This is a genomic window from Nostoc sp. 'Peltigera membranacea cyanobiont' 213 (assembly GCF_002245975.1).
GTDB lineage: Bacteria > Cyanobacteriota > Cyanobacteriia > Cyanobacteriales > Nostocaceae > Nostoc.
Genome location: NZ_NOLI01000037.1, coordinates 1 through 55,364, shown reverse-complemented (window position 1 = coordinate 55,364; position 55,364 = coordinate 1). Strand labels below are relative to the sequence as shown.

The window sequence follows — 55,364 nt, the reverse complement described above, 5'->3', positions numbered from 1 at the left end:
ATTTTGCTGAACGAGGGTATCCGCGCTTGGATGGCTCCTCAAGATCAACCCCACGAACAATTTGTATTCCCTGAGGAAGTTCTACCTCGCGGTAACGCTCTCTAATATTAAAAGCTGACCATGACTTGAATCAGGACTGTAGTTGCCAAAACTTGACATCAGCCAGATTAAATAATCTTCTTGGGATAAGTCAATAAAGTGTCAACATTCCCCATTCTCCAGTCATCTCCCGCCTTTTGGTGGGAGATTTTTTTATATATGGTTAATATCTCTAAATTTATATGTTATGTTAGATGAAGGTTATAAACCCAGAGTAAAAACTCTGCCCTTTTGAAACTAAGACCGTTTAGGCAATAAGGAGGTGATGCCCATGATAGAAAGTAGTAAAACCATGGGTCATCAGGTTGCAGTTAGCCGGCTGTGTGCCGGGGCTGTTCTCTAAAAGTTAGCCTTAGTCATCTTTGAGATACTAAGTTAGCTCAAGTAGCTAGGCAAGCTCGGAGTTCCTTCCGGCAGTCTGGTTGCAACCTGAAGACCCGCTAGACCGCTCTGATTTAGATCGTCCGATCTAAATCAGAGCGGATAGTTTTTTAAGGGTGACTTTTGAAAACTTAGATAGCGAAACCTGCGGCGGGTAAAGCCAATGCGTTTAAGTTTTCTTAAAAATAAAAATATCTTGCATCAAACCTTGGAATATGACCAGATGTGAGCTAAAGCATTTATTTACCAAGCCTAATTTAAATATATCCACATATATTAAGCATTAGTTTATCTTCATATATATGGATATATGTGGAGAATTAAATTGGATTTTTTCTATTAAATAAATGCAAAACTGAGTGACCATAACATAGCTTAGGAATTTTTTGACATGGCACAACTACTCACTAAAGCAGAAATCCAAGAACAGGCAAAGGTTCTGTCAGGTTGGACTGTTGAAGACTCCAAGTTGCATATTACCCGCACATTCAAGGATTTTATCCAAGCAATTGAGTTTGTCAATAAACTGGTGGAACCTGCTGAGTCAGCAGGACATCATCCAGATATAGAGATTTCCTACAACAAAGTGAAAATTACACTTACGTCACATGATGCAGGTGGGCTAACGCAGACAGACTTTGATGTAGCGCAGGTGATTTCGCAAATTAAATAAGTAATTTCTTCTCACATCTTGCACCAGGAAACTGGAAGTAACCACGACAAAGACAAAAGCCGCCTATCTTTAACTTATGAAGGAAAAGTAGCCCGTAAATTGATTGAGAGTAATGTTACAGGTTTTTCTTTGGAGTATACGGATTTCAAAAACCTTGATTCCTGATTTTATTTTTATTCCAAGAATACCAGGCGAATAGCCGAGCAGAAAGGCTTTGCTACATTTGTACAGCCAAGCTAGTGTATTTTAACTAGTGTGCAATTCCTGCTTGGCTAAGTGTGAGAAGTGATTTTTGCTCACAAACTACTAAGTATCTAGCGCTTTTAGCAATTTAGCCAAGTGAGGAGCAGATTCCCTAAACCCTACTCCCTGCTTAGAGATTTAGATAACCATGTGTGACAGTTATTAAGCCGATCGCTGCAATCTTGCCATCTAGATCAGATGTTTTATAATGTTATGATATAAAGATATGTTTTTGCATAAGTTAATCACATCAGTTTTTAACCCTAAGTTAATCGTTTATTAGCTTTGCAAAAACTAGAATTGTAGTAATGGCAATTATGCCTCATCCATAGGTTTCAATGAGATGTGGCATTTTCGAGAATTAGGTGGAACGAAACCAATTATCTAAACAAGGTGTGAGGAGTAAAGAAAAGATGTCTAATCTCTTATGGAAATCCTTAGTGGTTAGCCCAGCAGTTTTGGGAGCAACATTGTTAGTTTCGACAACAGCGATTGCGGCTCCAAATACAGCCACTGTAGTATCACCAGCTAAACAACCAACTGTAGCTGAGGTTGCCCAACAGCCAGAAATATTGGCTCAAACAACGATAGATCAAGTTAACCGCTACAGCAACGAAGGCAACCAAAATAACTCTCAGTCTCAAGTAACATCGGTTTCTCAATTTTCCGACGTACAACCCACTGACTGGGCATTCCAAGCATTGCAGTCCTTGGTTGAGCGCTATGGTTGTATTGCAGGTTACCCAAATTCTACTTATCGCGGTAATCGTGCTTTGACCCGTTATGAATTTGCTGCTGGTTTGAATGCTTGTTTGGATCGGGTTAACGAATTGATTGCCACAGCAACAGCTGACTTGGTGACTAAACAAGATTTAGCGACCCTACAACGTTTACAAGAAGAATTTTCCGCAGAATTGGCAACTCTACGCGGTCGCGTAGATTCCCTAGAAGCGCGGACTGCTGAATTGGAAGCGAATCAGTTCTCCACCACCACCAAACTAGTCGGTGAAGCCGTTTTTGGTGTTACTGATGTGTTTGGAGGTAGGAATGGTGACAACAATAATACTGTCTTCCAAGATCGGGTACGTTTAGACTTGCAAACCAGCTTCACGGGTAGAGACGTTTTACACACCCGTCTAGCAGCAGGGAATGCACAACCCTTTGCAATAGATGGTATTAATAGTGGTGCTGAAGGTACACAAACATTCCAAGTTGGTAATACTGGTGGCAATGCTGTCACCATAGACCGCTTGACTTATGAAGTTCCCATAGGCCCAGCCAATGTGTACTTGGCGGCCAGTGGTGGACGACACAGCCATTATGCTGCTGTCAACAACCCTTACTTTTTTGATAACACTGATGGCGGTAACGGTGCTTTATCTACCTTTGCTTCTGAAAGTCCCATCTATCGGATTGGTGGCGGTGCAGGTATAGCGCTCAATCTCCCACTTGGTAAAGGTGGCGGTATCTTAGGAAATAGCTCAATCACTGCGGGTTACTTGGCATCTCAAGCTAATAATCCTGGTCTTAGTCAAGGTCTAACCAATGGTGACTATGCCGCTTTAGGACAGTTGAACTTTAGTGTTGGCGATCGCTTGGCTTTAGCTGCTACCTACGTTCACGGATATAGCGCAAGTGGTGCTTTATTCGACTCTGGTTCACAGGGAACAGTTGGAGCTTTTGATGTAGGTACTGGACAAGCTAACTTTTTAGGTAATGGTACAACAAATACTTTAAGCCCATCTTCAAGTAATTCCTACGGTGTGTCGGCTGCCTTTAGACCGAGCGACAAGCTGTCAATTAGTGGCTTCGTTTCTTATCATGATGTCACAGGTGTTGGTGCAGGTGATGATTATGAAGCTTGGAGCTATGGTCTTGGGGTAGCCTTACCTGATTTCGGTAAAAAGGGTAACGTTTTAGGTGTTTTTGCTGGTGCAGAACCCTATTCCTTTAACCGACCAGGTTTTGTTGGTAATAATGTACCATATCACTTTGAAGGTTTCTACAAGTATCGTGTGTCTGATAACATCTCAGTTACCCCTGGTGTAATTTGGTTGACCTCTCCTGGTCAGAGCAGCGCTAACGATGATGCAATTATCGGTACGCTCAGAACAACTTTCACTTTCTAAAGTGTTGACTATCTACTGACAATTTTGAACCTATTCGTCCCCGCCATCAGGCGGGGTTTTTTGTTTTCACTAGCAGCAATAGATAAACTCCAGTAATCAACCGGAGTATACTAGAGAATTAGGAGTTGTCAGTACAGTTAAGATTTTTCAGTTACAGCAATTTTAAATCAAACCCACCACGAAAATAAGTCGGAAAACTAAGCCCCGCATTGGTTTTAGTCTTTTTATCTGTAGCACGTTTGTTGGGAATCTGCTGTAAGAGTTATAAAATATGGCGGGTTTTATATTTAGGAATGGGGGCTGGGGGTTAGGTTTTCAAGATTTTAGTGTTAGCAATAATACGTTTAAAACATCTTATGGGTAATATTCTCATTTATCGCGTCAGTTCACGGTTGTTAGGAAACCCGCCTACCTTGCGGGAAATGCAAAGCCAAACAAAACAGGACTGGACTCATCAATGACAAATGACTCTTGACTAAGTAACTGAGGACTATAATTATGCGAATTGCTTGTAACATTACAGAACTGGTTGGTCGTACACCCTTAGTACAGTTGAACCGCATTCCCCAAACAGAAGGATGTGTTGCGGAAATTGTGGTGAAACTGGAAAGTATGAACCCATCGGCATCGGTCAAAGACCGGATTGGGGTCAGCATGATTAACGCCGCCGAAGAGGAGGGGCTGATTACTCCTGGGAAGACAATATTGGTAGAACCTACTTCTGGAAACACAGGAATTGCTCTAGCAATGGCGGCAGCAGCTAAGGGTTATCGCTTAATTTTGACAATGCCAGAGACAATGAGTGGGGAGCGTCGGGCAATGTTGCGGGCTTATGGAGCAGAACTGGAACTAACGCCAGCTATGGAAGGTATGAGTGGGGCAATTGTACGATCGCAACAAATAGTTAATAGTACGCCAAATACCTATATGTTGCAGCAGTTCCGCAATCCAGCCAATTCAAAAGTGCATCGGGAAACTACAGCCCTAGAAATCTGGGAAGATACTGATGGACAAGTAGATATAATCGTAGCTGGGGTAGGTACTGGTGGTACGATCGCTGGTGTAGCAGAAGTGATTAAAGCACGCAAACCTAGCTCTAAAGCGATCGCTGTTGAACCAGCCAATAGCCCAGTTTTATCTGGAGGACGACCAGGACCACACAAAATTCAAGGAATTGGCGCTGGGTTTATTCCCCAAATACTCAAGCTAAAATTGATAGATGAAGTGATTACCGTCACCGATGAAGAAGCGATCGCCTATAGTCGGCGTTTGGCAAAAGAAGAAGGGCTACTATCTGGTATTTCCAGTGGGGCCGCTTTATATGCAGCAATTCGCGTTGCTCAACGTCAAGAAAACAAAGGGCGTTTAATTGTGATGATTCAGCCCAGCTTTGGTGAGAGGTATTTGAGTACACCGTTGTTCCAAGACCTGGAAACAAGGTTAGCCGCTAGCATCAGCTAACGATACATTGAATTAATGGTCAATTCTAAACAAGTTTCTAACCATTACGAAACTCTCAAAATTAGTCCAAGTGCAAGCCTTGCGGAGATTAAGCAAGCTTATCGCCGCTTGGTTAAGTTATTTCATCCTGACACTAATCAAGAAACAGCCGATCGCGATCAGATTATTCGCATTAATGCAGCTTATGAAGTCTTAGGCGACAATCATAATCGCCGCAATTATGACCAACAACTGCAAAATGATTCTCAAAAATTAAATAGCGATCGCCAACAGCGTACAGCATCAGCCCAAAATCATTACCAGACAAGACGAAAAACTGGACGGGATGTTGACGAGCAAGTTGAAGAATGGCTGCGTCGAGTTTATCAACCAGTCAATCATCTGCTTTCTAGTATTCTCTATTCTCTAGAGGAGCAAATAGAGCAATTAGCTGCCGATCCTTTTGATGATGAATTGTTAGATGAATTTCAGGAATACTTACAAGCCTGTCGAGATGACCTCAAGCAGGCACAAATTATTTTTCGATCTCTGCCGAATCCCTCTAATTTAGCAGGGACTGCGGCTAACCTCTATTACAGCCTTAATCAAGTATCAGATGGACTTGATGAGTTTGCTTATTTTCCTTTGAGCTACGATGAGCGTTATTTACACACAGGTCAAGAATTATTCCGCATAGCTACAAGATTACAATGTGAAGCGCAAGCGTCTGTTATGTAGTTATTGGGCATTGGGCATTGGGCATGGACAAATAACTAATGACTACTGACAAAGAAATTAGTTTATGCTGGAAACAGAAAAAGATTAAGAAATTTTAAATTCTGCTCATAGTGTACTCATGCAATGTATTGTTAATCGCCGCGCCCAGTTTTCGGCAAGTCATCGCTATTGGTTGCCAGAACTGAGTGAAGCCGAGAATATTGAAAAATTTGGTGCTGGTTCTAGATTTCCTGGACACGGACATAACTATGTCTTATTTATCTCCCTTGCCGGGGAATTGGATGAATATGGTATGGTACTGAACTTGTCTGATGTGAAACACGTAATCAAACGGGAAGTTACCAATCAATTGGATTTCTCTTATATCAACGATGTCTGGGCAGAATTTCAGGAAACTTTACCCACCACTGAGAATATTGCACGGATTATTTGGCAACGACTAGCACCGCACTTGCCTTTAGTCCGCGTGCAGTTATTTGAACATCCTGAACTTTGGGCAGATTATATGGGAAACGCAATGGAAGCATACCTCACTATCAGTACTCACTTTAGCGCCGCCCATCGGCTAGCTCATCCTAATCTCAGTAACGAAGAAAATACTGAGATTTATGGTAAATGCGCCCGTCCCCACGGTCACGGACACAACTATCATCTAGAAGTCACCGTCAAAGGTGAAATTGACCCACGCACCGGCATGATTGTCGATTTAGGGGGTTTGAATCAAGTGGTAGAAGATTATGTAGTCGAACCATTCGATCACACCTTTTTAAATAAGGACATTCCTTATTTTGCCGAAATTGTACCTACTGCTGAGAATATCGCACTTTACATTACTAATTTACTGCGATCGCCAATTCTTGAATTGGGAGCTAAACTTTACAAAGTGAAACTGATTGAAAGTCCTAATAATTCTTGCGAAATCTACTGCACAGAGTCTGAATCAGATTCAGTCAGTGCATCCCTGAATCAGCCCGTGTTAGCACGGGTTTAGCTGTATGGGCTGGGGAAATGAGGGAAATGAGGGAGATGAGGGAGATGAGGGAGGAAATAACCAATTCCCAATTCCCAATTCCCAATTCCCAATGCCCAATTCCCAGTTAGAAAAGTTTACTCACTAAGCAGGTGAAACCTGGTAGTAAAGGACTTGTCAATTCATCTTGACTAAATAAAGTAACTGCTAACTTTAATGCAGCTTGCTCACGACGATAAACTTCAACTTTCTTTTGTATAGAATCGCAAATCCAATATTCCTGAACCCCTTGTACCGAGTACAGCTTTAGCTTTGTTTCTCTGTCGCGTTTTTCGTTTTTTTCGCCGGGTGAGAGAACTTCTACTACTAACTCTGGTGCGCCTGTGAGGTGTCCAGCTTCATTTAGTAAGTGTTTTAAACGTTCATGACTTGCCCATACCACATCAGGGATCACATTGTCAGAATCTGAGAAAATAATTCCAGGTGCGATCGCAGCTTTACCTAAACCAGTTTCATCTGACCAAATCTTAAGAACTGTACCAATATTGACACAACTTGATTGATGATCCCAGTGAGGTGCTTTAGTCACAAATAGTTCTCCATCAATAATCTCATAGCGATTTCTGCGATCGCTAGCGAAGAACTCTAGATCGGCAGTCGTCCAACGCACTGGAGTTGTTTGCATAGAAACCCCCTAGCATTTTCTTAAATCATATTTTAAAAATACCGACGGCGGGCGGAATGTCGCAAATAGCGATAAATGCCCCAAGCTAAAACTCCAAAAAAGAGATTTAGCAAAAAGCGACTAAATATAAACCACAAAATATCACTGTCAAAAAGCTTTGACGGACTCAAAGGACTAATTTTATTGGCTAAGAGAAACAGCCCAAAAATAGCATTTCCACCCAGCACGAGGGCAAAAAGCGCTAAACTTCTTTGCCAGTAACGGCGCTGGGGCGATCGTTCTGAAATCAGGGTAATTAATGGTTTACCTTGCACTTTTCGCAGCAATTGTTCTAGTCGCCAAAACATCCATAATAGAAACGGAAATAAACCATAAGGAAGGAAACATAGCGCTAGTGAGTAACCGCAAGCAATAGATAGAATATTAACTAGGGCATGACAGATTACAGAATTCAGCCAAGCCGTAAAAATTAACTTCCTGTCTTGATTTAACCGATTTTTAGACGAAATATACATTGCCAAGGCATATCCCCAAGGTGCAGAGAACATGGCATGGACTGGCGTGCTGATAGTACGGCCAGGAATTGATGCTGTATCGTTAAAAAGGTAAATCCAGTTCTCTTCGGCAGTGAATCCAAGGGCAACGGCTATAGTGAAGAGGAAAACAGTTGAGGGAAGTAATCGATACGTCCGTTGAAGATAGTAGGTTGGCACAACAACCCCTGCTAACTTGCAACCTTCTTCAATTAAACCTACTTCCACAAGCTGCCGCAAAACTGCACCAGGAAGCGATCGCTCGATCCGTTCCCAGTCTACAACCCAATTGGCTACAGTTTCAAAATTCGATTCGAGTCTAAGGGCTAAAAGACCAGATATTGCCCCGATGCTAAAGAACATCAGTAACTTTAACAGAGGTGGGGCAAATGGGACTCGATAGTAGTAGTAGCCTAGCAGCAGCAAAGGTGGTATTACTGCCCACAGCAGTAAAGAAAAATCAACCACTCACCTGAGCAATTACTGTGCGGTGACGGTGGGTATTGTTAGCGAACGTGGGAGTTTGGAAACCTGCCTCAACAATAGCTTGCTCAATGTCCAAAGCAAAATATTCATCTAAATACGGCTCAGTACTTTTGAGCAACGTCAAAATGTAGGCTGGCATTTTCTGGTAAACTTCGGACTTAGGATTCATGTCCATGATTGCCAAGTAGCCACCTGGACGCAGCACGCGCCGCATTTCAGCAAAAATCTGTCGGGTTGCTGACTGGGGTAACTCGTGACACATCAGGAAAATTGAGACTAAATCAAATGAAGCATCTGGTAGCCCAGTAGATTCAGCTTGGGCATGAAGCCAATTAATTTTAGCTTGACGTTGTTGGGCGCGGTAATTGGCAACAGCTAAGAAGTAGGGAGATAAGTCCAAGCCTGTGATTTGGGAATGGGGATAAATTTCCTGCAGGGAAAAGGTACTCAAACCTACAGCACACGCCAAGTCTAAAATGTCTTGGGGTTGATTGGGGATTTGGCTTTTTAGGATATCGTGGTAACTTTGGCGCAGTTTAGCATCTCCTTCCGCTCCAGCATCCTGCCAAATTCCAGCATGGACGGTACGAGCAGCAACTTCTAGCTCCCAAGCAGCTTTCCAACTGAGGTCTCCGTCTTCGTAGGCATGGAATGGCCGCAAATAGTATTCTGGGTAGGAAAGCTCAGGATTTTGTACCTGAGCTAGATCGGCCTTCCAATCACGCGCCTGTAGTGTCTCGACTTCTTGCGTCCAAGGTACGCCAATTTTCTCAGCACGTTTAATCATCATTTGACGGGCTTGATGTTTGGCTAGGTTGGCTAAAGGCTTGATTGCCAGTACGCCATTTACCAAGCGGGAAGCGAAGCCAGGAGTATTTTTTACAGCAGCAGTCATAAATCAGTTTGCATTTAACAGCCTTTTCTACTTATGACATACTTGCTGGACGGCAGTCTAGAAATGAATTGAATTTTATAACGGCAGTTTGCCTCCTGTCGCTTGCTCTAAGCAACAAAAAATATTATAGAAGGTGGACATTTGGAGAGCAGCAAAGTTCTGAGAAGATGTGAATTATGCTAGTTTGCATTTTATATTTATCAGAGAATTTTATTCAAGACTGGTAAAATTTTGATACCGAGCAACATTTTTCTCAAGAGGGATAGTACAAAGCTAAGTGCCATTTATAAGGAAAATTACAGTAAGTTAAGCTTATTGGAGTCAAATATGGCGAGATCAAGAAGAAGAGCAAGTGGCTTTTTAAAAGATTTTCAAGAATTTGCCCTTAAAGGCAATATAGTTGACTTGGCGATCGCCGTCATCATTGGTGGTGCTTTTGGTAAGATTGTCACTTCCTTTGTTGAAGATGTAATCATGCCATTGATTAATCCCTTGGTTAGTTTTGCTGGCAAAGACTGGAGAACAATCGCCATTGGGCCGGGAATCAAGATTGGTCACTTTCTTGGCGCAATAGTTGACTTTGTAATCGTTGCCTTAGTTTTATTTGTAGCAATTCGAGCCTTACAAAAATTCAAGAGACAAGAAGAAGTCGCCGATGAACCCCTAGCAGACGCTAACCTTGTAGCTCAGGAAAGATTGACTGGAGCTTTAGATCGGCTGAACCAAACCTTGGAATCTCGCAATAATTAAGTTTTGTGAGTAGAGGTGAGAGTGGGAGGATGAGAGAGCAGAAAAACAGGGGACTAAGAATTTTAGATTTTGGATTTTTGATTGAAATTTAATCCAAAAGACGCTCTCTAAGAGATGCTGGACGTACCTTGCTTTTCTGTGAGATGTACGCAGAGTTGCTCTAAGCCAGGCTATGCCGTTGGCAAAGCCTCTCATAGAGAAGGCTTTAGGCTACGCTATCGTCTCGTCAATCCAAAATCTAAAATTGAATTGTCCCATACTCAATCCCCTATTTTGCAGTTTTAGGCTTGAGAGCTAACAACATCTCTAATTCACTAGTGGATTTATCGGGGCTATTAGCGGTAAAACCAAGACCACGAATGGAGTTGAGGATGGTAACGGTATTGGGATCGGATGAAACTAAACTATTGATCGAGGGCACAGTTTTAGTTTTATCCATATCCAGATAGAAATAGCCGCCGTTGGGTTTGTGCAAAGAACCAGTAACGGCTTTGAAAGCGTCGCTATTATCGAGAGATGAATTTTTGCGATCGCTAATCGCATCTGCAACTGGGCCACCAAGAGCCACAAATACAGTGTCTCCATCCAGCCAACCATGCGCCAATAAAGTTCCCTGTTTGGGGATTTGCCATTCAGTTACGTCTTTACCACCGACATTTCTATTGGCGATGTTGATTTGTTGAGTTTTGGCGAGAGTATCCAATTTTGTCAAGGTGGCTTCGGCCGTTTTGCGATCGCTAGTGTCAAATACTAAAGCACCTCCAAAACCAACACTGGCTAATACTCCTTGATTCGATGGAACCGCACCAAAGGCAAATTCCCCATTCATCCAGCCAAAAATATCCTTATCCAGGTCAATATTGACAAATTTCAGTTGTCCGCGTGCTTGTTCCAAGGCTTGCTTCATTTCTGGATAATCTTTTGACTGTTCTACTAAGGTTTCCCAGCCACGACTGATGCCATTTCCGCTAATTAGAGCAAAGGTATCAACAGGAAATTGCCCGACTATATTTCCCGGACTTGATTGATACTGAAATTTATTGAGTTGCGGATCTAAATTAGCGATCGCTTTTACCCGCACTCCCGCATCATCAACACCAACACCCGCCACCACAGATTTTATCAGTTTCAGTTGCGCCAGGGCTTGTGGAGGTAACTGCTTTGCCTGCGGACTTCCGGCAGCTAATTGCTGTACCATACCTGCATAGTCTGGTACATAAATTTGAGCAAGGCTGTTTTTAACATCCACTCCTTTACTGAGAATGCTGCTTGCACCTTCTTTACTCGCAAAAGAAGACTGTCCCTTAAAAGTGTCAATTGCTTTTTCTACAGCTTGCTTTTCGGGGGCTAATACCAAGTAACTATTATTTAAAACTACGCTATATGTCGGCTTACCCTTTTCTGTAGTTTCGATAATTTTTTGACCTTGATAGTCAGATTCCTGGAATTTCCCACCTTTTTGTGACTTCAATTTGTTAGCAAAATTCAAAGCACTGAGTTTATCCTTGATTCCCACCACTATCAGGATATTTGATTCCTGCTGTAAATTTGTTGGTACATTCGGTGTCCCAGAAGGCACTTTGAACTGTGCCGGTTTCACAGAATTTGGTGGGAGTACAGCAATCATCACACCACCAACCCAAGGCTTTATGTCTTTTTCATAAGAAACGTTCCCGTCACTGAACATTTGCTTATTGAAATCTTCTAGACCTTTTGCAACTAACTTTTGTGCTTCTGGAGTGCCAAACTGCTGTAACTTTGCCCAAGCTTGAGGATCGGTAGTAATATAAGTTGCCATCAATGCTGTTGAAGGTACTAATTTCGCACTACCGAGAGCATCTGAGCTACCTCCTGATGGGCCTTTAAAATACATGTAAGCCGCTATACTTCCTACTACAACTACAGCAGCACCAATAGCAGGAATGAAAAACTTTGATTTACTTTCGGGCATTTTGTTATCCTCTTTTGCTCAGATTGTCACCGAGATTTATACAAGTGTCATTGTAGAGTTTTCGGATTTATTAATAATTTCCGCTCATCGATCGGTATTTACTGATAAAATTAGTAGTCCTATAAGCTAAAAATCTAAAATAATTACCCTAAAAAAGACTTCAAGGGGATGAAGAGCGAATCCGCAAATGATATGCTGTTCGTTTAAAAGAAAATAGCCTACTTAACAGCAACAAGCTATCCTAAGTTATAAGAATAATTAGGAGTATTTGTACTTAATATGAATCTACCGAGGTGCAAGAGACACTTGACTCGATAACAAAAAAGTGCAAAACATCAGGAAAAGTAAATGCGGGAGGGATATGGAAAAAAGTCCCAGGATCGGCTGCCGATCTTCGGGAATTTGGGTGAGATTAATTTCAATCCCCCAATCCCCAAGGGGAATCTTAACCCCCATACAGCCCTATTGGTTTGGGAAATCCAGACACCGCTATTTTGCTTAATTAAATCTAGCCAAGCCAGACTTTTCAGGATTACAAGGTCAGTAAGGATCAATGTCGAAGTCTTATTTTGATACAGATAATAACGGACACAAACCTTTTGAGTTACCGGGAGCAAGACCACACTACAACCCCGATCGCCCCGGACAAGTGGAGCATATTTTTCTCGATCTCAGCTTGGATATCCCCAAGCAAAGCTATCAGGGCAGTTGTAGCATTCGCCTCTTGCCAATCCGTAATGGCATTGATCGTTTGACTTTGGATGCTGTCAACCTGAATATCGAGTCTGTGCAGGTGGACGATGTGCCACAAACTTTTGACTACGACGGCGAACAGCTTTTTATCCAACTTGCTGAGGCGACTCAGATTGGTAAACGCTTACTGATTGCGATCGCCTACTCGGTGACAAAACCGCAACGGGGTATTTATTTTATCCAACCAGACAAGCACTATCCAAACAAGCCCACTCAAGTTTGGACTCAGGGAGAAGACGAAGACTCTCGCTTTTGGTTCCCCTGCTTTGACTATCCAGGACAATTGTCTACTTCCGAAATTCGCGTTCGTGTTCCCAACCCTCTCGTGGCGATTTCTAACGGCGAACTGATTGACACAACAGAAGATGGTGATTACAAAATCTACCATTGGTCACAGCAACAAGTTCATCCTACCTACTTGATGACTTTGGCGGTCGGTGACTTTGCCGAAATTCGGGATGAGTGGATGGGTAAACCAGTCACCTACTATGTAGAAAAGGGACGGGAGGAAGATGCTAAACGCAGCATGGGCAAAACTCCCCGGATGATCGAATTTTTGAGCCAAAAGTATGGTTATCCATATCCTTTCCCGAAATATGCCCAAGTTTGTGTTGATGACTTCATCTTTGGCGGGATGGAAAATACCTCCACAACCTTATTAACAGATAGATGTTTGCTGGATGAACGCGCCGCTTTAGATAACCGCAACACCGAAAGTTTAGTTGTCCACGAACTCGCGCACCAGTGGTTTGGCGATCTGGTGGTGATTAAGCATTGGTCTCATGCTTGGATTAAGGAAGGAATGGCTTCCTATTCTGAGGTGATGTGGACAGAACAGGAATATAGTCTAGAAGAAGCAGCTTACTATCGTTTATTAGAGGCTCGTCGTTACATTAATGAAGATAGTAGCCGCTATCGTCGCCCGATGGTAACGCATGTTTACCGCGAAGCTATTGAACTTTACGATCGCCACATCTACGAAAAAGGGTCTTGTGTGTATCACATGATTCGATCCCAATTGGGAGATGAATTATTTTGGCAGGCTATTCAAACATTTGTCCAAGATAATGCCCACAAAACTGTAGAAACAATAGATTTACTCAGGGCCATTGAAAAAGCTACCGGACATAATCTTTTGTTCCTTTTTGACCAATATGTTTATCGTGGTGGTCATCCCGATTTTAAGGTAGCTTACTCTTGGGATGGGGATGCTAATTTGGCAAAAATTACAGTCACTCAAACCCAAGCTGCTGAAGGTAAAAATGGTAGTAAGGATTTGTTTGATTTAAAAATACCTGTTGGTTTTGGCTATAGCCAACAAGAAGCCACTAACTCGCAACTCAAAATTTTTGTAGTGCGGGTAAATGAACGAGAACAAAGCTTCTATTTTCCCTTAGAAAATAAGCCCCAATTTATCAGCTTTGATGTTGAGAATAATTACCTGAAAACTGTAGCTTTAGAGTATCCTATCGCAGAGTTAAAAGCACAGCTAGAATCTGACCCCAACCCGATTTCGCGCATCTATGCAGCAGAAGCTTTGGCGAAAAAAGGCGGGTTAGAAGCGACAAAAGCACTATCTGCGGCGCTCAAAAATGACCCATTGTGGGGTGTGCGGGTGGAAGTAGCGAAGCAATTAGCCAAAATTAATTTAGACCAAGCTTTTGATGGCTTGATTCTGGGATTAAAAGATAAAAATGCTTACGTGCGACGATCTGTAGTGGAAGCACTTGCTCAAATCAAAACTACTGAAAGCTATAAAGTTGTGAAAGGGTTGTTACAAAAGGGCGATCCTAGCTACTACGTAGAAGCAACAGCCTCTCGTGTGATTGGCGCGATCGCCTCTGCAAACTTGGAAGAAAAACCCAAGGAAGACAAGGTATTAAAGCAACTCAAAGGCATTTTAGAAGAAAAGGCGGGTTGGAATGAAGTAGTGCGGAGTGGTGCGATCGCTGGTTTAGCTGAATTCAAAACCTCGGAAGCAGCTTTAAATCTACTAATCGAATACACCAAAATCGGCGTACCACAACCTCTACGTTTAGCCACAATTCGCGCTTTAGGAAAGATTTCTGTCGGTCAAAGTCCGGTTAATTTGGAACGGATTTTAGAAAAATTAGCAGAACTTGCCAAAGAAACCTTCTTTTTAACGCAAGTGGCGGTAGCCGCAGCTTTAGGACAAATGGAAACACCCAAAGCTGTGGGGATTTTGCGATCGCTAGCTGAACAAACAGCCGATGGGCGTGTCCGTCGCTCTGCTGAAGAAGAAATTTCCAAGGTGCAACAGAACATCGGTTCAGAAAAAACCCTGCGTCAATTGCGTGAAGATTTCGACCAACTCAAGCAACAAAATCAGGAATTGAGAAGCCGTTTAGAAAACTTGGAGGCCAAATCTAAATAGCACAACGCGATCGTTAAAAGTTGGTAAGGGACTTCCAAAAAATAAAATATACAGTAGGGTGTGTTAGGCGAAAGCCGTAACGCACCGAGATATCTGGCGGTGCGTTACGCTGTCGCTAACGCACCCTACAAAATTGGATATTTTTTTAATTGGAAGTCCCTAATTGGTAATTGTGGTAAAACCACTACCAATTGCCGAAATTGTACTTAACACTGTAATTTTTATTATTATTTTTCTTAAAATCGCGACTTCGTGCTATTATGTGCTATTAAATTCCACTTAGCTATGAAATATCACAGCTACTAGAGGCAATAACGCCAAAAGAAAACCATGCCAGGACTGCAATTGAGGTTCTTGGATCGGTTCTGGTGGCGCTAATAGGGCTTCGATTCTCTGTTCTAAGCGATCGCCGACACCAGAGGAACCCAATGCAGCACAGCAGATTTCCGATAATACTGGGCTGGTACTAACTACTAATAACAGTGATTCTGCTAACACCAGAGGGTCTACCTGCAATGCTGCATAACCATCGGCACGGAGTTCGCGCAAAGCTAACAGTTCTTCCCACAAAAGCTCTGTATTTGGCAACCAAGCGGTGCAGGAACGCACCCAGCCCAGCCAAAAAAACCAGAATGTATCCTTATAATAATGATGCCCTTGCTCGTGGGCTAAGACGCTTTCTAAATGATCTGATGAGAGAGTTTGCAGTAATCCTTGGCTAACTACCAGTTCTGGTTGCCAAAAACCAATTTGACCCGCAAACAACGCCCCCGTTTGCAGTAACCTGGCTCGTTTATCCCCCAAATTTACCAGAGGACAGTTACGAGCAGATTCCACAGACTGCCAACCCTGAAAGGCAAGTTTAATACATGAAATAGCAAAAAATGCCAAATAAATCAACGCTACTACATAGCTGACTGAGCCTGTATACATTCCGCCCATTTGTCCTTGAGGCCCCATGAACAGCACAGCGATCGCAGTCATGAAAATTAGCAAAGGCGGGAAGAGGAATAAAAATAGCGATCGCTGCCACCGCAGATTCCAATTGCCTTGGGGTTGATTCCAAGAGGATCTTAAGCACCAGGCAACTGCCAAAGCAATCAAAATCATTATGAGATGCATCATTTTTCCTCCCTGGCTTGGCGTGCTGATTGAATGCGTTTGGCGATCGCTGCTATTTGCTCGCTAGCTGCTTCATCTAGGCTATCAGCAAAAGCAGCAACAACATCGGGGTTCCCCACCGCTAGAAATCGCTGTAACTGCTCGTGAGCTTTGATAACATCTGATTGCTGCTTACTCAGCATTGGCCGCCAATAAAATGCCCGCTCTTTTTTATCGCAGGCTAACCAACCTTTATCAGTGAGGCGACGTAAGACGGTGGTGACAGAAGTATACGCTAATTCGCGGTTGGGATCGGTCAAAATGCGATCGTGTACATCCTTGACTGTGGCTGAACCCAGTTCCCAGATGATATTTAAAATTTCCGCTTCCAACGGGCCTAAAGATAATTGTTTAGGGCGGTAATCGGGTAAAGGTGCCATAGCGATTTCGATTTGAGGTTTTGGATAAGCGGAGTGGAAGTGAAAATTTCGGTTTTTGTTTGGCAAGGTTAGTCAGTATGCGTAGTGGTGCTAACCTGGAATACCAAATATAGCTTTAAGATATCTGTTCTTGTTTTAGATTACAGGATAATGCCGCAAGTCTAAAAGTCTATAAGCATAAAAATGGACTTTTTAAGTATTTATGTATTGAATAGGTTACATAATGCATTCTGATGCTAAAAAAATCTCTGGGAGTAATTGTAACTATAGTTAGTGACACCAACTAGGTAGAATGTTATTTTGCGGCAGTAGTATTAAAGCAGGTGTATCCAGCGCGTGAAGCTATTCGTATACCACACTCCTGAATTGACTCCAACAGGTAAAGCGCCAGAATGTGCGATCGCAGTCGATGTCTTGCGAGCCACTAGCACAATAGCGACAGTTTTGGCAGCTGGAGGCGAAGCTGTACAAGTATTCAGCGATTTAGATCGGTTAATTGAAGTTAGTGAAAAATGGCCATCTGAAAAACGGCTGCGGGCTGGAGAACGCGGCGGCGCGAAAGTACCTGGCTTTGAGTTGGGGAACTCTCCCCTCGACTGCACACCAGAATTAGTCCAGGGGCGGCGGTTGTTTATCAGTACCACCAATGGCACTCGTGCCTTACAACGGGTACAAGACTCCCCAAATCTCTTAGCAGCAGCCTTAATTAACCGGGCGGCTGTGGTGCAATTTGTTATAGAGAAGCAACCAGAGACAGTGTGGATTGTCGGTTCCGGTTGGGAAGGTAGTTTTTCTTTAGAGGATACAGTTTGTGCAGGTGCGATCGCGCATAGTATTTTGCAGCAAACCCAGTTTTCACCAGAAGAACTCGCTGGGAATGATGAAGTAATTAGTGCGATCGCTCTTTATTCTCAATGGCAAGATAACTTATTAGGATTATTCCACCAAGCTAGTCACGGTCAACGATTGTTACGCCTTGACTGTCTAGATGATTTAAAATATTGTTCCCAAACTGATATTTTAGATGTCTTGCCCATACAACATGAGACGGGAGTATTAAAAAGGGGATAGGGACTGGGGATTAAGGAAGAGTTTTCCCAATCCCCAATCCCCAATCCCCAGTACCCAATACCCAATCTCGAAGCATTTGCCGAAGTCTTTGTCGCCAATGAGGTGGATAAGTCTCTAAAATTGCGGCAATTTTTCCACAAGCAAGCACAGAATAGGCTGGGCGACGGGCTGGTGTGGGATATTCGGCAGTTGTAATGGGGACAATACGTTCAAGTTTCAAAGGGAAACCTAGCTGTTGGGCTTCTTCAAAAATGGCAACGGCGAAGTCGTACCAGCTAGCAACGCCGCTATTCGTGTAGTGATAAGTGCCGCTAATTTCTGGGGCTAACTGGAGAGTCGTTTGGGCGATGACTGCGGCTATATCTTGCGCCCAAGTTGGGCTACCAATTTGATCGGCGACAACACGGATTTCTTGGCGTTCTGCACCTAATCGCAGCATGGTTTTGACAAAGTTACTTTTGCCAAAGGTTCCATAAACCCAAGCAGTACGGAGGATGAGGTGATGGGCGCAAGTTTCCCGAATTGCTTCTTCTCCAGCAAGTTTGGTTTTACCGTAAACACTCAAGGGATTAGTTACATCGGTTTCCTGATAAGGGCGATACCCATTACCATCAAAAACATAATCGGTCGAAATATGAATCAGAAAAGCTCCTAATTTTTGGCTTTCTTGGGCAATAATTAGGGGTGCGATCGCATTAATAGCGTTTGCAACTTCAGGTTCGCTTTCTGCTTTGTCTACAGCAGTGTAAGCAGCAGCATTAATGATGATTTGCGGCTGCTTTGCTCTGATAAAGTTGCGGAGAGTATCGGGTTGGGCAAGGTCTACTGTTGGACGGATTACTGAGATAATATCGCCATAGCTTGGGAGGATTTGTTCTAATTCCTTACCTACTTGACCGTTGCTACCAATCAGCAAAATTGATTTACTCATCCTAATTAGTTCTCGAATCTAACGCAATCATCAAGCCTAATTAAATACTTCCGCAGTTCTCAAAGATTTACCCGCTTGGTCTTTAGCTGATAAAATCGGTGTAGCACTCACGGGCCAATCTATCGCTAAATCTGGATCGTTCCATAAGATGGTGCGATCGCCTTGGGGCGCGTAGTAATCTGTAGCTTTGTAGAGAACTTCGGCTATTTCTGAAAGCACGAGAAAGCCGTGAGCAAAGCCTGGTGGTATCCACAGTAGGCGTTTGTTCTCAGCACTGAGTTCATAACCTACCCACTTTCCAAAAGTAGTCGAACTTTTTCTGATATCTACGGCTACGTCAAAGATAGTGCCAACAATAGCCCGGACAAGTTTACCTTGGGGTTGGTGAATTTGGTAGTGCAATCCCCGCAAAACGTTTTGTTTAGAGCAAGAGTGGTTATCTTGGACGAAGTTGGTAACAATACCAGTCTCTTGGGCAAATTTGCGATCGTTGTAGGCTTCAAAAAAGAACCCGCGATCGTCCGCAAATACTTGGGGTTCGAGTTGTATAACTTCAGGAATTTTGGTACGTACAATGCTCATTAATATTATTTCGAGTAACCCACCACAGTATTAATTGTGAGAGTAATTTAATGCTTGTATTTTACAGCTAGCAGGTAACACTTCGACTGTGGCCTTTCCTGTTTTTAACAAGTAAATCACGTTAGTTCAATTTGACAGTCATCGCCAATTAGAAATCGCAAGGCTTTAGGGCGACGGGGTGCAAGAGTCAATTGGGCCCTTTGTCCAATCACACTATCAATAATGCGCTGATGAATTCCGGCAATTTTAGCGCCTTCTAAAATTACACTGTGTTCTAAATCAGTATCAATAAGTGTCACATTGTTAGCAATACTACTATAAGGGCCAATAAAGCAGTTTTCTAAATGACAATTACTACCAATCACTACTGGCCCCCGAATTGTGCAGTTAATTACTTGAGATTTTGCACCGATTTGGACTCTTCCTATAATTTGACTTTGGGCATCGACTTCGCCAAGAACTGATGCTTTCAGATAGGTGTCGAGAATCAATCGGTTAGCTTCTAATAAGTCATCTTTTTTACCAGTATCTAACCACCAACCCTGGAGTTTATAGGCTAAAACTTGTTTATCCTGATTAATTAGGTATTGAATAGCATCAGTAATTTCTAATTCGCCTCTGGTAGAAGGTTGGATATTTGCGATCGCATCAAAGATGACGTGAGAAAAGAAATAAACTCCTACCAGTGCTAAATTTGAAGGAGGATCTTTGGGTTTTTCAATTAATTGTAATACCCGTCCTGTATCATCTACTTCAGCCACACCAAAGGCGCTAGGATTGGCAACCGAACGCAAGAGAATCAAAGCATCTGGCTGTTGTTGGCTAAATTGTTGCAGAAAGTAACGTAGCTCACCTAGTTGAATTAGGTTATCGCCCAAGTACATGACAAAGGGAGAATCGCCTAAAAAGGGACGGGCGATTTGGACGGCGTGAGCAAGTCCCAGTGGCCGATCTTGTTCTATATAGGTGATGTTTGCTCCAAAGCATTCTCCATTTCCGGTTTTCCCTTGAACTTCTGTTCCAGTTTCCGGGCTGATGATGATGCCAATATCAGTAATCCCAGTAGCAACCATTTCCTCGATGCCATACCACAAAACGGGTTTATTCGCAACTGGTACGAGTTGTTTAGCTCCGCTATAGGTGAGGGGACGTAGGCGTGTACCTTTCCCGCCAGAGAGAATTAGTGCTTTCATAGGGATTGAGGATTATTTATCAGTCATTAGTCAAGATAATCTGAAATCTGGACAAAATCCTAAATCCTGACATCTAATTATGGTGTTAGTTTATCTTTTATATGTAGCGGGATAAAACTTCGACGGTTGCTTTTCCTGTTTTTTCCCAACTGAATTGTTGACAGTGAGTAATACCTTGGCTAGAAAGGCGCGATCGCAACCCCGAATTAGTTGCGATCGCCTGCATTGCTTCTGTAATTTCTCCGGTGTTGTAGGGATCGATCAAAATCGCCGCATCCCCAGCCACTTCTGGTAAGGAGGAGAGATTGGAGGTAATGACGGGAGTACCACAAGCCATTGCTTCCAGAACCGGTAAACCAAAACCTTCCCAGAGACTGGGGAAAACCAGAGCGATCGCTTCATTGATAATTTTTGGCAATTCGTCATAGGGTACATAATCAAGAAACTTTACCTGATTAGTTATACCTAGTTCTGCAACTTGCGCTGTTAAAGTAGGGGTATAACGGCGATCGCTTGGCCCTACTAACCACAGTTCGTAATCCTTGTAATTAGGTAACGCCGCAAAAGCAGCGATCAATCCCTGTATATTTTTGTAAGGTTCTTGGCGACCAATATAGAGAAAGTAGTTGCGGGTAGGTAGGTTGAGGAGGCGGAAGTGATTGCGATCGTAGGCCAGGGGAATGGCAGTAATTTTGTTTGCAGGAATTCCGTAAAAGTTGGTGATGTCCTGAGCCGTAGTCTCGGAGATGCAAATAATGTGTTGTGCTTGCTTAAGGACTTGGGGAGTGTAGTAGCGGTGGTAGGCTGTGAGTGGTGAAAAGCGTTTGGGAAAGCGCAACGGTATCATGTCAAAACAGGTGATGACAAAGCGACAGTTGCTATAAAGAGGTGCTTCTGGAAGCGAGGAAAATAAAATCTGGGATTTTAGCTTTCTATAGATTTGCGGCAATTGAAATTGCGTCCAAACAAGGCGATTAAAATGACCTTTTACTCCTTGTTCTGCGGTTTGGTTAGGAGGAACTAGGTAGCAGTTGTAACCAGAAATATTTCGTGAAACTAGGAGAGTAGGATAAAGTTGTTGTAAATGAGGCAGCAGGTTGAGAGCGTAGGTAGTGATGCCTGTAGGTTTACTTAATAGAAATGATAGATTAATTAATAATGTCATTATTTATAATTAACAATAAAATAAATTTTTCTGTTGTTAGTTTTTTCTACTACTTCATAGTTATCGTAAAATTACAAATGTTAGTAGTTATGATGATACTATAGGTTAATTTCAGACACTTAAAATTTAGGTTTTTCAGTTTATTCTTTCCATCTAAAGTTTTTTTGTGATTTTAATAAGAGGATTCAATAAATTATTTATTATGGTTCTTGATGACATAATCCCATATACCACAAACTTTTCCTAATGCAGCTTGTGGTTTTATTATAATCGCCAACATAGCTTTTAATAATTGAAGAGTGAATCTAATACTAAAGATAAATTTATTTGTATATTTATCAATTGTCAGCAAATAGCTGTACGTGCTATTTCTAATTTTTTTGAAAACATTCCTATTAGTAATACTTGATGGTTGATGCAGCACTGAAAAATTATTACTTATGGCAACTATATGTCCTTCATTAGCGTAGCGTAAACAAAAGTCTACATCTTCATAATAAAGAAAGTAAGCAGGATCAAAATGAGGACATTCAGTAAAATTATTCAAATTAACAATTAGACTACATCCTGAAACCCAATCACAATTAATATAGTCTTCATCTATATTGATTAATCTTTTTTTGGTAATGATTTCACCAGTTTTAGGAATAAAACTCCCACCAGCAAACCAAATTTCACCCATTGGTGTATAGATAAGTGTACCAAGAATAGAGATTTTTGGATGTGATTCAAAAAATGGCTTAACTTTATCTAAAGTATTTTCTTTTAAATAGGCATCTGGATTGATTATCCAGACATAAGCTTTGGTATTTTGAGTGTAGATCCATTTTAAGCCTAAATTACAAGCACAACCAAAACCTAAATTAGTTTCAGCATCAAGAATCGATACAGATTCAGTTTTTAGATTACTAATAGAATCATCATCAGGGGAATTATTAATAATAATTACTTTGTAGTCAACATAATATGTTTTATCTATGGAATTGATTAATTCCAATACTAAATTGGTAGAATAATAATTAACAATTAAAAAATAAATCACTAGATATTATAGTTTAGTTAAAATAAAAGTTAATTTTACTGAAAAATACTTTTTTATAAAATCTGATATATTATTTGCTGATCCAAGTAATGTAATTGAATTATATATTAATAAATTTATTTTTCGTTACTTCGATGAAATTATTTTTTTAACAACTCAACACCAAGTTTTTCCAAGCTTTCCTTGAAAGCCATGAAATGTTCCTAGCAAGCAAGCCCATACTTTTAAGGTTTTTTCTTCGGGGTCGTATAGCAAAATTGTAACTATCCTACGGAGTAAATATTTTATCCGTCGCGCACAACTAGTTAATCGATACAATCCTTTGGCGTAGCGAGTTTCTAGATAAGTGTGGTTTCGACTAATGTAGTAGTTACGTAGACCTGAGTATTGTTGAACGATCATTTCTCGCTGGAAAAATTTTACTTTGAGTGGATTACCAAAATTATGGTACATGATAGCTGTGGTAACTATCAAATTATGGAATCCCTGTTGTCGTAATCTCAATCCATATTCGAGGTCAACTCCATCTATAAATAATTCTGCACGAGGGAGAGCAACACTTTTAGCAGCAGCAATGGAAATCAAAGAACCAGAAGTGATAGGAGAGTCGCACTCATAAAAATCAACATTCTTATTGTGCTTACAACCTATAAATTGGTCTTTTACAAAAACAGCTCCCTGTACAACTTTCTCAGTTTTGCGATCGATGGGAGTAGGAGCAATAATCCCAATCTTATCACCATACTCTAGCGACAACTTATTAGAAAAATTCAGCAGAGTTTCCAAACAATACTTAGTTGGTAAACTATCTTGGTCAAAAGTCCATAAAAAATCATAACCTCCCTTTATTGCCCATTCCAGTGCAAGTACTAAACCTTGACCAATACCTATATTTTCTGGATGATGATGTATTAAAATTGATGTAGTGCGATCGGGTTCTAGTAATTCTCGATCGGAATTGTCTACTACAAAAACAATATCTACTGGTATAGATTGAGATTTAATGGCTTGCAGACACTCAATGGCAGCTTGTTTATCTTTATACAGGGTTATGTAAGCTGCCACTCTTGCTGTCATTGATTTAGATGTTATGTAACGTTTCTATTTACGGTCTTGATATTCTAATACTTTAATGTTCATGCTTGCGTATAAAATGAATACTATAAATTAGAATAATCAATATTTCTATATGCCTGAGCTTAAAGGAAAGAACTTATAAAAAATTTTAACCCTTTAAGGCAATAATTTTTCAAGTTATTTGTTCCAGACTACTAATATAACTCCGCTAATGATTAAACTCAAACCTATTATACGGGTAATGGGAATAGGTTCTTTGAATAGGAAGTAACCTAGCAAGACAGAAAAAACATATACTAGGGATATAGATGGTCCAGCGATACTGAGATTCACTCTAGTCAAGAGCAGAATATAGGCTAAAGCGCCTAGAGCATAAAAGGCCAGCCCTCCGATCAGTTCAGGTATTGTGATAATACGAATAATGTGACTAACAGCGTTCTCAACACTAACTTTTCCTAACTTGATTGCTCCTGCTTTTAAGAAAAATTGCCCCACCACACTAGTTAAAACTGATACGAGCAATAAACAAAATTCTTGCAGTGTCACAGAAATTTCCTCTGAACCTAAATTGCTAATAATAAAATTTTTATTATTTATTATTTATTATTTTTATATCCTGTATTTGCTCTTTTTTTCATGTATTACTAGTTATTTTTGTAGCATATTATTACCCTTTAGCTTAAAATATTTACCTGTATTGGTATCAAATGCCCAGGCTACCAATTTCACAGAACTACTGGTATCTTCAACAAAATCAAAAGACTTTCGCCAACCTGATTTTAAGTAAGTGCTTTTATTTAATGCTTTAGCTACATCAGCTCTTTCAAATTTTATATCAGTGACCAATGAAAACATGCGAAATCTACCTCCAGCAATCTCATACGTCAGAATTACACAGTCAGCTGGTTTCATTCTATCAGGCAACACAGCCCATCCAGAAGCTAAATACGATCCATCTGGATTCTTGGTTATAGTGTCAAACCAACCATAATCCTTTTGGTTCACCTGATTATCTTGGTTTGTTTCCTCAATGATACTATTCTTAACTAAAGGTGGTGTCAAAAGCCCTAACTTATCAATAGCATTTGCATATTTAATTAAATGATTTAAGTCGGGAAAGACTTTTTCTTTCAAGCATTCATTAATTGGCAAAACATTTATAAATTCCAAACAAGATTTGGCCAATAATCTATCTTTCCTAACATCATGCATAGTAATAATTGCTTGTATAGATGTTAATAGATGTAAGATTAAGATTATTGCCGTCAAAAAACTCATGCTACTATACTGTAGCTTTGTATAGTTACTTATAAAACTTTTATTTCTAATGTCGTCATAAATAATAACTATAATGTAAATTAAGGAAATTGTTAAATATACGGAAAAGGTTGTATACCTCGAAGATAAAGATTGTTCTACTCCAAAACCAACTCTTCCTGATGTAGTTATAATTGCACTAATCAAACTATACGTAGCAATACTTAGCCAGACTACTATACTGTGCAAAAGAGGCAATTCCTTGACAAATCTTACTAAGTAAATACATGAGGCTAACAAAATTAATATTAAAGCCAAGCCTATAAGTGGTGATATTATTAAACTTGTTTCCCGGTTTCCCAAACCAAGTGGCGCACCGAGAAAGGACAAAAAATAATTAATTGCATGTACTGGATGTACAAGTCCTTCTGAAAAGCTAGGGTGGTGGGATGGCTTTTTGTAATTATAAAAATAAGCTGCTGCATTAGTTATAAAAGCAAATACCCATCCTAATATTAACCATTTTTTATTGCTAAATATATCTTGACATTTGATAAAAAGAACAGGAGAAACTATTATCCAGGATAAAAGTCCGTTAGCGTAGGAAAAAGTACTAATTGTACACAGACAGATAGAAATAAAAAATTTAGATTTGCTACTAAGATGGGAATACGCTATTAAAAGGCAAGTTGTAATGCAAGCTATAGGGACAAAAACAACAACTTGTATACCCCATAGCCAATTCTCCCATTGGATTGGTGCAAATATCAGTAAATTTGTGATAGTAGCTATAGATAATCTTTTTATTAAACTACCCTGAATGGTTAAGTTACTAAGGCAATAAATGTTGAAAGATACAATACAAGCCAGTAAAAAGATAATCAACATTTCATAACGTACATCCCAACCTGTAAGAAAACCCAAGCCTAGAAATACTAACCTTGGGAAAAATTTTCTACTTTCATTATGCTGGGCAATTAAATCGCTAAAACCAAGAGAGCCATTATGAAATTTTTCAAATAATGGAGCAATTGCCCACTGATCCCAATATGGTACATTAACAGAATACACATTGATTAAAAAGCCTGTACACAAAGCCGGAAGAATAGCAAGTATAAAGAATAGATATTTTAAATAACTATTTTTATTCAGAAATTTGCTGCGAACTTTCATAATAATTTACCTCCTCTTGAAAACCAATTTTTTCATCTATAATATAGTACGGCCTCTGCTTCACTTCATCATAAATACGTCCAATATATTCTCCAATAATTCCTAGAAAAAACAGTTGTATTCCTCCTATAAAAAAAGTTGTAGTTAAACCATAAGTCCAGTTTAAGAAATCCTGTTCTAAAATGAATTTAAAGAACAAACCAGTTAAGCCTAATATAAAAGCAGAGATAGAGGACACTATCCCAAGAAATGTAGCTATTTTGAGGGGGAGTGTAGAAAAGGAAAATATCCCGTCAAACGCCAACTTAAATAATTTTACAACCGTTACCCTTGGTTCTCCTCTAAATCTTGGACCACGCTCTACAGGTACACCTATCTGCTTAAACCCAGCATATGCCCTCAGACCACTAATATATTTATTTTGCTCAGGCATGGAGCGTAACGCAAGTATTACTTTTCTATCCATTAATGAAAAAATACCTGCATCTAAAGGAAGTTTCAAACCTGCAAGTGCATTTAAAATTCGGTAGAACAGTGTAAACGTTAAATTTTTAACAAAATTCTCTTTTCTTTTTTTACGAATTGCATACACAACAGCATATCCCTGTTTCCACTTTTCTACAAAACCAAAAATTGCTTCAGGAGCATCTTGTAAGTCTCCATCCATAAGTATCACAGCTTTACCTTTAGCATGGTCTATACCTGCGGAAAGGCTACATTGATGTCCAAAATTTCTAGAAAAATTGATAATCTTAACTTCTGGATGTGAAAGTCTTATCTGTATTAAAATTTCAAGAGAATCATCATAACTACCATCGTTGATAAAAATAACTTCACTGTTACCATCAAGTTCTTTGAGAACTTTGTGCAGTCTTTGCCAAAGTTCTTGTATAACTTCTTCTTCATTAAATATAGGAATTATAACTGAGTATTTTATTTGTTTTAACATCTTATCCTGACTGCCTTATTACATAATTCACTATGCTTTTTCAAGTTTTAAGTATTAAATGATAAATGCAGACTATCTATTCATTTACTAAGGCTGAATACTATCAGTTTGAATATCAATGTATAATCTCCTCCACTTAGAAAATTTGCATAGACTAACTTTTCATTTCCTTGTGAACTAAGTTGTGTTACAAGTCTATTGTTTCTACTAACGAACTGCCATTAAGGCAAAGCTTGGCCCATTGGGATGGTCTGGAGCATCAAAACTTACTTCAATGTCTTTCAAACCAAAGTATTTGAGGCAAGCTAGTATATCATCGCGGCTCATCCAATAACTAGTACTTGCATTACCACCACAAAAACCTGACCATTCCAGCGCTTTTTCATATTCCTGACGATAAAGAGTATGCTTAAAGCCATCATAATTACTTTTAGAACTATCTACAAATTTATGTCTAAGGTTAGGATTACCTGAAATTACTTTTTTATCATAATAATGCGTCCAAATAAATATTTTATCTGTACACTTAGCTATTAGCCCAATCAATTCTGCTGGATTGTTCATGTGATAGAGTACACCGCTAGCTATGCATACATCAAATTTAGTCTGAGTGTTTCGCAAATATTCTACAAAATCACCACATAAAAAACGTGTCTTTTTGAATTCTAAAATCTCTTTTATAATTAAACACTTTAAATAAGCACGGGTATTAGCTTCTATTGATAAGATTGATGCTGCCTCTAAGCATTCCAACATATAAGTATGCCCTGCTTCCAATGGCCCCAATTCCAGCACAGTTTTACCTTTAATACCACCTAGTTTCGTAGATACCCAATCAATTCTTGCATCTTCAAACAATGGAATTGAACCTGCTTTAAAATCTGCTAGTGGTGCAGGTAATTTTGATGACCACTCACTTTTAAAAATATCGAGTGCATTTTGCGGGCTGGGCGCAGATTTGATATATTGATCTAAGATGTTCATTTTTTTTCTGAATTTTGTTAGTGTTTATAAATTAGAAGGTTTGAGGTTGACATCAAGCATTGATGCTGTAATCTTCACGCTTAAAGGTTAAATTTATACTATAGCAAGGATCGTATTCTATAAAGTTTTTCCACTTTTTTTGCATATACGTTGTTTCTTGAATAAATCTTGCTACTTTTGCAGGTGTATCTTCACAACCTCGGCTCTTAGATTCATAGTGATATAACATAACGTGTGGTAAATAGATATTCTTGTAACCTTTCTCAACGATCTTCAAACACAAGTCAACATCATTAAATGCAACTGCAAGTTCCTCTTCAAAACCTCCAATTAGTTCAAAAATTTCTCGTCTACACATTAAACAAGCGGCTGTCACAGCCAAATAATTATTTACCGTTAATATTTGACCAAAGTATCCTGGAGAATTGACCGGATAATGTTTATGACTATGATTAGCAACTCCTCCAATACCCATGACTACACCAGCATGTTGAATTGTGTTATCTGGATATAGTAGCAAGGCTCCGACAGTCCCAATACTAGGTCTTTGAGCTTGCTCAACCATTGCATCTATCCAGTCAGGAGTAATTACCTCAATATCATTATTCAAAAACAGTAAATAATCTCCCTTAGCCTTATTAACTGCATAATTATTAATCTTGGAATAGTTAAAAGGTATATCAAGTCTGTAACATTTAAACTTACTAGATTCCTTTTGTTGCCATTTAGAAATCACATTAGCGGTATTTTCTTCTTGACTACCGTTATCTATGAGAATTACTTCATAATTTGGATAAGTTGTCTTCTCAAAAATAGATGTGAGACACTTGTCTAAGGTATTACCCAAATCTCTTGTAGGGATGATAATACTAACAAGCTTATAATCTTTGATTGTATATCGAATTATGTAATGCCCTACAAGGTTTCCAGCCTGTGTAACCCGTCCATGTTCGCCTCGTCTAGCAAGGGCATCTACTAATGCCTTCTCTGCTGCTATGACAGCATAGGGTTTTTGATCCGGTTTACTTGCGGCAGATTGGGGATGAATTCTCCAGTGGTATAATATTTTCGGTATATGGAATATTTGTGTTGTTTTTTCGGTTAATCTTAAAACTAAATCATAGTCTTGGCTTCCCTCATAACCTGTTCTAAAACCTCCAACGGCGTTTACTAGCGCTCGTCGATAAGTTCCTAAATGGCAGGTATACATCCGCGATAAAAATGAGTCTGGACACCAATCTGGTTTAAAGAAAGGATCTCGTAGTTTACCAGTTTCATCAATTTTATCTTCATCAGAATAAATCATATCTGCTTCTGGATGCTTATTGAGCAATAGAGCAATTTCATACAAAGCATCTGGAGTTAGCAAATCATCATGATCGAGTAAGGCAATAAAATCACCCGTTGCAATTTCAATTGCTGAGTTAGAGCATCGAGAAATATGGCCATTTTCAGTTCTAAAAACAACTTTTATTCGGGAGTCTTTTGATGAGTACTCCTCTAACGTTTCTCTAACATAATTATCTGTAGAGGAATCGTCAGCAATACATAACTCCCAATAGGGATATACCTGATTTAATACAGACTCAATGGCTTCTTGCAGAAAATGTGTTGGAGTATTAAAAACGGGCATAATCAGACTAAGAGTAGGCTTATAATCTAATAATTTTGCCGTTTCACCCATCTTTTGTAGGGCTTCTTGATTAGGGTAGTTTTGGTTCAGCCACTTCTGGTAATTAACATCATTAGTTTGAGGAATATCTGGCAGAACTATGGTAGGTAGTAATGCTTCATCAAACTTTAAGTTTGATGAAGTTTTTTTCAGTAATTTTTTCAAGCAGTACCCAAGCCCTTTTGTTCGGAAAACAGTCCACAAATTTTTTAATCGTGACAAAATGCTTATGTTAGATGAACTAGAATTGGATACTAAATTTATAGTTGTAGCACCTCTGAATTTAAACCATAAACTTATGTGAAACGGATTACCATCGTCTAGTAAACCTACAGCATGTCTCAATTTAAACCATATTTTTCGCATCTGCCAAAATTTACTAGTATTCATGGCTGCAATAGTGCAGTGCGAATGATTTAATTCTGTTTGAGTGTATTGTAGAGTAGACTGCGAATGATTTAATTCTGTTTGAGTGTATTGTAGATTAGACTGCGAACGCTCTAATTCTGTTTGAGTGTATTGTAGAGTAGACTGCGAACGCTCTAATTCTGCCTGAGTGTATTGTAGAGTAGACTGCGAACGCTCTAATTCTGTTTGAGTATGTTGTAGATTCGACTGCGAACGCTCTAATTCTGCCTGAGTGTGTTGTAGAGTAGACTGCGAACGCTCTAATTCTGTTTGAGTGTGTTGTAGAGTAGACTGCGAACGCTCTAATTCTGTTTGAGTGTGTTGTAGAGTAGACTGCAATCGCTCTAATTCTATTTTTGAATCTTTCCTAATTTTGTAAATATCAAGCCAATCTTGAAGAACCCAGTCTCTAAAATAAATATCAACTTCTAATGGATCTAAGTGAACTAGCTGGCATTTTAGATCGGCTCGATCGTTCAACTCACTATATAGTTCCATTGCTTCTGGAAAAAACCTTTTAATTAGCATCTGTCTGTGAGCGTTTGATGCTAAATTAGTCATTAATGATTTATCTACAATGCCTTCACTAGGATCTTTCAGTTTAAGACCAAATTTATTTTCACACAACTTTGAGATAACAGTATAGTCGGCAATTACAGTATGAGTATTTAATAAAATGCATTTATCTGGAAACTGATGATGAAAATCTAGGATGATTTTGTTATAGTGCATCCAGATTTGTAAAGCGTATTTAGGATTGCTATAAAAGATTTCGTCTCCCCGACGATATAAAGAATCGATAACTTCCCAAGGCGCTCTATAGGTAAATATAAAATATGCTTGCGGTAGTAAATTTTTCCAAAAATCTAAAAAAAGAGTAGTGCGCGGATCTTTCCATCCCCAGGAATTCAGTGTTGCGTTTTCAGCGATAATTAGCTTTGCTTTATCAAATAATTGCTGTGGTATGTCGATACCCTTCTGTATTGTCCATCCTTCCTGACTAATACCTTGACAACGTAAGGCACGCTCGTGAAAACCTACGAAGTCTAAGTTTTCAAAATGACCTTTTGGGTTATTAGGAGATGCACCCATTAATCTTTCACCTATATTTACTCCTGCACTTTCCATCAACGATGCAGAGAGAGAAGTGCCTGAACGATGCATTCCGGTAATTATGAAAATCGAAGATTTGTTATCTTGGCTCATCACAACTTTGCCTTCCTTTTGCCTTTCTTATTTAGTTATCAATAAATAATATCTAATTGATATGAATAAGTAGCAGGTTATACAAGTATTTAACTTAAATATTTTTCCTGACTGACATCTTTCTCATAAGTTTTGAGTGAGGATGACATCAGGACACACAGGGGATTATATGGTGCAGTAATCCCTTTCAATTGGATATTCTATCAGAATAACCACTATTACATAAATCTTTCTTTTGCATCTTTTCTGATGCATTCACCTAAAAGACAATATATAATAAAAGCTTGTATAAGCTTTTATTATCGTTATTCATTGTTTACATTTACCTGTTTCTTATCTACAAAGTTTAGGTATTTATTTACAACCTCCTCTGCACTCCCAGTGAATTTAATTTCCCCTTTATCTAGCCATATAGATTTTTGACAAGTTCGTTCGATAAACTTTAAATCATGAGAGACTACAAGAATCGTCACCTTTTCATCCCAATATTTCTCAATTCGTTGCTTACACTTGTTCTTAAAACTTTCATCTCCTACAGATAACACCTCATCTAAAATAAGAATATCAGGCTGCACATCTGTTGCAATTGAAAAACCTAACCTTGCCACCATACCAGAGGACAATCCCTTCACTGGCACGAACGCATAATCTTGCAATTCTGCAAACTCCAAAATTGAAGCTGCTCTACTTTTCATTTCCGATCTAGAATACCCCAGAAGTACACCATAGAGGATAATATTATCCATGACAGAAATTTCCAAGTCAAAACCTGCTCCTAATTCAATCAAAGGAGCAATTTTACCTCGTACCCGTACTGTTCCACTGGTAGGTTTCAAGATTCCAGAAATTACCTTTAGAAGAGTGGATTTCCCGGAGCCATTCGCACCAATAATACCAATCTTTTCGCCTTTTTTAACTACGAAATCAATTTTATCTAGTGTTAACTTTTTTACTGGCTGACGATATTTACCTTCAAAAACAGATAGCATCGTTTTCTTAAGGTCATAAGAAAACTCCTCTTGTGTCCGTCGCAATAGCGAAACATTATCTAGGCGAATTAGTTCCATTTACAGCAAATCCATAAATTGATGTCGCCACAAGTGAAAACAAGTCCATCCCAAAGCTAAAATAATTACCCCACTGAGCAAAGAACCCCAAATTAAACCTAAATCTGGCAGAGAACCTGATAATGTAATCTGACGAAGGCTTTCAATAATTGGTGATAACGGATTGATACCTAAAAACTGCCTTACCTGCGGTGGAACAATAGCTGCTGGATAAAATATAGGACTACTGAGCCAAATTACAAATACAACTAACTCATAAAAATAAGGCAAGTCTCTAAAAAATACGTATAAAGAACTTACAAAAAAACCTATTCCTGTAGAAACTAAAATTAAGGCGAGAAATGGAAATACTAGCGCCAATACATTGACTAAACTCTTGGAATTAATAAAAGTCATTAATGCCAGCAAGGGAAGTGTCCCTACTGAAAACTGAAATATGTTTGCACAAATCATTGATACAGGAAAAACGCTGACTGGCAAACTAATTTTATTTAATAGTGAACCATTACCGACTACACTACTCAATGCTTGAGAGGTAGAAGCTGAGAAGAAATTGATCACTACCAATCCCGTAAAGGCTGCCAATAGGTAGTTTAGTATTGAGTTGCCGTAATAAGAGGCAAAAGTAGCGCCGAAAATCGCTGTGTACAGCCCGGTCATGATCAACGGGTTGAATAGCGACCAATAAACCCCCAGGATCGAACCTCGATAACGCACTTTGAGATTCCGCGCTACCAAAACGTGCAGCAATTCCCAGTAGCGCTGCACTTGCAACCAAGTTGAATTGTCTTTAAGCGAAATTCTCATTGTAAAAAACTACCATACACCACAGGCAAGTTATTTGCGAATTTTATACTATTGGAGCGTAGTTTGCCGCACTAGCGTACCATTAAAAAGTTTATTTGAAAAAGTATTGTTAAACACACAAGTTACTAATTACCATTTTTCTACTCTCAAGCACATCCTACCCCGGCAAGACCAGTTAATTTATCAATTGGTTCCTATAACTCCCTGACGCGAACCAGCCGCAAGTTATCACAAAAATGCTTAGAAGTCAAACATAATTATTTTTAGGATGTCTATTCATTGCGATGATTTAATCGCTACTCGATTACTTAACTCAAACTATCTGGATCGATTAAGAGCGATCGCAAATATTGTGCCAATAGATCAGCCCGTTGGCATTCTTGTTCGGTTTTTTCTCTTGATGTCGGTACCCAACCCACTGAATTATACTAACGTAACCACAAGCCTTGGTAAACCTGATTCCCCTATTAATTCACTGGGTAAATCATACATGGTAGGCATGGTTTCTTGTGGTGGACGGGGAGGATCTGTTTGATACATGACTAGTACCTTTGTTTCTTAAATCAAGCTATCTGGATTAACTCCTAACGATCGCAAATATTCCGTCAACCGTTGCGCTGTGACAAACATTGGTATTGCTTGGTTGTTGATTTAATTTTAAGCTCTTGGGTCAGGAGTTAAAAGTTTGAAGTTTGAGATTTTCTTGCTCACTCCCTTATCTCCCCTGAATTTGTGAGAGCAGAGTCACGGTTTCCGCTACACTGAGACGAAGGTTTATCTGAATTGTAATCAGGCATGGAAATCGGACAAAAGGTTAAAGTCTTTCGCTTGCGCGATCGCGTTTCTCCCCCAATTGTAAAAAAATTAGGACAAGTGGGTATCATCCAAGGCTACAAAGTCATTGATGGTGGGATCGGTGTAGTGGTTCTATTTGATGACAATTTTTCCACTTGGTTTTTTGAAGATGAAATTAAACCTGTGTAATTGTAAAGAACTCAGATCCGGATTTTTCTTGGCATCTGAAATTTCCAGCCTAGGTTGAGAATCTTTATTGAGTGCTAAGTTGGAGTTGAAAAGATCGGCGGTGAAAATAGGAATCAAGTAATGGCTCTAATATTGACATTTTTGGGCAAAGGCGGCACCGCTCGTACCAAAATTGCGATCGCCGCCGCCAAATTATTGGCAAGTCAAGGCAAGCGCGTACTCCTGGCAGGACAAGCAGAACCAACATTATCAATTTTGTTGGGTACTACCATTGGTGCCGATCCCCAAGAGATCGCTCCCAAGTTACAGGCGGTACAGTTTAAAGCATCTGTACTGCTTGAGCGTAACTGGGACGAAGTGAAAAAACTGGAAGCGCAATACCTCCGCACACCTATCTTCAAAGACGTTTTTGGTCAAGAACTGGTAGTACTACCAGGGATGGACAACGCCCTAGCCCTGAATGCTATCCGTGAATATGATGCCAGTGGCAAATATGATGCGATCGTCTACGATGGCACGGGTGACTCTTTAACGTTGCGAATGTTGGGTTTGCCAGAATCTCTCAGTTGGTATATCCGGCGATTTCGGCAATTGTTTGTCAACTCCGATTTGGGGAAGACGATTACTGAATCGCCCTTAATTCAACCGCTAATTAGCAGCTTTTTCAATATCAACTGGACAGCAGATAACTTTGCAGCGCCTACTAACCAAGTCAATAATCTCTTGGAAAAAGGGAGAGCCGCGCTTGCCGATCCCAAGCGTCTTGCTGCTTTCTTAGTAACCACAGGAGATCCGATTGAGGTAGCAAATGCTCGTTATTTGTGGGGTAGCGCTCAACAAATTGGTTTAACTGTTGGTGGTGTTCTGCTTGTGTCTCCTGAGACAAACGTCAATCTGTCAGAGGAATTTATCCCTCTACCTGTGAGTGTCATTCCCGACTCGCCCGTAGGTGATTGGCAACCACTGATAGACGCACTACCCAACTTTGAAGCACAAGCTCTACAGGCTCCCAAACCAATTGAAATAGACATCCCCAATCGTCAGGTACGCTTATTCTTGCCAGGTTTTGACAAAAAGCAAGTCAAGCTGACCCAATATGGGCCAGAAGTCACGATAGATGCAGGAGATCAGCGACGGAATATTCCCCTACCCTCGGCTTTAAGTGGTAGATCCGTTGCTGGAGCAAAGTTTCAGAATAATTATTTGATAATTTCGTTTTAAGTTAGTTAGGAACAAAGTTAGGAGTTAAGAGTAAGGAGTTAGGAGCGTCTCCGGCTCTGCTCCTAACTCCTCACTCTAAAAAAAATACGCCTTATGTCAGAATCAACTCCCATTACCCCAGACCCCAATCCAACTGAGGCTATAGACTCAGTAGCAATTAATCCCAGCGAACAAGCAATAGCAACTGCCGATCGCAATGCGAAAACTAGGCAGTTGCTGGGGATGAAAGGTGCAGCTGCTGGAGAAACTTCAATTTGGAAAATTCGTTTGCAGTTAATGAAGCCAATTACCTGGATTCCCCTAATTTGGGGTGTAGTCTGTGGTGCGGCTTCTTCGGGTAACTATACTTGGACGCTGGAAAACGTGTTGAAAGTATTAACCTGTATGCTACTGGCTGGGCCATTGATGACAGGTTACACTCAAATCCTCAATGATTACTACGATCGCGAAATCGATGCCATCAATGAACCTTATCGCCCGATTCCCTCTGGGGCGATTCCCCTACCCCAAGTAATTATTCAGATTTGGGTATTACTGATTGCTGGCTATGGTTTGGCATTTGTGCTAGATGTGTGGTCTGGTCATGAATTCCCGACAATTACAGCGATCGCAATTATCGGTTCTTTCATTGCCTATATTTATTCTGCACCTCCCCTGAAACTCAAGCAAAACGGCTGGCTAGGTAGCTACGCCTTGGGTGCAAGCTATATCACCCTACCTTGGTCTACAGGACACGCTTTGTTTGGCGAACTCAATTCCACAATTATAATTTTGACAATGTTCTACAGCTTGGCTGGATTAGGCATTGCCATTGTCAATGATTTTAAGAGTGTAGAAGGCGATCGCCAGTTAGGATTAAATTCACTACCCGTAATGTTTGGCATCACCACTGCGGCATGGATTTGTGTAGTGACAATTGATGTATTTCAAGGATTTATCGCAGCTTATCTCGTCAGCATCCATGAGAATTTGTATGCAGCAATCCTAGTACTGTTAATCATTCCCCAGATTACTTTACAGGATATGTATTTTCTGCGCGACCCTGTGAAGAATGATGTTAAGTATCAAGCCAGCGCCCAACCGTTCCTTGTTCTAGGAATGTTGGTAACAGGTTTAGCGCTGGGTCATGCTGGCATTTAATATACTTCATATAGTTGAGAAGTTAGGAATTGGGAATTAGGAGTTAATATACTTCTAATTCCTAATTTGTATCAGGACATACTGTGTTAGAACTGATATCTTTCCTTCTTCATGGGATTCAACCTTTTCTAGTCCCAATTTGCTTTGTTGTTGCTTGGACTGTAACTATTTTCGTTGTTTTGAGTCTCTGGACGGCGGCGCGAGATAGCGTAGCTACAGCCAAGCTTATGCATCAAATTCCCTGTACTGGTTGCCAATTTTTTACCGACAATTACCGTCTTAAATGTACTGTACGCCCATCTATTGCTAATACAGAAGAAGCGATCGATTGTTCTGACTATCAACCGAAGACGAATCCTTATTTGTATTAGAGATTGGGAATTTGCAAAGAGTTTGCCCAATGATTCAATAACTATTGACTAATTTCCAGCAATATTTTTAAAACACCGCGACTCTGGGCGTGTTCAAAAGCTGCAAGCCCTTCAATGAGGGGGTAGGTGGCATGAATCAGGGGTTGTACGTCAACCTGCCCTGTGGCTAGTAACTGGAGGGCTGGGGCAAAGGGACCGCAACGAGAGCCGATGAGGGTGATTTCATCCACTACTAAAGAAGAAATATCCAGGCTGAGGTTGCCAGCATAAGTACTTTTAAGTACGAGCGTACCACGGGGACGGAGGGCACGACGGGCGATCGCAAATCCTTCTGGGTTGCCAGTACATTCTACTGATATATCGAAATATCCATCTTTGACAGCATCCGCTAAACCAGTTTTAATCCCCCGTGCCTCTAAGTTGGCAAGTTTTTCTTGATGCCGTCCCACAGCTAAGAGTTCACAGCCAGTTAGTGCTAGTGTTTGGGCTACCAACTGCCCTAATTTGCCATCTCCAACCACTAACACGCGATCGTTTGGACGCAATGGCACTTGCTGTTGAATTTCCAAAGCTGCTGCGATCGGTTCGGTAAATGTTGCTACTTCTGTTGGCACATTATCAGGTACTAAATGTAAGTTATCTATCGGCAAACAGAGATATTCACTAAAGGCTCCATTCCGATTGACAATACCTAGAACTGTACGATTTTCGCAGTGAGTTGGTTGTCCACTCAGACAAAACCGACAATGCCCACACGCAGCGTTGATTTCTCCAACTACACGTTGGTTAACTAAGTGTTCTGGCCCTTTTTCAACCACGCCAACAAATTCATGTCCCAAAATACCAGTGTAGGGATAGTAGCCTCTGAGTAGTTCTAAGTCAGTGTTACAGATACCCGCACGCAAGACGCGCACCAAAGCTTCTCCTGCTGGTGGTTCAGGAATAGGAATATCTGTGCGTAGCTGCAACTGGTTATTTTCGAGCCAAAGTCCTTTCATTTTTCTTCACACCGGTTTAAAAAATCTTTGCAAAATAATGAATCGACTGTAGTCAATTTAACGTTAAAAGGGTGAGTATAAACAGCGTCTGCAAAGTAATTACGAATTATGTCTCTGTACTAGGTATTTCTTTATTTTTAGTTACATCAATTTTGCTTAACCAAGTAACCAAGTCTTCTGAGTCTAGCGCTATCTCACTTCCTAAAGTTTTGATATAAAGAAGTCCATCGCTAATAATTAAATCCCTAATTGGATACCAGGAATCTCGTCTTCTAATTAGAAGTTCCAAGGGAATTCCTAGTCTCGAAGTATACTTACGATATTTCCACCAAGCTCGCCATAGAAGTACACATTTAGTACAGTGCATCTCATAGCCTTTGGGAACTTCGCAGAATTGATAATGATAGAAACCCCGACTATCTACTTCTCCTTTGAGGAGATAACTATATTCTGCTAATGTCTGATTTATCAATTCCCACTGGGATGATTTTGGAGAAATCGAGAATTCAGATAGTGTGTTAGATAGTTGGACGGTGGCAATCACACCTTCGCCTTTTGCTGTCAGTTGGTTAGTCTTATATACTGTTTGCGCTGTCAAAGCAGGATTTGACAACAAAACTTCTTTTTTATGGATAGAGTTTTGCACAAACTCTCGAATTAAATCTAGATTAGATAACATAAAATTTTTTATACTAAAATAATCAGTGTAATAAAAGCCACTACACTACTTAAATTAGTAACTACACTGGTTTTGCTCTTAAATCAGGATTATTACCAGCTTTATTTATACTCAATTCTTTGTTTGACTATGGTTTTGTTAAGTTTTATATTTATATACTACTACTCAATATGTGCTGATTGACAAAATCACTGTTTTCAGCAGTGAAAGCGGCAAATTAAATTTTTACGCCTTCGAGAAAAGGTTGAAATACCGGAACTAATTCGGGACGACTGACAACAAGGGTGGGAAAAGAGCGATCGCTATAATCTTCTCCCGGTGACAATGGAAACGGCTCTAACTTCAGCGATGTCCAGACCCCACCAGCAGCCTGGACAATTACCCAAGCCCCGGCTATATCCCAAACTTTTGGTGTCGCCTCAATACCACCCAGAGTAGCCCCAGTTGCAACCGTCAAAAAGTTATAGCTAGCCACACCCAACATCCGAACTTTACAGGGAAAGCCGTTTTTGATAGCTGCGGTACTACGAGAACAGAGGTTAAAAAAGTGATTGTTGCTGGGACTATCAACACTGGCGTGGATGGGGTGGAGGTTGAGAAATGCTCCTATTGGCGTTGCTAAACCAGATGAACCTGGCCAAAAACCATGAAAAGCTTGATTTAAGGTTGGTGCGTAAACATACCCAAAAATGGGCGTGCCTCGATACAGTAAACCCAGAGAAATTGTCCAGATGGGAATGCCGCGTGTGAAGTTGGTTGTACCATCGAGAGGATCGATTACCCAGCACCACTCAGTACCGGGAAATGACCGATCGCTCTCTTCGCTCAAAATGCCGTAACCAGAGAAAGTAGAAGCGATCGCATCCCGAATTTCCCGATCTGCCCATTTATCTGCTTGCGTCACCAAACTACCATCAGCTTTTTGGTCAGCCTGTACTTTACCAAAATCTTGCATTAACTGCTTGCCCACTCTGGTAGTAGTAGTTTGGGCAAAATCAAGAATTGTTGTCCAAAAATCATTCATTGGTTAATTGTCATTTGTCATTGGTCATTGGTCATTTGTCCCATGCCCCATGCCCTATACAGTTTAGTCTAAATCGCTTTCCAAAACAGATGCGATCGCTTGCTTTGTACTTGTTTGAAATTCTGTAATGTTCACCCGATTCAGAAACCAAATCGACAGCACCATTCCCACGGCTTCTAGAATGAATACCAATCCATAAGCTAACTCTTGGCTTGGTAACAGCTTGCGTCCAATATCCAAAACTGTACCTCCGATTACTACCGCCACACCTCTAGAAAGGGATTGCGCTAATCCCCATGCCCCTATAAACGTACCTGCGGCTTCTGCTGCGGTCAGATCCAACATCAAGCTAATTGCGGCTGTAGTTAAGAAACCTGCGGCTAAACCGAACAATACCAAAGCTAGTTTGAGAACTGCTGCATTAGCTGTGAATCCTGATATGCCCAGCAAGATTGCACAGAATGCTACCAACATACAGCCTAAACGTGCAGTTCTGCGCTTACCCAAACGCGGGATAATATAAAAACCCGTAACGCCGTAGGCAATCAGTAGACCAGTTCCATAAAAAACATTTAATTTGGTACTTTCCGCTAGGGGCATTTTAAACACTTGACCCGCATAAGGTTCCAAAATTGGGTCTTGCATAAACAAACTGATAGTCATCACCAATAAAAAGGTGAAAAATATACCTGTTTGCGGGCTAGCTGTCAAGATTTTCCAAGCATTGCCTAGAGTTATGCTGTCTTCCCGGTTTACTAATGTGGAACGGGTTAAATATTGAGAGTACTTTTTTTCTACGCCGAATGTGGCTGCGATCGCTAAACCAAATACAATTGCTGGGACGATAGTAAACAACCTGGTGATAGATGCTTGCAAGGTTTCTAAGGTTGCTTCTGGCGTTAACTGTTTCAGCAAACTGGCACTGATAATTGCCCCAACAATAATCCCCACCATTAGCATCGACCAAACTACACCGACTACTTTGGAACGGTTATCTTCTTCAGATATATCCACCAACAAAGCAGCGAATGCAGTACCGCTAGCACAAATTCCTAAACCGTATATAGCGAAAACTAAAGCTAAAACTGCCGTCCAGCCGATTGTTTGAGTTGTCCATGTCCAACCACCTGTACTATTAGCGGCAAGATTTAGTTGCCACATTACTTGTATAGCTAAAAAGGCTGCGATCGCAAATATTGCCGCGCCTACCCAAACATAAGCTGTACGGTGGTATCCCCATAACGGCTTGGCATCGGAAATCTGGCCGAACCAGACACGCGAAGGAGCAACAAATAAAGGCAGTGCTAGAACAACTGATACCAGCGTCGCCGGAATTGCTATTTCTTGAATCATGACTCTGTTGAGTACGCCTAGAGTCAAAATTGACATCATGCTCAACCCCATCTGAAATAAACCCAGCCGGAACATGGTCAGCAGGTTTACCCTTGGCACAGATAGGGATTTTGTTTTGGTATCAAATACTTCACCGCTTGCCATAGCTACTTTTTCGTATGGTTTATAGGATTTAATCTCTCTCTCTTTAAATAAAGATAAACCCTACTCGCTCTAAATCAGCGAACGAAAAGTTGAAGTTGCAATTTGGCAAGCAATTATACACCTCAATTAGGGTATGCTTCAGCCAAGTTAGGATTAATTTTTAGGGTTTGGTTGTAATCTGCGATGTCTACGACGGGCTACGCCTACGCATAACGAGAGAATTTTAGGATGAAATAGTGAAACGAGACTCCATTTATTATCAAATTTTTAAGCGCTTTCCTGGGTTACTCTTTGAACTGATTGATGTCCCTCCTCCTCAAGCACAAAACTATCGATTTGAATCACTTGAAGTCAAAGAAACGGCTTTCCGCATCGATGGTGTGTTTTTACCTCCAGAGGGTGCAACATCCAGAGTTATCTTTTTTGCTGAAGTTCAATTCCAAAGAGATGAAGCCCTCTACCATCGGTTCTTTACCGAGTCGCTGATGTACTTGAACCGGAATCGTTCTCAATATAATGACTGGTTTTGTGTGGTAATTTTTTCATCACGCTCTTTGGAACCAAGGGATCAAAGAACTCATCGAATATTTCTCAACAGCGATCAAGTGCAGCGAATCTATTTAGATGAGTTAGGCGCGACTAATCAGCAGCCAATAGGTATCAACTTGATGCAGTTGACTCTAGCATCGGATGAAGTAATGGCACAGCAAGCAAAGCAGTTGATTGAGCGGGTAAAATTAGAGTCAACGGACATGCTGCCGAAAAACGAAATACTAGACATCATCACCACAATCGTCGTTTATAAGTTTTCAACCTTAAGTAGAGAGGAAGTTGAAGCTATGTTAGGACTAACTTTGGAGCAAACAAGGGTTTATCAAGAAGCGAAAGCCGAGGGTCGAGAAGAAGGTCGAGAAGAGGGTCGAGAAGAACAGAAAGCTGAAATGTTAAAACTTACCGTTCCTCTGTTACTAAAAACAGGGATGAGTATGGAGCAGATTGCTCAACACCTCAATGTTGATATAGAAGATGTTCAGCTTGCCGCACAGTCAAGCACATAGAATGGTCGTTTCACGTCTGTTGTCATATTTTTGCAAAATGAGGAGAGCTTAATTAAAATCCTCAATTGCCTTTTTATGGTTTTCAGAGCGATCGCGCCAAAATGTGACAGATTAAGATGGCCATGACTTCATCGGAGTTGGGACTTGCTAGCAGGGGACTCCAATCTCTAAAGTTCGCATAGCCTCTCTACTCCACCAAAAAAGACCCTAAACGCAGACAGACTTTTGGGTAGTTCAGAGCTTGTCTGTCCTGTAAGCATAACTGGATTAAATGCTGCTGTGCGTTAATTGGAGCTAACTGAGAATGTTGCCTACTTCTACTTTTACTGCTAATACTGGTGCCATAGTTAGCGATCGGCATATAGATGTATCATTGACATCCAAGCATCTCAAACTTTACTAAGGTTATCAGGGATATGGAACAAATATTAAACGAATACTGTAAACAATTTAATCCTGGGCTGCTTCTCCTGAGTAGGCCGACTGGTTCTGGTAAAACATACACTGTCCTCGAGTTTATTTATTCTAATCACGAGGAATTTGCTGCTCAAAATAGAAAAATACTATTTATTACCAACCTCAAGAAAAACTTGCCAATTAACGAACTCAAAGAGCGTTTTATTGCTGACGGAAAGGAAGATGAATTTGACAAACATGTTCTTTTTATTGATTCTAATATAGATACTGTTGTTAAAAATCTACTCGCTATTGATGATGAGATTCCTGATCAATTCAAGACAGAAATTTATAAAAAATTAAAGTCTCACATAGAAATACTCCAAAATCGTCAACTTCCCAAAGAAGTTAAAGATAGCTGGGAAACAGAAATTCGCAAAATTATTGAGCCTAAATTCCGAAAAACTATTATAGAAGCATTGAAAAATAATTTCAAAGCAAAAAAAGACCGCATTTCAGCTATAAAAAATGATCGAGAATATCAATGGATTGGAAAATTATATCCCGCAGTATTTACAGATGAAAAAACTGTTTTTTTCCTTAGTATAGATAAGTTCGTCGCTAAAAATACGACACTTGTTGAGAATTCATATTATTTTAATGAGCGGTTTATAGAGAAAGCACTTATTTTTATTGATGAGTTTGATACTACCAAAGAAGCTGTACTCAACAATATCATTAAATCAGGCTTGCAGCATCGAGTGGATCTTCTTGATTTATTCTTGAATATTCATAACCATCTTATGCCAAACGAATGTCCTGAACTGCTTATTAAAGAATCTGAATGGTTCCAGAAAAAATCGGGTGGTAAAAATTGGTTATCCCCACGACAACAGATTGAAACCTTTCGAGAGAAAGCTAATGACATATTTACCACATATAAATTACAACATACCTGTAAATCTCATGAAGACTTTTCTACAAATAAAAGGAACTTTCTGTTTTATGATTACCAATTCCATAATGTCCTAGATCGTCATCAGCGTATCGAGATTATTGAAGATTCACAAACCCTTACAAATTGGATTAAGGCTTTTGATACTAAAACAAAAAAAACTGGTGTCGATATTCACGAACTACTGAGTAATATTACTGGGTTTTTAACCTACTTTCAGACAGGAATTAAGTATTTAGCCGATAACTATCGTCATTTGAAAGACGAAAATAAGAGCATTAACGAAGCCTTTTCCCTTGAATTTGCTGTCAAGAGCGTTCTTAATCATTTTCGCCTTGATGATAGAGATGTCGAATTTTTAACTAGTAAAATTCTAGAAGATGACTTTTCCTATGGCTTGCAAACTGACAAAGGAACAATCCAGCGCCAGGGGTTTTATGATACAGGCTTTCGTTACCACGATATCGTCGATAGTAATGAGCATGATACCTTATCGAAAATATATATGTTCAACTTCAGCCGTACACCCGAATCCTTTTTAGCTGGAGTTTGCTCAAAGGCTATGGTAGTAGGCATTTCTGCGACTGCTGGACTTTATACCAACATTGGAAACTACGATCTTGAATATCTGAAATCTCGTTTGGGAAATTCATTTATACGTCTTAAAGAAGATGCTATTATCAGGCTCAAAAACGCATATTCTGAAGCAACTAAAGGATACGATCAAGTTGTCATAAAAACTGAATTTATTGGAACAGATTCGCAGAAGGAAGCAATCAAACAGCTTGAAGAGCTTTTGCGTGACCGAGAAGCAGCACAGGCTTTATGGAACGATCTTCGTCATAAAAATACTGATGATGATGAGAAGAGTCTTAAATTCTCATTTGGCCGTTATGTGAGAGCGTTGACTGCATGGAAATATTTTCTGGATCACCCTGATTGTCATGCGTTTCTGTGTCTGTTCACTAAATTACCACAGCCTTCTGATCCAAAGTTCGACCTAAATATATTGTATGAGTACGCGAAATTACTATTGGATGACAAGAAAGATGTCATAGATGGTAGTGTAGATGATACGATTTTCCTCCTTAGGGGAGAAAGCTTTGACGAAAATAAAAAGAAACTGCTAAATGAACTGAAAGATAACAAACGCCGATTCATTATTTCTACCTACCAAACAACTGGAGTTGGACAAAATCTACAATTTCCTATTCCTTCTAACCTAGAGCCAATACATATTAACAGCTTTCCCAAGCATTCAGATATGGATATTAATGGTATTTATCTAGATAGCCCAACAAATCTGCTTGTAAGTATTTTTGAGAGTAATCTCAAAGATGATGATTTTATCAAATACATTTTTCAATTGGAATTTCTTCGTGAAAATGGGGCTTTTTCCCTAAATACATTTAAGAGCAAGTTGGATGAAGCCTTTCATAAATATATAGGAAGATATAAGCCTAAGCGAAAGGCTGAGGACTTCATCAGCTTATACAATACAGGTGCTTATTCACTCTTCTTGAATAAAATAATTATTCAAGCCATAGGTCGGATATGTCGAACTAATATGAAGGCTCCAACAATCCATATTCTTGCTGATGCTTCCATGCGAAAACATCTAACCAGATTTTCTATCCCAGAGGATGTAATTTCTGTTCGTGAATATACTGCTCTCCTGGAATTAGCTGGTGAATCGACTAAACAATCTGAAGATTTAATCGAAGCGCAAAACCGTGCATCCAACAACAGCAATCAGAGTTCTGCTTATATACGCCGCCAACTGAAAACGCCGTGGACACCTAAGACTATTAAAGAATGGCAGAATCTTAGAGAGCAAGTTCTCCGCCAACCCGCTATTGCCAAAGAGTCAGAATGCAATCCGAACTGGAATAGTATTATTTACCTTAAATTTCTAAAAGCTGTCTCTTCATATCATTATTTAGAAGAATATGACTATAGTGAAACTCAAGTTTTCTTTTCTGAGGAATACGGAAAAAAAGAAGTCAAAGAAGTGAGTGAAGGAACTGCCCGTCTTTCAGATTTAATGAGAATCGATATCCTACATAAATTGTTCCTTGATTCTGGCTGGGCAACAGCATTCCCTGAATCTGAACTTATGCTGACACCTCCAATGTTCAACAATATTTATAAAGGGGCTTTAGGCGAAGTATGCGGGAAACATATTTTTCAAAGCCTCTTAAATATTGATTTGCTAGAACTGGATGTGGATGAATTTGAACGCTTTGACTTCAAAACGGAGCAGAACATTTATATAGACTTCAAGTTATGGAACGATCGGGTTGCAGTACCAGCCGATGAATTAATTGATAAAATCCGTGAGAAAATGGCGATCGTCAAAGCAGATCGGGTTTTTGTGATTAACATTCTTGGCACTTCAAACACAGCTTTTCGTCCAATTATCTCATCTGACAGGAAAATCATCGAAGTTCCTTATCTTTGTAAAAACGATAAAGTTGACAATAAAGCAATTAATTTTATTCTGAAGGAATTTCATAAATGAGCATTTTTACGAATCGTCTGAATATCAGTTTTAATATTGATGCTATTAAACAAGACTTTGTGTTTATTCGATTAGAAAGACAACAAAATGGTAAATGGTATGGAGCTAGAGAATTAGATTATCTTATTGGTAAAGATTTTAATTCTTCTGCTGTCATGTTTCAGTATGGAAGATATGCCTATGCCATGTTTAAAAAACCGCTTGATGTTTACCAACTTCGCTCTAAGATTATGGAGGAATTCAAAGACGATGCTGTTATTGAAGTTACTCCGAAAGCTATACTTGCAAGCTCTGAAGACTGCATTTGTGAAGAATGGCTAGCTCAGATTTTATTAAACTCGCTTTCATCCTCTAGATCGCGTTTTGCTAAATATCATTATTGCAACCTAACCGGATCATTGTTACTTGTACGAGATTTTGAAGGCAAAAACAAAGACTATATTGATGTAGCAAAAATTACTCTAAAAAAGGGGTACTTGCTAGAGATTAAAACTGCTCGTCACCGAACAAAAATTTCTATTCTTACAGAGCTAAAAAATACTGTTGATAATAAACGCAAACAGGAACTTAAAAATGCTCTTGATAAGCCTAATTATATATTTGAAGCATCAACTGGAAGTCTTCGGAGACATTTACCGCGTGATGGTGAAATTGATGCAAAAACAATATATATCGAATGTGGTTTAAAAGGTAAAAAAGCATCTACTCCATTTCTGGACTTTGGGAGTATTGATAATTTTTACAAAAGTAGCGCTGGTGTTTCTCACCATATCATGGTAAGCATTCACGAATATCTATCGAAATACATGGATGTTAATTTTTGTTGCCGTGAAATTGACGACAACTTACCACTTACAAGCACCTTGCTTAAAAGTCCAAAACAACTTCACTCAAAACTTGATGGTCAGGCAATACATATAGTTGATAGAGTCAACGATGAAGAGTCTGCTTATTTAGTAATGACACTGAAACAATTGCTTCTTCCTTATATCACTGATGAAAACTTAATTACTGTTGGTAAACGTGATAAAAGAGACGCTCTAAATTTTAGAATTATTCATGATGCCGACTTTTATGAAAAGATGGGACAAGAAGACGAATATCTCCCTTCAACAAATGAATTCCGGCGGCAGCACCTCACAATTGAATCAAGCATAAATGTCTCTGACGCTATTGTTAAAACAATTATAAAAGAACAGCTTATAAAGCGTGATATTAGCTCTCGAACATTGAACCTGTTTGATTGGGCTAAACTTGAATTAAAAGGAGTTTGGACTTTTGCTGCTTGGGATGAAGAGAGAAATCACGTTATTTTTATGGAAATCCAACCAAATGGTAATTTTGAATTTTATGAAATAGAAGATCGAGGTATATTTAACTGGGAAAAATTTGACAAATATAAGGATGCTATGATAGATAGTAGCTCTGGAGATAAAAGCAGGACATTGGAAGGTCTTGTTATTTCTGATACAGGTGATATAAATCAGATATTCCGTAGCGATGAAATTACCATTCCTGAGCTTTCTAAAATTGAAGCTATTATCAACGAAGTCGAAACTGAGTTTCCTGAAAATAAGCGAAGTGGAAAGGCTTTGGCAGGGTTGATACAAGAATTCATGACTGAAAGTTCTAGCAAAGATAATGAAGAACTTGTGAGATTTTCCGATGAATTGGAAATTTTGGGTAGCAATGAACTAGACAAAAAAAGCTTCAAAAAACTTCTGAATGAAAGGCTAGGAAAAAACTCAACTGTTGCATCTGAATTACGGAACTATCTTCTAAATAAATATCATATCAGGCTGATTTTTTCAAAACAGAAGGAAAACATCGAAGATTTATTTGATGCTTCTCTCAATATAAAATATTTCGGCGAAACTGAAAAAGAAGCATATTATTTCGTGGGAGATCAAAATGTAAAAGATTATTCTTTCAAAGACGCCTGTCATCTCCGTAAAATCGTTGCGGTAAATGACTCGAAACTGATATTCAGACAACTCCTTCAAACTATGGATGTTGATTTTGTCCGCACAGGGCAAAGTACCGTAATCCCTTTTCCATTTAAGTATATTAGGGAGTATAAAAATTTTGGACTTGCTAAATGACTGTATGAATCAGTATTAATAAACTGCAACAACTATTAGTTTGATGCATTCTACTTATGTTTCATTAAACCCAATAGTAATGCTGGCTAGAGTTATGGTATTGTTCTGTAACTTTATTTGACGCAATCAAGCCACATAAAAATATCAATCAATATGAAATTGTGGTTTTAACTACGCTATTGCATTAAATTAGTAAGATAAACTTGCTTTATGTATGTCCTCAAACTACTTACCTTCATCCACTAACCAAAAAGGCATAAGCAATGACTAAAGAACCAGTCAAAGTAATATTATGGGAAGAAAATCAAAAAGATTTTCTAAAAAAGTTCTACGATCTCCAATTTACTCCCAGAGTAGGAGAGGAAGTTTACCTAAAAAAGGAGAGATGGAAAGTAACCAGAGTTGAGCATGATGTAGAAATTAGTGAGATTAATGTCTACATGGAATTAATCAAAAAACCCAAGCAGGATAAATCATCTAATTCATAAATACAAGTAAATACACTCAACTATAGCAATCCTATTTGATTTGTGAGAATTGCGACCCGCAGATCCCCGACTTCTCGAAGAAGTCGGGGAATCTTGTTTATGCGCGTTTGATTCAGGTTTTAAATCTTTATGCAAGGCGCGATGTCTACGACGGGCGTAGCTGCGACACCACAAGATTTGCAGCCAAGTGGTGGCGATCGCACCCAATTTTGTCTATAACGATACACTATAAAAGTAAAGAAATGTAAATAAACTAAATTTTGCAACCGTGGAAAACATCACATTGGGGCAAAATGGCCCATCTGTTACACCCTTGTGCATCGGCACTTGGGCTTGGGGTGATAAACTATTTTGGAATTATGGCGATCGCTACGGCCCAGAACAGTTACAAGAAGCCTTTACCGCAGCCTTAGAAGTTGGTATTACCTTCTTTGATACTGCCGAAGTCTACGGAATGGGACTATCAGAGAAATTTTTGGGGCAATTTCTCCAACAGACTCAACAACCTGTACAAATCGCTACAAAATTTGGCCCCCTACCGTGGCGATTTACAGCCCAATCCGTCTCTGATGCTTTAACAGCCAGCCTCAAACGCTTGCAATTAGAGCGAATCGCCCTGTATCAAGTGCATTGGCCTTTTGCCTTCTTTTTAAGCCAAGAAACTTTGATGAACGCCCTCGCGGATGAAGTGAAGCGGGGCAGAATTGCCGCAGTCGGTGTAAGTAATTACTCGGCAGAGCAAATGCGAGACGCGCATCAAATATTGGCGGCTCGTGGAGTACCTTTGGCTGTAAATCAAGTGCGCTATTCTTTACTCAGTCGCCAAGTTGAAAGCCAAGGCATTATCGCAACTGCCCGTGAGTTGGGTGTGACTATCCTGGCATATAGTCCTTTAGCTCAGGGATTACTCACAGGTAAATACAGTATTGATAGTGTTGAAACCCCCACTGGTGCAAGGAAAATAGACCCACGATTTAAGAAAGAAGGACTGCAAAAAATTGCTCCAGTTATCTCTTTACTACGCAATTTTGGGGAAAAATACGATCGCACCCCCGCCCAAGTTGCTCTCAACTGGTTAATTGCTCAGGGGAATGTTATTCCCATTGCTGGAGTCAAGACAGCCGAACAAGTGCGGCAGAATGCTGGTGCTTTGGGCTGGAAATTGAGCGACGATGAAGTTGGAGAGTTAGAACTAGTTAGTCGTCTTTGGCTGTAGTATTTCTGAACTACTCAAACACAGGAGGCCAAATTTCTGACACTATTAGCTCCCAACCTGGTAATAAGTCTGGTAGTGTCAGTTTGTCGTTGTCCTGCAAAATTATTGGTTCTTGATTGAGTCGATAAACTGTGAGTGTCAATTTGTCAGGATCAATTAGGATACCAACCGTAGATCCGAGTTGTAAGAATAGCTGAATCTTTTCTACCAGTGGTTTAATTCGGTCTGACTTAGATTTTATTTCAACCATCAAGTCAGGTACGAGTTCCACAAAGTCGCGCTTGCTTATTTTCAGTCTATCAGCACGAACAAAAGACACATCGGGAGCGCGGAGATTTCGTTTTTCGTTATCAGCTTCTTTCCCGTTTTCAGTTTCTAATGTAGGCAAAATGAAACCAGCGCTAGAACCAGTCACCCGTCCTAAACGCTGTGGGCGTACCCAGTTGCCGAGTAATCTAACTAACTCAGCACCAATTTCCTCTGACTCATAATCTGATGGCCCCATAACAACTATATTTCCGTCTACTAGCTCCATCTGCCATTCTGGATGCTCTGCTTGTAGTTGCTCTAAGTCTGGAATAGTGAACATAAGACCACGAAGAATGCATCTGTAATTTATCTTCCTACAAACTGGTAGAAAAAATTACCCAAAAAGCCAAAAAGTCAAGAGCCAAAGTCAAAATCTTGACTCCTAACTCTCAACTCTCCAATTTTAGGTTTGGATTTTGGATTGAAGAAAAATCTAAAATCCAAAATTCATTGTTGACTAAGAAGCTGATTCCCTAGCTGTAGGTGAACCTATCTTTTTACTAGGGGATGCAGAAGACTCTTGCCCACCTGTCCGCAGTTTGGGCTTGGGAGAAGAATGTCTTTCTTCGTTGCTATCTGATTTCCATGCAGCACGGGGGCGATCGCTAGAAGATGATTCACGACGCTTACCAAGTCTTGGTTTGGGAGCGGAAGATTCCTCTTGGGGAATTTCTACATCTGAACTCAACCAAGCAGGACGAGTTTGATCGTAAGCAATTTGCAATGCTGCTGCGGCGATCGCTTGAGCATCGTATTCTTCAATCAGTTCGCTGACGATCGGCAAGAATGAAGCCAAACGCTCACCTGTCAAAGCTTCGCGCACTAGCTCTTGCAATTTCATGATGTGCCGCGCTTCAATTTGGGCGCGTGTAGGAATCGTCAACAATTGCCAATTTTGGCGGTTATGACGTTCAAATGTTTGCTGTTTGCGGCGCTCAAATGGTTGTACTAGAGAGATTGCTGTTCCTTCTTTACCAGCACGACCAGTCCGACCAATACGGTGGACGTAGGTTTCTACACTATCGGGTAAGTCAAAGTTGATTACATGGGAGAGTTGATCGACATCTAACCCTCGTGCTGCAATATCAGTTGCTACCACCCAACGGACTTGACGGTTACGGAATCTGATCAATAACCGTTCCCGTGCTTGTTGTGATAAGTCACCGTGGTATTCATCTACACTGTGACCAGCGCCTTGTAATTGACTAGTGAGTTCTGCGGCGGTGCGTCTGGTGCGGACAAAGATTAAAGCTGTTTCTGGATCTTCCATTTCCAAAATCGGCTGTAATGCTTTGGCTTTTGTCCAATGGCGGGGGATCAAGTAAGCTACTTGATTAATCTTGTTAGGAGCGGCTTTTGGTTGCTCGACGGTGACAGTTGCAGGCGATCGCAAGAATTTGTTCACCAACATCCGAATTGATGGGGGCATTGTTGCCGAGAATAAGGCTGTTTGGCGGTCTACGGGCGCTTGCGAGAGGATTTTGATTACATCGTCGATAAAGCCCATGCTCAACATTTCATCAGCTTCATCCAACACAAACCATTTCACTTGATCGAGCTTTAAACAGCCGCGATCGAGTAAATCGATCACCCGTCCGGGAGTACCCACAACCATGTGAACGCCGCGTCTGAGTTGTAACATTTGACGGTCAATTGATTGACCACCATAGATTGCTAACACCCGCAATCCTTCATCGCCGATGAATTGGGCGATCGCATCGTGAACTTGCATTGCTAATTCACGAGTTGGGGTTAAAACTATGGCTTGCACGGCTTTTTGATTAATATCTAGCCGCTCTAAAATAGGCAGTGAAAATGCTGCTGTTTTGCCTGTTCCAGTTTGAGATTGACCGACTACATCACGACCACCTAGCAATTGGGGAATTGCTTGGATTTGAATGTTAGTTGGTTCGGTAAAACCGATTTTTTCTAGTTTTTCGACACGTTGTTGAGAAATACCTAATTCTTGGAATGAAAGAGTCATTAATTCGTCCTAAATTTTATGTAAGGATTTTTGGATTAGTCATTTAGTCATTAGTTATTAGTCATTAGTCATTAGTCATTAGTCATTAGTGAGCTTAGGGCGGTAGCGATGCCTCAAATCTTGGAGAGGCTATGCCAACAAGTCCGCCAGCGTTTCAGGTAAACCCTCATGAAAACTGCTATTAATGCAGTATTGACCTTAGTATAAGGATGAATTTGTAAGGGTCATTTAACAAAAGACAAAGGACAAAAGACAAATGACAATTTAGTTATTGACTACTTGACCATAGAGGTCGTATGTATCAGCGTGGTGAATCGCTACTGGCACGATGGTTCCTAACTTTGCCTGGCCTTTGACATACACCAGACCATCAACCTCTGGGGAAAATCTACCTGAACGACCTATTAGTTCACCACTTTCAGGATTTTCTTGCTCAATCAGGACATCGACGATTTTGCCTACTTCCTGTTGATTTTTCTTTTGAGAAATCGGTTGCTGGAGTTCCATCAGTTGGTATCGGCGATCGTCCATCACTTCTTGGTCCAACTGATTTGGTAGCTTGTAAGCTGGGGTTCCTTCCTCAGAGGAAAAGGTGAACACACCAACATGATCGAATTCATGCCGTTGAACGAACTCTAGTAGATGCTCAAAATGCTCTTCTGTTTCTCCTGGGAAACCAACAATAAATGTTGTCCGCAATACGGCTGTTGGTAGCGCCGTTTTGATGCGATCTATAATCCCATCATTTACGCGCCCTTGCCAAGGACGGTTCATAGCGCGGAGAATATCTGGATGAGAATGCTGCAAGGGCAAATCCAGATAAGGCAAGACGTTTGGTGTTTCTTGAATGGCCGCGATTACATCTGGGGTCAGTCCCGTGGGATAAGCGTAGTGCATTCTGATCCACGGTATATCTACTTTCCCCAAGGCGCGAAGTAATTCGGCTAATTTTGGCTTACCGTAAATATCTAAACCGTAATTAGTGGTGATTTGGGAAATTAGAATAATTTCCTTTACCCCTTGACTAACTAACTGCTCCGCTTCGGCGACTATAGATTCAATAGTACGCGATCGCTGGTTCCCTCGAAGATGAGGAATTATACAAAATGCACAACGATAATCACATCCTTCCGCAACTCGGAGGTAAGCTACGCCCTCGGTTGTAGTGCGATAGCGCGGTGTAGTTTCATCGGCAATGTAGGTTGGCTCAATACTAACCTGTTTAACCCGTTCGCCAAGTTCAACACGCTCAATTACATTAACAATTTTGTGATAATCGCCTGTACCCACCACAGCTACTGCTTCGGGTAACTCCTCCAAAAGTTGTTCTTGGAAGTGTTGCGCCATACAGCCAGTAATTACGATCTTTTTATTTGCCTCTGCCAGCTCTACCAAAGTTCTGACAGATTCTTGCCGGGCTGCTTCAATAAAACTACAAGTATTAACAATAACGTAATCTGCTAACTCTTCATTTGTATCTACACCGTAGCCTGCTTCTACGAGCATTCCCAGCATGTGTTCTGTATCAATTCGATTTTTCTCGCAGCCCAGGTGAGAAATGGCAATTGTTGGCTTGTCACCCATATTTTGAAAATATCTTCATTTTTTTCTTCTTGTTGTCAAACATTCCGGCGCTAACTTTGCTTTTTTGCTATCAGCATCCTCATGAAAACACTACAGTGGCAAATCCCCACTGTTAGTAACTGTCCGTGGACTCATAACCCTATCAATAAATAAAAATAGAGGTCATGTTATGATATTCCTATCAATCTGTTCCCCAGGGTGAATTGAAGTGTCTTTGGGTACATTTGACACTTGTAATCTTTTTTAACAATTCGCTTATTGGTATTTTACATTACCATAGCGTGTGCGTTGTTAATCTACCCATCGGGAAGCCGCCCAAAGGGCTTGTTGTTGAGAAGTCGCTACCCTCCGGGAAATCGACGAAAGCGACTACGCTTGATAAAGCAGTAATGTTAACCTGGCGATTGGCAAGTCCTGCGACTGGGCGCGGACAAGATGCCTAAACCACGGAAAGCTGCCTTGCGTCTAGTGAGTGGCAAACTCCTCTTGTAGCCAGGTTTTATCTTAACATATCTTATGGGAGGTTTCACGCCAATTTCCATCTGAGGAAGGAGGCAATAAACCGACCATCATAAAACACATTTGACTAGTTAATGAAAAGTCAAGAGTCAAGGGTCATACAGTCAATAGTCAAAAAATTCTAGACTCTGGACTCCGCGAGGCGGATTTAAAGACGTGGACTTATATCAATTATTTAAAACTAGATCGCCGATTATTGGAGTGGTTCACCTGCTACCACTGCCTACCTCGCCCCGTTGGGGAGGTAGCCTAAAAGCGGTGATTGACCGAGCCGAGCAAGAAGCAGCAGCCCTTGCAAGCGGAGGGGTTGACGGTTTGATTGTGGAGAATTTTTTCGACGCGCCCTTTACCAAAAACCAAGTCGATCCCGTGGTTGTGAGTGCCATGACCATTGTGGTGCAACGGATACAAAACTTGGTGACTTTGCCTATAGGGTTAAATGTCTTACGAAATGATGGCAAAAGTGCAATGGCGATCGCTAGCTGTGTGCAAGCGCAATTTATCCGCGTCAACGTTCTCACAGGAGTGATGGCAACCGATCAGGGATTAATTGAGGGAGAAGCCTATCAACTGCTCCGCTATCGACGGGAGTTAGGCAGCGATGTTAAAATCCTAGCCGATGTGTTGGTGAAGCACGCCCGTCCTTTGAGTTCTCCAAATCTCACAGTTGCCGTGAAAGACACCATTGAAAGGGGTTTAGCAGACGGAGTAATTTTGTCTGGTTGGGCTACTGGTAGTCCACCTAACTTAGAAGATTTGGAACTAGCTTGTGATGCAGCAGCTGGCACGCCAGTGTTTATTGGTAGTGGGGCGAGTTGGGAAAATATTGATACATTGATGCAGGCAGCAGATGGTGTAATAGTTTCTAGCTCTCTGAAACGTCACGGACGAATAGAGCAACCAATTGACCCAATTCGCGTCAGCCAATTTGTCGAAGCCGCACGTCGCAGTTGGAACTCCAAAAGTGAAAGTAAATCAGTAGAACAAGTAAAGTTACATTCTTAATTGGGGCATGGGGCATGGGGAATGGGGCATGGGAAGAAATAAGTAATACCCAATTCCCAATTCCCAA

General features: G+C 40.2%; 44 protein-coding genes. 18 read left to right on the top strand and 26 right to left on the bottom strand.

The window, feature by feature from the left end; all coding sequences use genetic code 11:
- Positions 1–871 precede the first annotated feature (871 nt).
- The 5 genes from CDG77_RS13055 (at position 872) to CDG77_RS13035 (ending at position 6,694) form a co-directional block, all read left to right on the top strand.
- The gene (locus tag CDG77_RS13055) at positions 872–1,153 is read left to right on the top strand and encodes a 4a-hydroxytetrahydrobiopterin dehydratase (RefSeq protein WP_094329795.1); all 282 of its coding nucleotides are present in this window, start codon (positions 872–874) and stop codon (positions 1,151–1,153) included.
- A 656-nt stretch (positions 1,154–1,809) separates the two neighbouring features.
- On the top strand, positions 1,810–3,525 hold the full coding sequence (locus tag CDG77_RS13050) for an iron uptake porin (RefSeq protein WP_094329794.1): 1,716 nt from the start codon (positions 1,810–1,812) through the stop codon (positions 3,523–3,525).
- A 498-nt stretch (positions 3,526–4,023) separates the two neighbouring features.
- Complete coding sequence (cysK, locus tag CDG77_RS13045; protein ID WP_094329793.1) at positions 4,024–4,986, top strand: cysteine synthase A; 963 nt, start codon at positions 4,024–4,026, stop codon at positions 4,984–4,986.
- Between the two features lie 15 nt (positions 4,987–5,001).
- Positions 5,002–5,703 (top strand): J domain-containing protein, encoded by a 702-nt coding sequence (locus CDG77_RS13040; RefSeq protein WP_094329792.1) that lies wholly within the window; start codon positions 5,002–5,004, stop codon positions 5,701–5,703.
- A 118-nt stretch (positions 5,704–5,821) separates the two neighbouring features.
- A complete protein-coding gene (locus tag CDG77_RS13035; protein WP_094329791.1) occupies positions 5,822–6,694 on the top strand; it encodes a 6-carboxytetrahydropterin synthase in 873 nt (290 codons plus the stop codon).
- 106 nt (positions 6,695–6,800) lie between these two features.
- On the opposite strand, the gene CDG77_RS13030 is transcribed toward CDG77_RS13035, so the two are convergent.
- Genes CDG77_RS13030 through CDG77_RS13020 form a run of 3 tightly spaced genes read right to left on the bottom strand, consistent with a single transcriptional unit; the run spans position 6,801 to position 9,272 of the window.
- Positions 6,801–7,358, bottom strand: a complete 558-nt coding sequence (locus CDG77_RS13030; protein ID WP_094329790.1) for a Uma2 family endonuclease — start codon at positions 7,356–7,358, stop codon at positions 6,801–6,803.
- A 32-nt stretch (positions 7,359–7,390) separates the two neighbouring features.
- Complete coding sequence (locus tag CDG77_RS13025; RefSeq protein ID WP_094329789.1) at positions 7,391–8,359, bottom strand: PrsW family intramembrane metalloprotease; 969 nt, start codon at positions 8,357–8,359, stop codon at positions 7,391–7,393.
- Positions 8,352–9,272 carry a class I SAM-dependent methyltransferase gene (locus CDG77_RS13020; RefSeq protein WP_094329788.1) on the bottom strand — a complete coding sequence of 307 codons (921 nt, stop codon included), beginning with the start codon at positions 9,270–9,272 and terminating at the stop codon, positions 8,352–8,354. The genes CDG77_RS13025 and CDG77_RS13020 overlap by 8 nt, the downstream gene beginning before the upstream one ends.
- 327 nt (positions 9,273–9,599) lie before the next feature.
- Between CDG77_RS13020 and mscL the strand changes: the two genes are divergently transcribed.
- A complete protein-coding gene (gene mscL / locus CDG77_RS13015; RefSeq protein ID WP_094329787.1) occupies positions 9,600–10,022 on the top strand; it encodes a large conductance mechanosensitive channel protein MscL in 423 nt (140 codons plus the stop codon).
- A gap of 268 nt (positions 10,023–10,290) precedes the next feature.
- On the opposite strand, the gene CDG77_RS13010 is transcribed toward mscL, so the two are convergent.
- The gene (locus CDG77_RS13010; protein ID WP_094329786.1) at positions 10,291–11,973 is read right to left on the bottom strand and encodes a DUF3352 domain-containing protein; all 1,683 of its coding nucleotides are present in this window, start codon (positions 11,971–11,973) and stop codon (positions 10,291–10,293) included.
- A 553-nt stretch (positions 11,974–12,526) separates the two neighbouring features.
- On the opposite strand from CDG77_RS13010, the gene CDG77_RS13000 reads away from it, so the two are divergent.
- Positions 12,527–15,121: a M1 family metallopeptidase gene (locus CDG77_RS13000; RefSeq protein ID WP_094329784.1), complete on the top strand. Its 2,595-nt coding sequence runs from the start codon at positions 12,527–12,529 to the stop codon at positions 15,119–15,121.
- Positions 15,122–15,400: 279 nt separating this feature from the next.
- Here the strand turns inward: CDG77_RS13000 and CDG77_RS12995 are convergent, their stop codons facing one another.
- Positions 15,401–16,243, bottom strand: coding sequence for a M56 family metallopeptidase (locus CDG77_RS12995; protein ID WP_181154500.1), 843 nt, complete (start codon positions 16,241–16,243; stop codon positions 15,401–15,403).
- The gene (locus tag CDG77_RS12990) at positions 16,243–16,662 is read right to left on the bottom strand and encodes a BlaI/MecI/CopY family transcriptional regulator (protein ID WP_094329782.1); all 420 of its coding nucleotides are present in this window, start codon (positions 16,660–16,662) and stop codon (positions 16,243–16,245) included. The genes CDG77_RS12995 and CDG77_RS12990 overlap by 1 nt, the downstream gene beginning before the upstream one ends.
- A gap of 336 nt (positions 16,663–16,998) precedes the next feature.
- Between CDG77_RS12990 and CDG77_RS12985 the strand changes: the two genes are divergently transcribed.
- A complete protein-coding gene (locus CDG77_RS12985) occupies positions 16,999–17,733 on the top strand; it encodes a 2-phosphosulfolactate phosphatase family protein (RefSeq protein ID WP_094329781.1) in 735 nt (244 codons plus the stop codon).
- Between the two features lie 10 nt (positions 17,734–17,743).
- Here CDG77_RS12985 and rfbD read toward each other — a convergent pair whose 3' ends face one another.
- From rfbD to CDG77_RS12920, 13 genes are all read right to left on the bottom strand, one after another.
- On the bottom strand, positions 17,744–18,664 hold the full coding sequence (gene rfbD / locus CDG77_RS12980) for a dTDP-4-dehydrorhamnose reductase (RefSeq protein ID WP_094329780.1): 921 nt from the start codon (positions 18,662–18,664) through the stop codon (positions 17,744–17,746).
- Positions 18,665–18,700: 36 nt separating this feature from the next.
- Entirely contained in the window at positions 18,701–19,246 is a 546-nt protein-coding gene (gene rfbC, locus CDG77_RS12975) for a dTDP-4-dehydrorhamnose 3,5-epimerase (protein ID WP_094329779.1), read from the bottom strand.
- 116 nt (positions 19,247–19,362) lie between these two features.
- Positions 19,363–20,439, bottom strand: a complete 1,077-nt coding sequence (locus tag CDG77_RS12970) for a glucose-1-phosphate thymidylyltransferase (RefSeq protein ID WP_094329778.1) — start codon at positions 20,437–20,439, stop codon at positions 19,363–19,365.
- Positions 20,440–20,536: 97 nt separating this feature from the next.
- Positions 20,537–21,604 carry a glycosyltransferase family 4 protein gene (locus CDG77_RS12965; protein WP_094329777.1) on the bottom strand — a complete coding sequence of 356 codons (1,068 nt, stop codon included), beginning with the start codon at positions 21,602–21,604 and terminating at the stop codon, positions 20,537–20,539.
- 193 nt (positions 21,605–21,797) lie between these two features.
- On the bottom strand, positions 21,798–22,646 hold the full coding sequence (locus tag CDG77_RS12960) for a glycosyltransferase (protein WP_094329776.1): 849 nt from the start codon (positions 22,644–22,646) through the stop codon (positions 21,798–21,800).
- A 156-nt stretch (positions 22,647–22,802) separates the two neighbouring features.
- Positions 22,803–23,723 carry a glycosyltransferase family 2 protein gene (locus CDG77_RS12955; protein ID WP_094329775.1) on the bottom strand — a complete coding sequence of 307 codons (921 nt, stop codon included), beginning with the start codon at positions 23,721–23,723 and terminating at the stop codon, positions 22,803–22,805.
- A 177-nt stretch (positions 23,724–23,900) separates the two neighbouring features.
- On the bottom strand, positions 23,901–24,269 hold the full coding sequence (locus tag CDG77_RS12950; RefSeq protein WP_094329774.1) for an EamA family transporter: 369 nt from the start codon (positions 24,267–24,269) through the stop codon (positions 23,901–23,903).
- Between the two features lie 102 nt (positions 24,270–24,371).
- A complete protein-coding gene (locus tag CDG77_RS12945; RefSeq protein WP_094329773.1) occupies positions 24,372–26,153 on the bottom strand; it encodes a hypothetical protein in 1,782 nt (593 codons plus the stop codon).
- On the bottom strand, positions 26,125–27,102 hold the full coding sequence (locus tag CDG77_RS12940; protein ID WP_094329772.1) for a glycosyltransferase family 2 protein: 978 nt from the start codon (positions 27,100–27,102) through the stop codon (positions 26,125–26,127). The genes CDG77_RS12945 and CDG77_RS12940 overlap by 29 nt, the downstream gene beginning before the upstream one ends.
- Before the next feature lie 207 nt (positions 27,103–27,309).
- On the bottom strand, positions 27,310–28,086 hold the full coding sequence (locus CDG77_RS12935) for a DUF1698 domain-containing protein (protein WP_094329771.1): 777 nt from the start codon (positions 28,084–28,086) through the stop codon (positions 27,310–27,312).
- 52 nt (positions 28,087–28,138) lie between these two features.
- The gene (locus tag CDG77_RS35410; protein WP_223269799.1) at positions 28,139–31,372 is read right to left on the bottom strand and encodes a glycosyltransferase; all 3,234 of its coding nucleotides are present in this window, start codon (positions 31,370–31,372) and stop codon (positions 28,139–28,141) included.
- 305 nt (positions 31,373–31,677) lie between these two features.
- Positions 31,678–32,439, bottom strand: coding sequence for an ABC transporter ATP-binding protein (locus CDG77_RS12925; protein WP_094329770.1), 762 nt, complete (start codon positions 32,437–32,439; stop codon positions 31,678–31,680).
- Positions 32,440–33,246: an ABC transporter permease gene (locus tag CDG77_RS12920; RefSeq protein ID WP_094329769.1), complete on the bottom strand. Its 807-nt coding sequence runs from the start codon at positions 33,244–33,246 to the stop codon at positions 32,440–32,442. It lies immediately after the preceding gene.
- A 795-nt stretch (positions 33,247–34,041) separates the two neighbouring features.
- Here CDG77_RS12920 and petP point away from each other — a divergent pair.
- The 4 genes from petP (at position 34,042) to CDG77_RS12895 (ending at position 36,962) form a co-directional block, all read left to right on the top strand.
- A complete protein-coding gene (petP, locus tag CDG77_RS12910) occupies positions 34,042–34,230 on the top strand; it encodes a cytochrome b6f subunit PetP (RefSeq protein WP_094329768.1) in 189 nt (62 codons plus the stop codon).
- A gap of 120 nt (positions 34,231–34,350) precedes the next feature.
- The gene (locus CDG77_RS12905; RefSeq protein ID WP_094329767.1) at positions 34,351–35,451 is read left to right on the top strand and encodes a Get3/ArsA fold putative tail anchor-mediating ATPase NosAFP; all 1,101 of its coding nucleotides are present in this window, start codon (positions 34,351–34,353) and stop codon (positions 35,449–35,451) included.
- Between the two features lie 93 nt (positions 35,452–35,544).
- Positions 35,545–36,591 carry a chlorophyll synthase ChlG gene (gene chlG, locus CDG77_RS12900; RefSeq protein ID WP_094329766.1) on the top strand — a complete coding sequence of 349 codons (1,047 nt, stop codon included), beginning with the start codon at positions 35,545–35,547 and terminating at the stop codon, positions 36,589–36,591.
- A gap of 83 nt (positions 36,592–36,674) precedes the next feature.
- Positions 36,675–36,962, top strand: coding sequence for a hypothetical protein (locus CDG77_RS12895; RefSeq protein WP_094329765.1), 288 nt, complete (start codon positions 36,675–36,677; stop codon positions 36,960–36,962).
- A 41-nt stretch (positions 36,963–37,003) separates the two neighbouring features.
- Here the strand turns inward: CDG77_RS12895 and CDG77_RS12890 are convergent, their stop codons facing one another.
- From CDG77_RS12890 to CDG77_RS12875, 4 genes are all read right to left on the bottom strand, one after another.
- On the bottom strand, positions 37,004–37,960 hold the full coding sequence (locus CDG77_RS12890) for an MDR/zinc-dependent alcohol dehydrogenase-like family protein (protein ID WP_094329764.1): 957 nt from the start codon (positions 37,958–37,960) through the stop codon (positions 37,004–37,006).
- Between the two features lie 106 nt (positions 37,961–38,066).
- Positions 38,067–38,639, bottom strand: coding sequence for a hypothetical protein (locus CDG77_RS12885; RefSeq protein ID WP_094329763.1), 573 nt, complete (start codon positions 38,637–38,639; stop codon positions 38,067–38,069).
- A gap of 217 nt (positions 38,640–38,856) precedes the next feature.
- On the bottom strand, positions 38,857–39,663 hold the full coding sequence (locus CDG77_RS12880) for an inositol monophosphatase family protein (RefSeq protein WP_094329762.1): 807 nt from the start codon (positions 39,661–39,663) through the stop codon (positions 38,857–38,859).
- Positions 39,664–39,726: 63 nt separating this feature from the next.
- Positions 39,727–41,160, bottom strand: coding sequence for a BCD family MFS transporter (locus tag CDG77_RS12875; protein WP_094329761.1), 1,434 nt, complete (start codon positions 41,158–41,160; stop codon positions 39,727–39,729).
- A 236-nt stretch (positions 41,161–41,396) separates the two neighbouring features.
- Between CDG77_RS12875 and CDG77_RS12870 the strand changes: the two genes are divergently transcribed.
- From CDG77_RS12870 to CDG77_RS12850, 5 genes are all read left to right on the top strand, one after another.
- A complete protein-coding gene (locus CDG77_RS12870; protein WP_094329760.1) occupies positions 41,397–42,218 on the top strand; it encodes an Rpn family recombination-promoting nuclease/putative transposase in 822 nt (273 codons plus the stop codon).
- 416 nt (positions 42,219–42,634) lie between these two features.
- Entirely contained in the window at positions 42,635–46,090 is a 3,456-nt protein-coding gene (locus CDG77_RS12865) for a hypothetical protein (RefSeq protein ID WP_094329759.1), read from the top strand.
- A complete protein-coding gene (locus tag CDG77_RS12860) occupies positions 46,087–48,192 on the top strand; it encodes a hypothetical protein (protein WP_094329758.1) in 2,106 nt (701 codons plus the stop codon). Before CDG77_RS12865 ends, CDG77_RS12860 begins: the two co-directional genes overlap by 4 nt.
- Positions 48,193–48,455: 263 nt before the next feature.
- Positions 48,456–48,680 carry a hypothetical protein gene (locus CDG77_RS12855; RefSeq protein WP_094329757.1) on the top strand — a complete coding sequence of 75 codons (225 nt, stop codon included), beginning with the start codon at positions 48,456–48,458 and terminating at the stop codon, positions 48,678–48,680.
- A 268-nt stretch (positions 48,681–48,948) separates the two neighbouring features.
- Positions 48,949–49,896, top strand: coding sequence for an aldo/keto reductase (locus CDG77_RS12850; protein ID WP_094329756.1), 948 nt, complete (start codon positions 48,949–48,951; stop codon positions 49,894–49,896).
- A gap of 10 nt (positions 49,897–49,906) precedes the next feature.
- Here the strand turns inward: CDG77_RS12850 and CDG77_RS12845 are convergent, their stop codons facing one another.
- From CDG77_RS12845 to rimO, 3 genes are all read right to left on the bottom strand, one after another.
- Complete coding sequence (locus tag CDG77_RS12845) at positions 49,907–50,485, bottom strand: Uma2 family endonuclease (protein WP_094329755.1); 579 nt, start codon at positions 50,483–50,485, stop codon at positions 49,907–49,909.
- 177 nt (positions 50,486–50,662) lie between these two features.
- Positions 50,663–52,189, bottom strand: coding sequence for a DEAD/DEAH box helicase (locus tag CDG77_RS12840; protein WP_094329754.1), 1,527 nt, complete (start codon positions 52,187–52,189; stop codon positions 50,663–50,665).
- Between the two features lie 264 nt (positions 52,190–52,453).
- A complete protein-coding gene (rimO, locus tag CDG77_RS12835; RefSeq protein WP_094329753.1) occupies positions 52,454–53,773 on the bottom strand; it encodes a 30S ribosomal protein S12 methylthiotransferase RimO in 1,320 nt (439 codons plus the stop codon).
- Between the two features lie 675 nt (positions 53,774–54,448).
- Between rimO and btpA the strand changes: the two genes are divergently transcribed.
- Positions 54,449–55,297: a photosystem I biogenesis protein BtpA gene (btpA, locus tag CDG77_RS12830; protein WP_094329752.1), complete on the top strand. Its 849-nt coding sequence runs from the start codon at positions 54,449–54,451 to the stop codon at positions 55,295–55,297.
- The last annotated feature ends 67 nt before the right edge of the window (positions 55,298–55,364 follow it).

What these genes read in the sequence shown, in the direction of transcription:
- CDG77_RS13030 (WP_094329790.1), bottom strand. Translation starts at nt 7,358, where the DNA reads ATGCAAACAACTCCAGTGCGTTGGACGACTGCCGATCTAGAGTTCTTC.
- CDG77_RS12990 (WP_094329782.1), bottom strand. Translation starts at nt 16,662, where the DNA reads ATGGCACCTTTACCCGATTACCGCCCTAAACAATTATCTTTAGGCCCG.
- CDG77_RS13050 (WP_094329794.1), top strand. Translation starts at nt 1,810, where the DNA reads ATGTCTAATCTCTTATGGAAATCCTTAGTGGTTAGCCCAGCAGTTTTG.
- CDG77_RS12885 (WP_094329763.1), bottom strand. Translation starts at nt 38,639, where the DNA reads ATGTTATCTAATCTAGATTTAATTCGAGAGTTTGTGCAAAACTCTATC.
- rimO (WP_094329753.1), bottom strand. Translation starts at nt 53,773, where the DNA reads ATGGGTGACAAGCCAACAATTGCCATTTCTCACCTGGGCTGCGAGAAA.
- CDG77_RS12925 (WP_094329770.1), bottom strand. Translation starts at nt 32,439, where the DNA reads ATGGAACTAATTCGCCTAGATAATGTTTCGCTATTGCGACGGACACAA.
- CDG77_RS13020 (WP_094329788.1), bottom strand. Translation starts at nt 9,272, where the DNA reads ATGACTGCTGCTGTAAAAAATACTCCTGGCTTCGCTTCCCGCTTGGTA.
- CDG77_RS12890 (WP_094329764.1), bottom strand. Translation starts at nt 37,960, where the DNA reads ATGAAAGGACTTTGGCTCGAAAATAACCAGTTGCAGCTACGCACAGAT.
- mscL (WP_094329787.1), top strand. Translation starts at nt 9,600, where the DNA reads ATGGCGAGATCAAGAAGAAGAGCAAGTGGCTTTTTAAAAGATTTTCAA.
- CDG77_RS13055 (WP_094329795.1), top strand. Translation starts at nt 872, where the DNA reads ATGGCACAACTACTCACTAAAGCAGAAATCCAAGAACAGGCAAAGGTT.
- CDG77_RS13035 (WP_094329791.1), top strand. Translation starts at nt 5,822, where the DNA reads ATGCAATGTATTGTTAATCGCCGCGCCCAGTTTTCGGCAAGTCATCGC.
- CDG77_RS12875 (WP_094329761.1), bottom strand. Translation starts at nt 41,160, where the DNA reads ATGGCAAGCGGTGAAGTATTTGATACCAAAACAAAATCCCTATCTGTG.
- CDG77_RS12905 (WP_094329767.1), top strand. Translation starts at nt 34,351, where the DNA reads ATGGCTCTAATATTGACATTTTTGGGCAAAGGCGGCACCGCTCGTACC.
- CDG77_RS13000 (WP_094329784.1), top strand. Translation starts at nt 12,527, where the DNA reads ATGTCGAAGTCTTATTTTGATACAGATAATAACGGACACAAACCTTTT.
- cysK (WP_094329793.1), top strand. Translation starts at nt 4,024, where the DNA reads ATGCGAATTGCTTGTAACATTACAGAACTGGTTGGTCGTACACCCTTA.
- CDG77_RS12845 (WP_094329755.1), bottom strand. Translation starts at nt 50,485, where the DNA reads ATGTTCACTATTCCAGACTTAGAGCAACTACAAGCAGAGCATCCAGAA.
- CDG77_RS12855 (WP_094329757.1), top strand. Translation starts at nt 48,456, where the DNA reads ATGACTAAAGAACCAGTCAAAGTAATATTATGGGAAGAAAATCAAAAA.
- CDG77_RS12920 (WP_094329769.1), bottom strand. Translation starts at nt 33,246, where the DNA reads ATGAGAATTTCGCTTAAAGACAATTCAACTTGGTTGCAAGTGCAGCGC.
- CDG77_RS12965 (WP_094329777.1), bottom strand. Translation starts at nt 21,604, where the DNA reads ATGACATTATTAATTAATCTATCATTTCTATTAAGTAAACCTACAGGC.
- chlG (WP_094329766.1), top strand. Translation starts at nt 35,545, where the DNA reads ATGTCAGAATCAACTCCCATTACCCCAGACCCCAATCCAACTGAGGCT.
- CDG77_RS12880 (WP_094329762.1), bottom strand. Translation starts at nt 39,663, where the DNA reads ATGAATGATTTTTGGACAACAATTCTTGATTTTGCCCAAACTACTACT.
- CDG77_RS12860 (WP_094329758.1), top strand. Translation starts at nt 46,087, where the DNA reads ATGAGCATTTTTACGAATCGTCTGAATATCAGTTTTAATATTGATGCT.
- CDG77_RS12935 (WP_094329771.1), bottom strand. Translation starts at nt 28,086, where the DNA reads ATGAACATCTTAGATCAATATATCAAATCTGCGCCCAGCCCGCAAAAT.
- rfbD (WP_094329780.1), bottom strand. Translation starts at nt 18,664, where the DNA reads ATGAGTAAATCAATTTTGCTGATTGGTAGCAACGGTCAAGTAGGTAAG.
- CDG77_RS35410 (WP_223269799.1), bottom strand. Translation starts at nt 31,372, where the DNA reads ATGAGCCAAGATAACAAATCTTCGATTTTCATAATTACCGGAATGCAT.
- CDG77_RS13010 (WP_094329786.1), bottom strand. Translation starts at nt 11,973, where the DNA reads ATGCCCGAAAGTAAATCAAAGTTTTTCATTCCTGCTATTGGTGCTGCT.
- rfbC (WP_094329779.1), bottom strand. Translation starts at nt 19,246, where the DNA reads ATGAGCATTGTACGTACCAAAATTCCTGAAGTTATACAACTCGAACCC.
- CDG77_RS13040 (WP_094329792.1), top strand. Translation starts at nt 5,002, where the DNA reads ATGGTCAATTCTAAACAAGTTTCTAACCATTACGAAACTCTCAAAATT.
- CDG77_RS12865 (WP_094329759.1), top strand. Translation starts at nt 42,635, where the DNA reads ATGGAACAAATATTAAACGAATACTGTAAACAATTTAATCCTGGGCTG.
- CDG77_RS12940 (WP_094329772.1), bottom strand. Translation starts at nt 27,102, where the DNA reads ATGTTAAAACAAATAAAATACTCAGTTATAATTCCTATATTTAATGAA.
- CDG77_RS12995 (WP_181154500.1), bottom strand. Translation starts at nt 16,243, where the DNA reads ATGCATCTCATAATGATTTTGATTGCTTTGGCAGTTGCCTGGTGCTTA.
- CDG77_RS12945 (WP_094329773.1), bottom strand. Translation starts at nt 26,153, where the DNA reads ATGAAAGTTCGCAGCAAATTTCTGAATAAAAATAGTTATTTAAAATAT.
- CDG77_RS12840 (WP_094329754.1), bottom strand. Translation starts at nt 52,189, where the DNA reads ATGACTCTTTCATTCCAAGAATTAGGTATTTCTCAACAACGTGTCGAA.
- CDG77_RS12955 (WP_094329775.1), bottom strand. Translation starts at nt 23,723, where the DNA reads ATGACAGCAAGAGTGGCAGCTTACATAACCCTGTATAAAGATAAACAA.
- petP (WP_094329768.1), top strand. Translation starts at nt 34,042, where the DNA reads ATGGAAATCGGACAAAAGGTTAAAGTCTTTCGCTTGCGCGATCGCGTT.
- CDG77_RS12970 (WP_094329778.1), bottom strand. Translation starts at nt 20,439, where the DNA reads ATGAAAGCACTAATTCTCTCTGGCGGGAAAGGTACACGCCTACGTCCC.